46 protein-coding genes and 3 tRNA genes (1 of these 49 running past the window's edge) are annotated in these 57,671 nt (G+C 58.5%); 12 read left to right on the top strand and 37 right to left on the bottom strand.

Translation table 11 applies throughout. From position 1 onward, the window contains the following. Positions 1 to 361 precede the first annotated feature (361 nt). The 5 genes from DMP05_RS07285 to DMP05_RS07305 form a co-directional block, all read right to left on the bottom strand. Positions 362 to 772 (bottom strand): hypothetical protein, encoded by a 411-nt coding sequence (locus DMP05_RS07285; protein ID WP_123219826.1) that lies wholly within the window; start codon positions 770 to 772, stop codon positions 362 to 364. 37 nt (positions 773 to 809) lie between these two features. Continuing rightward, positions 810 to 1,544, bottom strand: a complete 735-nt coding sequence (locus tag DMP05_RS07290; protein WP_123219827.1) for a DUF4428 domain-containing protein — start codon at positions 1,542 to 1,544, stop codon at positions 810 to 812. Positions 1,545 to 1,779: 235 nt separating this feature from the next. After that, a complete protein-coding gene (locus tag DMP05_RS07295) occupies positions 1,780 to 2,415 on the bottom strand; it encodes a response regulator transcription factor (protein WP_123219828.1) in 636 nt (211 codons plus the stop codon). Continuing rightward, positions 2,412 to 3,893, bottom strand: a complete 1,482-nt coding sequence (locus tag DMP05_RS07300; protein ID WP_123219829.1) for a sensor histidine kinase — start codon at positions 3,891 to 3,893, stop codon at positions 2,412 to 2,414. Before DMP05_RS07300 ends, DMP05_RS07295 begins: the two co-directional genes overlap by 4 nt. Continuing rightward, complete coding sequence (locus DMP05_RS07305; RefSeq protein WP_148039713.1) at positions 3,893 to 5,647, bottom strand: hypothetical protein; 1,755 nt, start codon at positions 5,645 to 5,647, stop codon at positions 3,893 to 3,895. The genes DMP05_RS07300 and DMP05_RS07305 overlap by 1 nt, the downstream gene beginning before the upstream one ends. Positions 5,648 to 5,858: 211 nt before the next feature. Here DMP05_RS07305 and DMP05_RS07310 point away from each other — a divergent pair, with 211 nt between their 5' ends. After that, the gene (locus tag DMP05_RS07310) at positions 5,859 to 7,166 is read left to right on the top strand and encodes an SPFH domain-containing protein (RefSeq protein WP_123219831.1); all 1,308 of its coding nucleotides are present in this window, start codon (positions 5,859 to 5,861) and stop codon (positions 7,164 to 7,166) included. 242 nt (positions 7,167 to 7,408) lie between these two features. Here the strand turns inward: DMP05_RS07310 and efp are convergent, their stop codons facing one another. The 8 genes from efp to alaS form a co-directional block, all read right to left on the bottom strand. After that, a complete protein-coding gene (gene efp / locus DMP05_RS07315; RefSeq protein WP_114614796.1) occupies positions 7,409 to 7,972 on the bottom strand; it encodes an elongation factor P in 564 nt (187 codons plus the stop codon). A 28-nt stretch (positions 7,973 to 8,000) separates the two neighbouring features. After that, positions 8,001 to 9,131, bottom strand: a complete 1,131-nt coding sequence (locus DMP05_RS07320) for a M24 family metallopeptidase (RefSeq protein ID WP_123219832.1) — start codon at positions 9,129 to 9,131, stop codon at positions 8,001 to 8,003. Between the two features lie 25 nt (positions 9,132 to 9,156). Further along, positions 9,157 to 10,023, bottom strand: coding sequence for a shikimate kinase (locus tag DMP05_RS07325; protein ID WP_123219870.1), 867 nt, complete (start codon positions 10,021 to 10,023; stop codon positions 9,157 to 9,159). 5 nt (positions 10,024 to 10,028) lie between these two features. Continuing rightward, positions 10,029 to 11,165 (bottom strand): chorismate synthase, encoded by a 1,137-nt coding sequence (gene aroC, locus DMP05_RS07330; RefSeq protein ID WP_161957499.1) that lies wholly within the window; start codon positions 11,163 to 11,165, stop codon positions 10,029 to 10,031. A gap of 142 nt (positions 11,166 to 11,307) precedes the next feature. After that, complete coding sequence (locus DMP05_RS07335) at positions 11,308 to 11,802, bottom strand: YqeG family HAD IIIA-type phosphatase (RefSeq protein WP_123219834.1); 495 nt, start codon at positions 11,800 to 11,802, stop codon at positions 11,308 to 11,310. Positions 11,803 to 12,026: 224 nt separating this feature from the next. Further along, the gene (mltG, locus tag DMP05_RS07345; RefSeq protein ID WP_123219836.1) at positions 12,027 to 13,205 is read right to left on the bottom strand and encodes an endolytic transglycosylase MltG; all 1,179 of its coding nucleotides are present in this window, start codon (positions 13,203 to 13,205) and stop codon (positions 12,027 to 12,029) included. A gap of 42 nt (positions 13,206 to 13,247) precedes the next feature. Next, positions 13,248 to 13,658, bottom strand: coding sequence for a Holliday junction resolvase RuvX (gene ruvX, locus DMP05_RS07350; protein WP_123219837.1), 411 nt, complete (start codon positions 13,656 to 13,658; stop codon positions 13,248 to 13,250). 417 nt (positions 13,659 to 14,075) lie between these two features. Further along, complete coding sequence (gene alaS / locus DMP05_RS07355; RefSeq protein WP_123219838.1) at positions 14,076 to 16,706, bottom strand: alanine--tRNA ligase; 2,631 nt, start codon at positions 16,704 to 16,706, stop codon at positions 14,076 to 14,078. 270 nt (positions 16,707 to 16,976) lie between these two features. Between alaS and DMP05_RS07360 the strand changes: the two genes are divergently transcribed. Then, positions 16,977 to 17,315 carry a hypothetical protein gene (locus DMP05_RS07360; protein WP_123219839.1) on the top strand — a complete coding sequence of 113 codons (339 nt, stop codon included), beginning with the start codon at positions 16,977 to 16,979 and terminating at the stop codon, positions 17,313 to 17,315. 56 nt (positions 17,316 to 17,371) lie between these two features. On the opposite strand, the gene DMP05_RS07365 is transcribed toward DMP05_RS07360, so the two are convergent. The 12 genes from DMP05_RS07365 to trmB form a co-directional block, all read right to left on the bottom strand. Continuing rightward, positions 17,372 to 18,727, bottom strand: coding sequence for an AI-2E family transporter (locus tag DMP05_RS07365; RefSeq protein WP_244595090.1), 1,356 nt, complete (start codon positions 18,725 to 18,727; stop codon positions 17,372 to 17,374). A gap of 5 nt (positions 18,728 to 18,732) precedes the next feature. Then, a complete protein-coding gene (locus DMP05_RS07370; protein ID WP_123219840.1) occupies positions 18,733 to 19,362 on the bottom strand; it encodes a DUF948 domain-containing protein in 630 nt (209 codons plus the stop codon). A 285-nt stretch (positions 19,363 to 19,647) separates the two neighbouring features. Then, entirely contained in the window at positions 19,648 to 21,000 is a 1,353-nt protein-coding gene (locus DMP05_RS07375) for a replication-associated recombination protein A (RefSeq protein ID WP_123219841.1), read from the bottom strand. 148 nt (positions 21,001 to 21,148) lie between these two features. Next, entirely contained in the window at positions 21,149 to 22,819 is a 1,671-nt protein-coding gene (locus tag DMP05_RS07380; RefSeq protein ID WP_123219842.1) for an ABC1 kinase family protein, read from the bottom strand. A 691-nt stretch (positions 22,820 to 23,510) separates the two neighbouring features. Beyond that, positions 23,511 to 24,149 (bottom strand): DUF47 domain-containing protein, encoded by a 639-nt coding sequence (locus DMP05_RS07385; protein ID WP_123219843.1) that lies wholly within the window; start codon positions 24,147 to 24,149, stop codon positions 23,511 to 23,513. Between the two features lie 32 nt (positions 24,150 to 24,181). Next, on the bottom strand, positions 24,182 to 24,859 hold the full coding sequence (locus tag DMP05_RS07390; RefSeq protein WP_123219844.1) for an MBL fold metallo-hydrolase: 678 nt from the start codon (positions 24,857 to 24,859) through the stop codon (positions 24,182 to 24,184). Between the two features lie 12 nt (positions 24,860 to 24,871). Beyond that, positions 24,872 to 27,238 carry a RelA/SpoT family protein gene (locus DMP05_RS07395; protein WP_123219845.1) on the bottom strand — a complete coding sequence of 789 codons (2,367 nt, stop codon included), beginning with the start codon at positions 27,236 to 27,238 and terminating at the stop codon, positions 24,872 to 24,874. Continuing rightward, positions 27,228 to 30,605, bottom strand: coding sequence for a single-stranded-DNA-specific exonuclease RecJ (gene recJ / locus DMP05_RS07400; RefSeq protein WP_123219846.1), 3,378 nt, complete (start codon positions 30,603 to 30,605; stop codon positions 27,228 to 27,230). Before recJ ends, DMP05_RS07395 begins: the two co-directional genes overlap by 11 nt. A gap of 228 nt (positions 30,606 to 30,833) precedes the next feature. Next, positions 30,834 to 31,391: an aminoacyl-tRNA hydrolase gene (gene pth, locus DMP05_RS07405; RefSeq protein ID WP_114614780.1), complete on the bottom strand. Its 558-nt coding sequence runs from the start codon at positions 31,389 to 31,391 to the stop codon at positions 30,834 to 30,836. 12 nt (positions 31,392 to 31,403) lie between these two features. Continuing rightward, positions 31,404 to 32,363, bottom strand: a complete 960-nt coding sequence (locus DMP05_RS07410; RefSeq protein ID WP_123219847.1) for a ribose-phosphate diphosphokinase — start codon at positions 32,361 to 32,363, stop codon at positions 31,404 to 31,406. Positions 32,364 to 32,801: 438 nt separating this feature from the next. After that, complete coding sequence (gene glmU / locus DMP05_RS07415) at positions 32,802 to 34,208, bottom strand: bifunctional UDP-N-acetylglucosamine diphosphorylase/glucosamine-1-phosphate N-acetyltransferase GlmU (protein WP_123219848.1); 1,407 nt, start codon at positions 34,206 to 34,208, stop codon at positions 32,802 to 32,804. A 107-nt stretch (positions 34,209 to 34,315) separates the two neighbouring features. Continuing rightward, on the bottom strand, positions 34,316 to 35,164 hold the full coding sequence (trmB, locus tag DMP05_RS07420; RefSeq protein WP_123219872.1) for a tRNA (guanine(46)-N(7))-methyltransferase TrmB: 849 nt from the start codon (positions 35,162 to 35,164) through the stop codon (positions 34,316 to 34,318). Between the two features lie 166 nt (positions 35,165 to 35,330). Between trmB and DMP05_RS07425 the strand changes: the two genes are divergently transcribed. The 3 genes from DMP05_RS07425 (at position 35,331) to DMP05_RS07435 (ending at position 37,589) form a co-directional block, all read left to right on the top strand. After that, the gene (locus DMP05_RS07425; protein WP_123219849.1) at positions 35,331 to 35,732 is read left to right on the top strand and encodes a Fur family transcriptional regulator; all 402 of its coding nucleotides are present in this window, start codon (positions 35,331 to 35,333) and stop codon (positions 35,730 to 35,732) included. After that, positions 35,732 to 37,063, top strand: a complete 1,332-nt coding sequence (locus DMP05_RS10245; protein WP_161957500.1) for a rubredoxin-like domain-containing protein — start codon at positions 35,732 to 35,734, stop codon at positions 37,061 to 37,063. The genes DMP05_RS07425 and DMP05_RS10245 overlap by 1 nt, the downstream gene beginning before the upstream one ends. Before the next feature lie 97 nt (positions 37,064 to 37,160). Further along, positions 37,161 to 37,589 (top strand): DUF3783 domain-containing protein, encoded by a 429-nt coding sequence (locus tag DMP05_RS07435; protein WP_123219851.1) that lies wholly within the window; start codon positions 37,161 to 37,163, stop codon positions 37,587 to 37,589. Between the two features lies 1 nt (position 37,590). Here the strand turns inward: DMP05_RS07435 and DMP05_RS07440 are convergent, their stop codons facing one another. The 5 genes from DMP05_RS07440 to glmM form a co-directional block, all read right to left on the bottom strand. Then, positions 37,591 to 38,190 (bottom strand): ABC transporter ATP-binding protein, encoded by a 600-nt coding sequence (locus tag DMP05_RS07440; RefSeq protein ID WP_123219873.1) that lies wholly within the window; start codon positions 38,188 to 38,190, stop codon positions 37,591 to 37,593. Positions 38,191 to 38,333: 143 nt separating this feature from the next. Next, positions 38,334 to 39,257, bottom strand: coding sequence for an ATP-binding cassette domain-containing protein (locus DMP05_RS07445; protein WP_244595091.1), 924 nt, complete (start codon positions 39,255 to 39,257; stop codon positions 38,334 to 38,336). A gap of 11 nt (positions 39,258 to 39,268) precedes the next feature. After that, positions 39,269 to 41,308 carry an ABC transporter permease subunit gene (locus DMP05_RS10190; RefSeq protein ID WP_123219852.1) on the bottom strand — a complete coding sequence of 680 codons (2,040 nt, stop codon included), beginning with the start codon at positions 41,306 to 41,308 and terminating at the stop codon, positions 39,269 to 39,271. Beyond that, positions 41,283 to 42,944: an ABC transporter substrate-binding protein gene (locus tag DMP05_RS07455; protein ID WP_123219853.1), complete on the bottom strand. Its 1,662-nt coding sequence runs from the start codon at positions 42,942 to 42,944 to the stop codon at positions 41,283 to 41,285. The genes DMP05_RS10190 and DMP05_RS07455 overlap by 26 nt, the downstream gene beginning before the upstream one ends. A 387-nt stretch (positions 42,945 to 43,331) precedes the next feature. After that, positions 43,332 to 44,702, bottom strand: a complete 1,371-nt coding sequence (gene glmM, locus DMP05_RS07460) for a phosphoglucosamine mutase (RefSeq protein ID WP_123219854.1) — start codon at positions 44,700 to 44,702, stop codon at positions 43,332 to 43,334. A 389-nt stretch (positions 44,703 to 45,091) separates the two neighbouring features. Between glmM and DMP05_RS07465 the strand changes: the two genes are divergently transcribed. Next, complete coding sequence (locus tag DMP05_RS07465; protein WP_123219855.1) at positions 45,092 to 45,556, top strand: S-ribosylhomocysteine lyase; 465 nt, start codon at positions 45,092 to 45,094, stop codon at positions 45,554 to 45,556. 294 nt (positions 45,557 to 45,850) lie between these two features. Here DMP05_RS07465 and rpsI read toward each other — a convergent pair whose 3' ends face one another. From rpsI to DMP05_RS07490, 5 genes are all read right to left on the bottom strand, one after another. After that, entirely contained in the window at positions 45,851 to 46,243 is a 393-nt protein-coding gene (gene rpsI, locus DMP05_RS07470; RefSeq protein WP_123219856.1) for a 30S ribosomal protein S9, read from the bottom strand. 2 nt (positions 46,244 to 46,245) lie between these two features. After that, complete coding sequence (gene rplM, locus DMP05_RS07475; protein ID WP_123219875.1) at positions 46,246 to 46,683, bottom strand: 50S ribosomal protein L13; 438 nt, start codon at positions 46,681 to 46,683, stop codon at positions 46,246 to 46,248. 385 nt (positions 46,684 to 47,068) lie between these two features. Further along, positions 47,069 to 47,145 (bottom strand) — tRNA-Met (locus tag DMP05_RS07480). Between the two features lie 71 nt (positions 47,146 to 47,216). Next, positions 47,217 to 47,292, bottom strand: a tRNA-Thr gene (locus DMP05_RS07485). A gap of 5 nt (positions 47,293 to 47,297) precedes the next feature. Continuing rightward, positions 47,298 to 47,382 (bottom strand) — tRNA-Tyr (locus DMP05_RS07490). 158 nt (positions 47,383 to 47,540) lie between these two features. Here DMP05_RS07490 and argC point away from each other — a divergent pair. The 3 genes from argC to DMP05_RS07505 all read left to right on the top strand — a co-directional run bounded on the left by argC (position 47,541) and on the right by DMP05_RS07505 (position 51,096). Continuing rightward, positions 47,541 to 48,659 (top strand): N-acetyl-gamma-glutamyl-phosphate reductase, encoded by a 1,119-nt coding sequence (gene argC / locus DMP05_RS07495; RefSeq protein WP_123219857.1) that lies wholly within the window; start codon positions 47,541 to 47,543, stop codon positions 48,657 to 48,659. Positions 48,660 to 48,866: 207 nt separating this feature from the next. Further along, a complete protein-coding gene (gene argB / locus DMP05_RS07500; RefSeq protein ID WP_123219858.1) occupies positions 48,867 to 49,829 on the top strand; it encodes an acetylglutamate kinase in 963 nt (320 codons plus the stop codon). A 52-nt stretch (positions 49,830 to 49,881) separates the two neighbouring features. After that, positions 49,882 to 51,096, top strand: a complete 1,215-nt coding sequence (locus DMP05_RS07505; protein ID WP_123219859.1) for an aspartate aminotransferase family protein — start codon at positions 49,882 to 49,884, stop codon at positions 51,094 to 51,096. A 156-nt stretch (positions 51,097 to 51,252) separates the two neighbouring features. On the opposite strand, the gene DMP05_RS07510 is transcribed toward DMP05_RS07505, so the two are convergent. Then, entirely contained in the window at positions 51,253 to 52,068 is an 816-nt protein-coding gene (locus DMP05_RS07510; RefSeq protein ID WP_123219860.1) for a nitrilase-related carbon-nitrogen hydrolase, read from the bottom strand. Between the two features lie 281 nt (positions 52,069 to 52,349). On the opposite strand from DMP05_RS07510, the gene DMP05_RS07515 reads away from it, so the two are divergent. Further along, complete coding sequence (locus tag DMP05_RS07515) at positions 52,350 to 53,309, top strand: DUF1177 domain-containing protein (protein ID WP_123219861.1); 960 nt, start codon at positions 52,350 to 52,352, stop codon at positions 53,307 to 53,309. Between the two features lie 263 nt (positions 53,310 to 53,572). Here DMP05_RS07515 and argS read toward each other — a convergent pair whose 3' ends face one another. Continuing rightward, positions 53,573 to 55,297: an arginine--tRNA ligase gene (argS, locus tag DMP05_RS07520; RefSeq protein ID WP_123219862.1), complete on the bottom strand. Its 1,725-nt coding sequence runs from the start codon at positions 55,295 to 55,297 to the stop codon at positions 53,573 to 53,575. Between the two features lie 327 nt (positions 55,298 to 55,624). Here argS and DMP05_RS07525 point away from each other — a divergent pair, with 327 nt between their 5' ends. Together DMP05_RS07525 and DMP05_RS07530 are read left to right on the top strand one after the other, a co-directional pair. After that, positions 55,625 to 56,533 (top strand): class I SAM-dependent methyltransferase, encoded by a 909-nt coding sequence (locus tag DMP05_RS07525; RefSeq protein WP_244595092.1) that lies wholly within the window; start codon positions 55,625 to 55,627, stop codon positions 56,531 to 56,533. Positions 56,534 to 56,595: 62 nt separating this feature from the next. Continuing rightward, a protein-coding gene (locus DMP05_RS07530; RefSeq protein ID WP_123219863.1) for a molybdopterin molybdotransferase MoeA crosses the window boundary here: on the top strand, positions 56,596 to 57,671 show its 5' portion. Its footprint extends 181 nt past the window's final position; the window shows 1,076 of its 1,257 coding nt (coding positions 1-1,076); the start codon lies at positions 56,596 to 56,598; its stop codon lies beyond the right edge, outside the window.

Consider the following 57,671-nt stretch of genomic DNA (forward strand, 5'->3'; position numbering starts at 1 on the left):
CCCGCCGCCTGCTTCGCCATGCCCGGAAAGCGTTCGATATTCGGTTCTCAAGCTGCAACGTTCGGACAATTGACTGTTCTCGAAAACCTACGGTTTAGCCCTTGACTTCATATAGCTGGTCTCCTTTCTCGCCTCGAAAACAGGGTCGCGCAAAACGCCCCACCCCATCACTCCCCGTTGGCCCAAAATAAGCCCCCGACACGACCCACTCGACCCAAAGTCGCCCCGTAAGCAGCAGCGCATCTACGCCTATCAAAAAACGAGCCAGCTGCAATATGAGTCCAAACAAAACGAAAGGAGCTTGCGGCCATTCGGCCACAAGCTCCTTCGATTCGATATTCAATTGGCGTTGCACAATCGGCTATTTGCCCGCATCAGCCTCGACGCGTACGAAGGACATAGCGTCACCGCCCGCTTCCAGCGTGATGGTGTCGTCAGCAAGCTTGCCGGTCGTGGTATCGCCGTCGATGGTCACATCGAGCTCAGTCGCGCTCTTCGGCTCCCAAGAAACGTCCATAGCCTCGTCGAACATGACGAGCGAACCGGTCCCGTCTTCATTGAGCGTGAGGGTCACCGTCATACCGAAGCTTTCCATGAACGCGATGTCGTCTCCGCTCATCGCCTCGCCGTTTTCGGTCATGCCGGAAAGTTTCCAATCGCCCGTGAAGTTCTTGGTGTAGTCGGCGCCATCACCGCCACCGCAGCCAACAAGGCCCAGGCACAGCGCGAATACGGCGGCAATTGCGATTGCGATTTTCGTGGTACGTTTCATTGTTCCACTTCCTTTCTTGGGTTCCTCCCCTTGTAGCTTATGCACCCATGGCGCCGCCACAGTATTCGCAGCGCCCAGAAGCATCCGGCGTGGTGGTGGCTCCGCAGAAGGGGCACGTGCGTGCAACCTTGGGAGCCGAAGCGGCAGCGGCGGCTTCGCGCGTGGTTTCGCGAAGTTCGGTGAGCGCGGCTCGAATTTCGTTCGCCTGTCGCTCGGCCTCGCGATATTCGACCGAATTGCGCTCCTCGATGCGCGGCCCATTCACCTTGAACGTGATGCCGTCGTAATACGGCACATTCACGTGGATGGTGAGATACATGTCGTAATCGACGTCGTAACGCGGCGGATCGTAATCGTGCTCTTCGCCGTCGGAATCTTTCCAATGCAGCTCGGTACGCGACTCACGAATCTCGGTATCGCAGCCGGTGACCTGCGAAAAATCGAGCACGTCGGGGTTCGCCTCGCGCCAGCGCGAGCTGCGCGTCACGATGAAGCGGCCGGCATCCTCGTCGAGAATCACCTTCATGTCGTTGCCGAGCGTGCGCGTGGGGTTAAACTGCGCAACGCGCTGTTGGTTGGCCTCGCGCCAGTCGAGCTGCTCGCGAATCTGATCGACCGTAGAGCGGCGGCGATCAGAGAACCACGGCGAAAGCTTCGACGCGCATTCCTTGCAAAGGTTGCCGTCTTCAAGCTTTTTGTTGCCCAAAAGGCCGATCTCACCGCCGCAGATGTCGCAGTTCTTCTTCTCGAACATCTTTCCGAAAAGTCCCATCGGAAGCCTCCCGTCACTCGTGTTGGCAGATTCAATGTCGTTCTTTCTGATTTCATGATGCCCCGCATTGCGCGCAGAAAGAAGTGCCCCGCGGCCCAAGGAAGGCGGCGGGGCATGGACGTTTGTCTCTAAGGTTGGGTCGATTATGCGATAGGTGCGCACCCACTTCGGTACATTTCAGAATCGAGCGCACAAAGCATGCGATTGAACTGGGATTTATCGAATGCCGTGGCGGCTATTCCCCATTGGCGCCCTTCGTCATGCTCGGAACGATGAGGCCCGTCGATACGGCATGCACCGCAAGGCGCAAGATATTGTCGTATCCGGTTTTAGCGAGAATCTCGGAAATATGGCGCTTCACGGTTCCCTCGCTCAAATACAGCTCAGTGGCAATTTCTTTGCGCGTCTTCGTTTCGCACACCAAACGCAAAATCGCAAGCTCGGTATCGGTGAGCTGCGCCGCGTCGGAGAAAATGCTTTGCTGCGCCAAGGGGAAGGTGGAATATCCCTCGACCGTCGAGCGAATGATGCCCAAAAGCTCGGTGGTGCCCACATTTTTATAGACGAAGCTGTCCACGCCCGCCGTGCGCGCTTGCTCGACGAACGTGATTTCGGGCATGCCCGTCATAATCACGACCTTCACCTCGGGATGTGCTTCCTTAATCTTGTGCGCCGCGACAATACCGCTCGAGTCGTTTTCGGTGCACACATCGAGCAGCGCGCATGTCGCGCCGCTGCGTTCAAGGACCTCCAGGGCTTCGGCGGCGTCGCCCAGCGAAGCAACCACTTCCATATCGCTTTGCGTATTTATGGTGCACGCAAGCGAATCGCGCAACATGGCTTGGTCCTCGACAATCATGAGCCTGATCATGACAACTCCTTCTCGTAGACGGCGCGAACGTTTGGCGCATGCGCACTTTCGGGGCGCTCCAGGTGAACCTCGATAGTGAACGGGTCATTTGAGGAAACGTCGAACGTGCCGCCGATGGCTTCCGCCGCACGACGCATGCCAGGAATACCGCAACCCATGCGCAAATTCGCCGGTGCGGGCATGCCGTCGTTCACGACGCGCAGCAACGTCACATTGCCAATGCGGGAAATATTCACGTCCACATGCTTTGCCTGAGCATGCTTCGCCGCGTTGGTGGCAGCCTCTCGCACGATATTCACGAAAACGCTCGCGGCATCATCGTCTTCCGGCAACGAGCCCTTCACGCATACCTCAATGCCGATGAGCGCGAAGGCGCCCACGATGGAATCGAGCTGCGATGCGCGATCGGGCGTTTCCGGCTCAGACAAATCGTCAACAATGCTGCCAGCGAGGCGCTTTACCTCGCCCAACGCTTCAGGCGTGGGATTTTCCGCCTCAAGGAAGCGATGCAAAATAGAGAGCCTCTGGCCAATGGTATCGTGCACGCGTGCTTTCATGCGAACAATGGCCTCGTCCTGGGCGACGCTTTGCACATGCGCAAGCGATTCGCGCAGCTCATCGTTCGCCATTCGAAGCAGGCCATTCGCCTCTTCAAGCTCCCTATTCAAGGCCTCCTCGCCCGTCACGTCGACAGCAACCAAACGGCGGCACCTCACACCACGCAAACTCACCTTGTCGCGCATGAACAGGCATGTTTTATCCGGCGAAACCTCGAGTCGAATGCCCTCGGGCAGCACCTTGCCACTCTTTTCGCGCGCCATATCGCCAAGGTCGGCCCATAAACCACTCGTCTCGGAAAGATCGGTAGCGAAGCCGAGCGAAGCCAAATCGGCGCGCATGGCATCGTTCATGTACTGGATGCGGCCATTTCCATTCGCCCACACCAAGCCTTCAGGCAAATTATCGAGCGCGCCTATGAGCGAAAGCTGCGTGATCGAGTCGGATGCATGGCGAATATCGAGCACGAGGCCGGCGCTCGTTCGGAAGAGGAAAAACGCGGCGTCGAGAATGAAGAGGTACACGCAATTGTCGCCCAAAAGGGAAATAATGGGCGGCGTGCACAACGCGATAAGAACGATTTCCAACGTCATAACAGGCCTGCGCTTCGCAATCGCGAGAGCCAAGCCGAACGCAGCTATCGCGAGGTTCACCCACAAAAGCGCGTCGAGCGGAAACGCATAGGGACGAAACTGCGCCAGCAAAACGACGAACCCTCGTGAAGCCGAATTCGCTGTGCAGCAGGCGAGCGCGAGATGCACGACGATCAGCATCTCGTAGGCGAAAATCACCCTGGCAGGCGACACTTCACGCCGCGTAGCGATAAACAATGCATGCACCGCTTGCGTGAAAGCGGCCAGGAAAAACACCGACAGGAGCGCGAGCAGCACAACGAGGGGCATATGCGAAAGAACGCCCATTATTTGCCCCCTTTCGTCGGAAGGGGGACATACGCGACAAGCGACGCCGACGAAGAATCGGTCTCGATGGAGTATTCAACTCTATGCTTTTCGAGGCTGGCACGCAGTTCGTCAAACGTGGCAGCCATGCGCTCGCTTTCAGCGTCGCTCGAGTCGAGCATTGCGCGCAGCTGGACGCGCCGCTCATCTTGCTGGACGAACAGCATGAGCACGGCGTCGCTGGCCGCGTTCGCGACGGTCGCGAAATCGTACAGGCAATCATAGAGCACGCTTACTACCGAAGCCGGCAGAGGAGTATTGGTTTGCACGAGCGCCGCGCATTCAACGCCGATCGAGCGCAAATCGGCCGCCGTTTCGTTGAACACAAGCTGCAATCGCTCGCGATTGAATTCGGGGTCGCTTTTCTCGGCAAGAACGAGCGCACCCTTGCGCTTGCAGTAGGCGACGAGCAGCTTGACCTCAACGAGCATCTCGCGGCGACGCGCAATGGAATCTGGGGCATTGGAGTCGGGAAGGCTATCGAGCAGCATCTGGATGCGGCGCGTTTTACTTTCGAGGGATTTCTCGATTTCGACGAACAGCTCGCGCTCGCTGCGCAATCGCCACATCTCGTGCTGCACCTCGGCCTCGCGCTCAAGCACGGCATTGCTGCGCCGCAAGCGCTCCTGCGTTGCAGCAAGCGCCTCGCGGCGCTCATCGATCGCCGCGACGTCTTCGGCCAAAACAGCACGGCCGCCGCTCACGGGGTAAACCTTGAACAACGTATGCGGCGCCCCTGTCGTGCGAAACGCCCACGACTCGCCGAGCCCCTTATCCGCCGTTTTCAGGGTGTCCGCCGCAGCTTGGGGCATAGGCTGCGCCATTTCGGTTTGGAAAACCGTATCGCCATTTGCCTCAAGCACCTTCAAATCGAAGGGCAGCTTGGAAAACGCCAGGGTATACCACGCATACGACGGGAAGAAGCCCAAATCGAGCGTGAGTTCTATGGCCACCATGGCCAAAATGCAATAGGTAAGCGCGACGTTCGACGTCAGCGTCGCAACATGGCGGAGCGTAAACATTACACCGTAAACAACACCAACGCCCACGATAACGCCAATAGCGAAAAGCATACTGCGAAGGCTTCTGCGCGCAGAAAGGAACAGCGTGGCGAAAAATATTACGAACAGCACGATATACCAGGCCACGAGCACGTAGTAGCCAAAAGCGTAGCGATAGTTGCCACCCCAATCGGGGTCGGCGAAATCAAAGGCGAATATGAAATGGTGCACGTTGTTCGTAAGCACGGCGAACACGGCGAACGCCGATATCGCCACGATAACGCGCCGCACGCAACGCACCCAAGCCACTTCATCGAGCGAGGCGGCGCGCATCGCGCACAGCACGCACAACGTTGGGATCGCCGTCATGGGAATGTAGTAGCAATACCACAGCAGGGCGGTAGCCAAATCGCCGCGAATAGGGTATTTCAGCAACACGACAAGCATCCAGAACGCAACAAGAGCCGCCACGCCCACGAGCCAGCGGCGAATTTTCGCATCGGAGCATCGAATATACATCGAGAAGCCCCATGCCGCAGAAAGGGGGCCGAGCGCGATCATGTAGCCGGCGGTAGCCGATGGCCCCTTCGACGGGCCCGACGGGGTCGGCCGCCCAAGCGAATCGAACTCGAGCAGCGCGACAATCGCACACGCAAAAACGCACGCAACTACGCCCGCGATAACGAGCACCTTCCGTTTCGATATGTTGGCCATGCGCAGCATAGCTCCAGTATAAACGCTCGCGCTTTTTCGTTTTGGGTCGACTGGCTCATGTTGCCCTCGCGATTTGGGCCGACTGGGCATGTCGTGACGCGGCGTTTTGAGAGATTCTTCAGGCATGACGAGACGCAGCGCGCAGGGTGCCCTATCGCACACGCAACCGCGCAAAACGCTTCGATTTCCCGACCTCGAGAAAGGAAGAACCATGGGTTTGTTGAAAGCCGGCATCGGCGCCGCAGGCGGCGTGCTCGCCGATTCGTGGCGTGAGTATTTCTACTGCGACGCGCTTGACGCCAACACGTTGGTGGCGAAGAGCCAGAAGCGCACGAGCGACAAGGGCCGCAGCTCGAACACGCGAGGCGAAAGCAACATCATTTCCGACGGTTCGATCATCGCGGTCAATGAAGGCCAGTTCATGATAATCGTCGAGCAGGGCGCGATCGTCGAAGCGTGCGGAGAAGCGGGCGAGTTCGTTTTCGACAAGTCGACCGAACCCAGCCTGTTCTTCGGCGAAGCGAGCCTCGGCGATAGGCTCATGGCGTCGTTTGAGCGCGTGGGCACCCGCTTCACGTTCGGCGGCGACACGGGCAAAGATCAGCGCGTATACTTCTTCAACACGAAGGAAATCATGGGCAACAAATATGGCACCGCCTCGCCCGTGCCCTTCCGCGTCGTCGACAACAACATCGGCTTAGACGTCGACATCTCGGTTCGCTGCAACGGCGAATACTCGTACAAGATCGTCGACCCGCTCATGTTCTACAAGAACGTGTGCGGCAACGTCGAGGAGCCTTACACGCGCGACAAGATCGACTCGCAGCTGAAAAGCGAGCTGCTCACGGCGCTTCAGCCCGCATTCGCGAAAATTTCGGCTATGGGCGTTCGCTATTCTGCGGTGCCCGCGCACACCACCGATGTGGCGAAGGCCCTCAACGAGGTGCTTTCCCAGGAATGGACCGATTTGCGCGGCATTCAGGTCGCGTCGTTCGGCGTGAATTCCATTGCCGCGTCGCCCGAAGACGAAGCGATGATCAAAGAGTTGCAGAAGGCCGCGGTTATGCGCGATCCCAGCATGGCGGCCGCGAACCTGGCAGCATCGCAGGCCGACGCGATGCGCATGGCTGCGAGCAACGAAAACGGAGCCATGATGGGCTTCATGGGCATGGGCATGGCGAACGCCGTGGGCGGCATGAACCCGCAAGGCCTCTATGGCATGGGCGCGGGCAATGTGCCTCCGCAGAACCAGTATGCAACCGCGCCTGGCGGCGGGTTCGCCCAGCCTCAAGCACAAGCACCCGGCGCCGCGATGGACGTTGGCGCCGCTCCCGCTCCGGCCCCTGCCCCCGCGCCTGCAGGAGATACGTGGACGTGTTCGTGCGGCGTTCAGAACACCGGCAAGTTCTGCGGCAATTGCGGCTCGCCGAAGCCCGCGCCGGCCGGCCCCTGGACATGCTCATGCGGTATGCAGAACACCGGCAACTTCTGCGGAAACTGCGGCTCCAAGCGACCGTAGCGCACCCAACGGCCGCGACCTATGCGGGGTCGCGGCCGTTTTTATTTGATGCCACCCGCAAGAACGACAAAACAAAAGGCTCGCAACTAGCACGGTTGCGAGCCTTCTTTATACGAATTGGGAAGAGCGCTTTGCTCGGTACGCGAGCCACAATCGAAGGCCAAACTGGCCGTTAAATTGCCGCGCAGCGTCAGGACGCCCCACATGAAAAAACGCCGTTCGCTAGAACGGCGCTTTCGCAATTACATACGCTTGATGAAACGACCGTCGCGCGTGTCGATCTGCAGCACGTCGCCAACCTCGACGAACATGGGGACCTTCACCTCGGCGCCCGTCTCGAGCGTCGCGGGCTTGGTGGAACCCTGAACGGTATCGCCCTTGAAGCCGGGCTCGGTTTCGGTGACTTCGAGCTCAACGAACATCTTGGGCTCGACGCCAAGCAGCTCGCCATCGGCGTACTCGAGCGTGGCGGTGTCGTTTTCCTTGAGCCACTGAGCGGTGTCGCCCACGTGGTCGGCGGGCAGGGAAATCTGGTCGAAGCTCACGGGATCCATGAAATAGAAATCGGAGCCGTCGTTGTAGAGATACTGCATTTCGCGCTGCTCAAGACGAACGGTGTCAAACTTCACACCGGAGTTGACGGTGTCGGAAAGCACGCGACCGGTTTTGATGTCGCGCATCTTCATGCGAACGAACGCGCCGCCCTTGCCAGGCTTAACATGCTGGAATTCGGTGATGATGCACATTTTGCCGTTATAGACGATGCACATGCCGTTCTTGAAGTCGGCAGTAGAAACAGTTGCCATCGAGAATCCTTCCTTTTTAATGAAACCATCAGATTATAACCAGTTCATGCGTCGATTTAGTGAAGACTTCAAAACCGTCTTCGGTGACGACGCCAAAATCTTCCAAGCGACAGCCGATTTCGCCAGGCAAATACACGCCAGGCTCGACCGTGACGACATTGCCAACCTCGAGCGAAGTTTCATTGCGCGGCGAAAGCACGGGGAGCTCATGAATATCGATGCCCACGCCATGGCCTAGGCCGTGACCCATCTTGCCCGCGAATCCATTATGGGCGAGCACGTCTTCGGCCAAATGATGCATGGCCGCGCCCGTACGACCTGGACGAATCATGGCCTCCACGGCTTCGTTCGCTTCGCGCACGGCAGCGAACACCTCGCGCGCGAGCGGCGTGGCCTCGCCGACGCACACGGTACGTGTCATATCGGAGCAATAGCCACCCTTGCGCGCGCCGAAATCCATGACCACCATGTCGCCCGCCTGCAAACGGCGCTCGCCCGCAATGCTATGCGGGGCGGCGCCATTCGGGCCGCTCGCAACGATGGAATCGAACGCCAAGCCCTCGGCGCCGAGGCGGCGCATGGTTTCCTCGAGCTCGCGCTTCACCTCAAGCTCGGTCATGCCTTCGCTCATAAACTCAACGATGTGCTCGAACGCCGCATCGGTGATGGCCTGGGCGGCGCGCATGGCCGAAAGCTCGCGCTCATCTTTCACTGCGCGCATCTTTTTCACGAAGCCATCGGTCTCGGCAAAGCGAGGCTTCCACTTCGCCTCGCTAAATGCCCGTTCGAGCTCGCGGAATTCGCGCAGCTCAATCGAGTCCTCGATGCCCATGGCGCATACGTTTTCGCCCTCGGGAGTGCCCGCTGCCGCATGGAACGCCGCGAATTTCTTCGCAACCCAGGCAGCATGGGCACCACCGCATGCGTCAATGATCCACGGCGTATGCCGCGATGCGCGATCACATGCATCGGCATAGCGGGAATCGGTATGCACGAAGGCCTTCTTTGGCGTCACAAACGCCAAATGGGCCGGTTCGTCGTCAAAGACGTCTTCAAATTCAGTGAGCCACTGCACATTGGAAATATCGCGACAATAAAAATCGTCGATGCCGCAAGCCGACATGTTCTCGCGCATGCGTTCAAGCCTTGAGTTCGCCATTTTGGGGCTTTCTCCCTTTCTTGATTTAATTGGCGGGCGGCGTCGCGCCGCGCTGGCCGTTTTGCCGATTATTCGAAGCGCGCATCTTGCCTCGCCCGCGGCTTCCTCGCCGGCGACGGTGCTTAGGCGCACCAGAACCATTCTGCTTCTTCTCTGCCGCGCCTTGCCCGCTCGCGGGCGCATGCGCAGCGTGTTTCTTTGACGAGGCTGCGTTTTCCCTGGAAGCTCTTGCAGCCTTTTGGCCCTTGTGCGAAGCATTTGAGCGCTCCGCCGCCGAACGCGGCCTTCCGCTCTTCGAATGCCGATGTTTTTTATGGCGCTTAAGGGAGTCGGCCTCGATTTTCTTCGCGACGGCATCTTCGGAATCGGGCGTATAGACGCCCGCACGCGCGAGCACCTTCGCTACAAAGCCCGCAACCGAGCCCGTAGAACGGCCCTGCACATTAATCTTCGCACGCGCAACTTCCTCGTAAAGAGGCTTGCGCTGCTCCCAAAGGCCCTCAATGTCGCAATCGTGCGCAAGCAGCGGGCGCGTGCTCAAATTATGAATGCGCCCCAAAGAAGTCGCCTCGCTCGATTCGAGCATTACGGCGAACCCGCGCCGCTTCAGAAACTCTCGGCTCTTATCGTAGGCAACGATGCCTTCGCCGCACGAGATAAGGGAATGCCCCATATTCGCGCATTCGACGAGGGCTTCATATTCAAGTTCACGCAGCGCATCTTCGCCAAGTTCGCCAAACAGCTCCGCCGCCGACTTGCCGTGTTTTCGCTCAAGAAAGGCGTCCACATCGACGCAGGCCACGCCCATGTCGCGCGCCATACGGCGGGCAACCGTGGTTTTGCCCACGCCCATGAAGCCCACCAGGAAGACATTTTTCTTCAGCGTACCCACAAACGTCACCGAGCCGCGAGTCTCAAACGACGCATATAGGCATCATATGACGAATGGATATCGGACATCGCCACTCCACCAAAGCGTTCTTGATACGCACTCGCCAACGCAAACGCGATTTCCGCTTCGATCGCCACCGCAACGCCTCCCACCAAACAGGGTGAGTACGCGGCGGAAAAGCTTTCAGCATCGGAAAGCGTCTCAAGGTCGATGCTCTTCTGGGGCGCGCGAAGAGAAGCGCTCGGAGCCACGCCCACGCGCATGACCACAGACGCTCCCGTAGTAAGGCCGCCCTCGATACCCCCTGATATGTTCGTGGTATGAGCGAAGCCATGCGCGCCAAGCACAGCCGAATCGTATACGGCAGAACCGCGGCGGCGCATCATGTCGCGCGCTGAGCCGAACGACACGCTTACCACGTCATTCACAGAAAACGCCGCCTTCGACAGGCGGGCCATCATGCCGCCGCCGCGATACGACCCCAAGGCGGGAGCAACGCCGTGTATCGCCACGGCGACCTCGCCGCCAAGCGTGTCGCCCGCCACGCGCGCCGCAGCGATTTCTTCCTCCATAGCTCGAGAAGCTTGCGCCGATGGACAACGAACGGGAGAAGATTCGATTTCAAGAGGTGTATAGCGCAGGGTCTCGAAATCGATTGGCTGCTCGCGCATGGCAGCCGCGCCAATGCGCGTGACGTAGGATTGGATTTCAACGCCGAATTCGGCCAAGAATTCACGCGCCACCGCCGATGCGGCGATAAGCGCAGCCTGCGAACGTGCCGAAGAGCCCTCGACGATGGATCGGCAATCATTGGCATCAGTCGCCAAAAGACCCGCCAAATCAGCCGAACCCGGACGCGGAACGGCGGCTTGGCCAGGCGCTTCGTCTTCAAGAGACGCTCGATATGCCGCATTGTCGACAACGAGCGACAAAGGCGAACCCGTTGTGCGGCCATCCGCCGAAACGCCCGAAAGAATCGCGGCGCAATCGACCTCACGTCGCTCGCCACATGAGCAACCGTGCGACCATCGGTCCAAATCGGCTTGGATTGAAGCAGCCTGAAGGCGCAGGCCGGCCGGAACGTCGTCAACAATGGCAACCAAGCTTGCGCCACGCAACTCCCCTGCGGTCATGTACTTCATGGTTGCTCCCAACGTGCAACGTATCTCATCTTTCGCAAAAGATTCTAGCACGTGACAGAGAGACACTTTAGCGCAGCGGAATTTGGCGCGAAAACATCGCGCATATGGCAAAAATGGCCACCTTGCGGCGGCCATCGATGCATTATTTCTCTGGGTGCGTATTCTTCATGAACAGCGCTTCCACATGGCGCAAAAGCAACGTGTGCTTCAGATCGACCGAAACGAGCGGCTCGACCATATACACCGGCATGTGCATGAAATGCCCACCCCACACATCGGTTATGAGCTGATCGCCAATGCACAAGGTCTCGCGGCAACGCGCGCCCATCTTACGCAGCGCAAGAGCATACGCAAACGGCAGCGGCTTAATCGCGTGCGACACAATGGACAGCCCCAAACGCTGCGCCCACTCATGCGCGCCATGGTGCCAATTGTTGGTGAGAATGCACACACGAACGCCCGCGGCCGAAAGCGCCTTGAGCCATGCGCGAATGTCGTCGGGAACCTGGTGGGTATCGCGCGGCAGAAGCGTGTTGTCCAAATCAATAAGCACGCATTTCACGCCACGGGACACGATATCGCGCTCAATATCGATTTGCGTCACGCGCGTAAAGAATCTATCAGGAGTAAACGGCATTGAATCCCCTCGTCAATCAATAGGTGGCAAAAAACTGGGCGCATATTTTGCGTTCACCATACCAGAAAAGGCCGCTGCGAGCGCCAGAAGCCGGCTCGCCCAGCGAGCCAAACGCTCGATCGTCAAAATGCACCACGCTGCGCCAAAAAGACAATCAGGGCCGGCATCGAACGCGATGTCGGCCCCGCTTCTCGAATCAACGCCCATAGAGGGCGAAGCTCCGCTTACTGAAGATGCTCGGCAATTGCCTGCTGATGCTCTTCATACGTGCGGCTGAATTGATACTGCAGCTTTCCGGAATCGTCGTTCCAGAAAATGAAGTAGTAATAACCGTCGTAATCGCTTGCGGGAGCGCACACGGCCTGCAAACAATCAAGGCTCGGTGAGCAAATGGGCGTCGGGGGCAAGCCGGGGTTGGAATACGTGGAATACGGCGTTGCGGCCTGCACCTCTTGGGCAGACGGGTCATGGCCGACCTCGTAAGCAGTCGTGGCGTCCGATTGCAGGTACCCATTCGTCTCGCTATTGCTCGAAGACAGGCGATTGTAGAACACGGCGGCAACCTGCGCGCGAATCTGCTCGTCACCGCTCGATTCCTTCTCGACGATCGACGCAAGGTTCACCGCATCGTAAATCGAAAGGCCGCGGCTTTGCGCATACGACCAATCCAGGCCTGCAGTCTCGGTACGGAACTGGTTGAGCATGGCGCGAATAAGCGAGTCAGCCGTATCGGTCTCGCTTACCGAATAGGTCTTCGGGAACAGGAAGCCCTCGAGCGAATTCGTGCCCGCATCGGCCAAGAAATCGTAGTCGGAAGCGTACACACTCGCATCGGAAGCGGCGTTGGTGAATTCATCGGCACTCACCCTGCCGCCCGTGGCCGCATCGACCGCCGCAGCAATATCGGAGAGTTTATAGCCTTCGGGGATAGCCATTGCAACAGTGCCGAAATCGCCCGAAGCAACCGCCTTCACCACGTCGTCGAGCGTCATGCCGCTCGAAAACGTGTAGGTACCAGCCTGGAATTTGCTATCAAGCCCCATCGTTTTGGCGCGCGAAAAAAACGCCTTGGAGTCGGGAACCACGCCCGCGCTCTGCAGAATAGAAGCGGTATCGCTTGCGGAAGAGCCGTCGGGAATGGTTGCGGAAACAGTCGATTGAACCACGACGGCAGACCCATCGACGTTATCGCCCGAACAACCTTTCAAGGCGGCGGAAACGCCGAATACCAGAGCAAGCACCACAACAATGGCGAGCACAATGCCGACAATGACGGGGCCTTTGCTCTTGCGCGGACGAATATGCGACGTATCGTAGGTGCGGAATTGGCGCTCGCCCTGAGCGTGCACCATACGCGCACGATGGTTGGGGTGGTTCGAGTACGTAACCTGTCTACGGGGCATACTGTTTTCTCCCTTAACTCGCGCAACGCGCGAGACGCGTCTTTACACCTGAGAATCAAGCCAGACCTGCAAGAACAGGCTGGCAGCAATCATGTCTACTTTACCGCGCATGGCGCGTTCATCCAAACCTTCTTCTCGCAAAATACGCTTTGCCTCGCGAGAACTCAGGCGTTCATCACAAAAAAACAACGGCAAGCCGCACGCCTTCGCGATTTTTTGCGCTTTCTCGCGAATCGATGCCGCCTGCGGCCCCTCTTCGCCGGCCATGGTCATAGGAAGACCGCTCACCAGCTGTTCGATTTCCCAATCCTCAACAATGCGACGGAATTCGGCGCCGTGGTTGAGCACCACATCGGCCGGGAGCACCTTAAGGGGCGTGGCGATTTTGCCCGCCGAGTCGGAAACCGCGAGGCCAACGCGGACCTCGCCGATATCAAGCGCCAATGTACGCATATATGTCCTTTCTCTGCCGCTGCCCTCGCTATGGCGAATGCGTTTCCGCTTCGGTCAAGTCCTGACTCGCACGAACAGCACATTAAGTGCTGTTCGGCTCGTGCGGAATCTATCGGAATCGCACCCGCCATAACGAGGGCAGCGCTGTCAAAACACGTCCTGAAAATGCGCAAGAACGCAGATAGCCTTCGCCTTCGGCCGCCAAGGCGGCGCACGACCGTCTGAGCTCAAGCCTGCACTTCATTCAAAAGCTAAACGAAGCCAGGCGAGCGCGTAGTGAGCGAAGCGAACGGTAGCGAGCCGTGGTCGCGCGAGGCCTTGGCGGCTGGAGGCGAAGGCGGACAGGCATGGCCCCGCAAAGCGGAGCCAAAAACGGCCAACTTACGAAAAAGCCCCGCGAACGGGGCTTTTACCAGACTATTTTGCAAGAAGCTCGCGCGCGGCGTCGAGCGCGGCGTCAATACCGGCTGCATCTTTGCCGCCAGCCTGAGCCATGGTCGGTTTGCCGCCGCCACCGCCCTTGATGTTGCCTGCGATAGCCTTGATCACGTTGCCAGCGTTAAAGCCAGCGGCAACGGCTTCATCGGTCGCAGCAGCCATGAGCACGGGCTTGTCGTTATTGATAGTACCAATAACGCACGCGCCAGGCTCGGGCATGCGGCCGCGCAGAATATCCCATGCGTTGCGCAGGCCGCCGGCATCCAAGCCGTCGATACGGGCGACAATGAGCGGATAGCCCACGTTCACCATATTCTCGAGATACTCGACGATGCTTCCCTCGGCCGCCATCTTCTTGTTGGCCTTACGCTTGGCCTCGAAATCTTTGATGGTGGCGATGTTCGCCGCCGTACGCTCGGAAACGTCGAACAAGGGGACGCGCAACTCAGCTGCAGTTTCCTTGAGCTCTTCCTCGACCTTGTTCATGTAGGCCAAAGCATCGAAGCTCGTCACAGCCTCGATACGACGCAGATTTGCGCCGACACTGCTCTCAGACACGATTTTCACGAAGCCAATCTCGGCGGTGTTGGCAACGTGGCAGCCGCCGCACAGCTCGCGCGAGAACTCGCCAGCCTCAACGACGCGCACGGTATCGCCGTATTTCTCGCCAAACAAAGCCGTGACGCCCGACTCGCGAGCAGCATCGAGCGAAGTCTCATACGTGCTCATGGGAACGGCGTTCATGATTTGCTCGTTTGCGACGCGCTCGACCTCGGCCAACTGCTCGGGCGTTACGCCTTCGAAGTGGGTGAAGTCGAAACGCAGGCGATCGGGCCCGACGTAGCTGCCGGCCTGCTTCACATGGTCGCCCAGAACCTGGCGCAGCGCCGCATGGAGCAAATGCGTGCAGGTATGGTTGCGCGAAATGCGCTTGCGGCGAAGCTCGTCGACAACTGCACGAACGGTGTCGCCCACATGAAGCTCGCCTTCGACGACTTTCACGTTGTGGCAGGTAAGGCCCTTTTCGGGGGCCTTCGTATCGACGACTTCAGCCTTGAAGCCTTCGCCCTCGATAACGCCGGTGTCGCCCACTTCGCCGCCCATTTCGGCATAGAACGGAGTCAGACCCAACACAATTTCGGCGGTATCGCCCGCAGCGATGGAGTCGACGCGCTGGCCCTCTTTGATGAGCGCGCGAACGCCCGAGCTTGCGCTCATGCGGTCATAGCCCACGAATTCGGTAGCGCCTACTTCTTTGAGAATGTCGGCATGCACGCCGCCGTACGTGCTCCATGCAGCTTCCGCGTCTTTCACGTTTGCCGCGCGAGCGCGCTCACGCTGGGCTTCCATGCAGCGCTCAAAGCCCTCCATGTCAACTTTCACGCCACGATCAGCGCACATTTCCTCGGTAACCTCGACAGGGAAGCCGTAGGTATCGTGCAGAGTAAACGCCTGCTCGCCGGAAAGCGTATCGCCCTCGAGCTTCTCGAATGCCTCGGCCAAATACACCTGGCCCTGGCGAAGGGTCGCGCCGAAGCGCTCCTCTTCGGAAAGAATGACGCGGCGAATGAGCTCACGATTGTCGACGATTTCGGGGTACACATCACCCATGAGCTTCACGATTTCATCGACGTACTCGTTGAGGAACGGACCTTCGATGCCCACCGTGTGCGCCTTCTGGATGGCGCGGCGCAGCAAGCGGCGCAGCACGTAGCCGCGGCCCTCGTTAGAGGGAAGAATGCCGTCGGCAATCATGAAGGTGACAGAGCGGCTGTGGTCAGAGATGATGCGCAGCGACTTGTCAACATCGGCATCGGTTTTGTATTCCTTGCCGGAAAGGCGCTCGCCCACGGAAATCAGGCTGCGCAGCACGTCGGTGTCGTAGTTGTTCGTGACGCCCTGCATAATGGCCGCGATGCGCTCCAGGCCCATGCCGGTGTCAATGTTCTTCGAAGGCAGCGGAGCAAGCGTGCCGTCTTCCTGGCCATCGAACTGAGTGAACACGCAGTTCCAGTACTCGAGAAAGCGATCGCAATCGCAACCAGGCGCGCAGTCGGGGCTGCCGCAACCGACTTCGGGGCCCTGGTCAAAGTAAATCTCAGAGCACGGGCCGCACGGGCCGGTGGGGCCAGCGCGCCAGAAGTTGTCATCTTCACCCAAGCGAGAGATATGGCTGTCTTCAACACCGAGGCTCTTCCAAATCTCGATGGTCTCGTCGTCGTCTTCGAACACGGTGAAGTACAGCCTTTCTTTCGGCAGGCCGAGCACTTCGGTCGAGAACTCATACGCCCAAGTGCACATTTCGTTCTTGAAGTATTTGCCGAAGCTGAAGTTGCCCAGCATCTCGAAGAACGAAAGGTGGCGCGCATCGCCAATGTTGTCGATGTCGTTGGTGCGCACGCACTTCTGCACCGTCGTGGTGCCGATGTATTGGGGGTCGAGTTCTTTTTGATGCAGGAAGTAAGGCTTGAACTGCACCATGCCAGCGCTCGTGAGCAAAAGGCTCGGATCGTCGGGAATCAGCGACGAAGAAGGCATGCGCTTGCAGCCCTTCTCCTCGAAGAACTTCAAGTACTTCTCGCGAATTTCCGCTGTAGTCATGTACTTCATTGGACAGGTCTCGCTCTCATATTTCGGACTAACGGGCCCAAGGCCCGATCATTTCCAACTGGCCCATGATAGCCAACGCGCACGCCCACGTCACGCCAGACCTTGCCACGTCGCGAGAATTCTATGAATTGCCCTGGAAAATACGCGAAATCGTCGCGCCCCGCGCTTTGCGCGATTCGTCGCGCGCCGATACGACGCGAAATGTCTTATCATGGGGTGTGATTATTCAAGCGCCTACGCGCACATTCATCAATACAGAACGGAATTACCATGACCGATACCGACGTTGAAACCCTTGCCCCCGAGCCGCTCGACGATACCCCTTGGGAAGAAATCGCCGAAAATAGCTGGTTTTGCGGCGTGTACCGCTACCGCTTCGACTGCGAAGCCCTCATTCGCAAAAACGACACGGGGCGCTTCGAGTGGGCAATTCGCCTGATCACCGACGCAAGCGGCGAGTCCGAGCGTGAAGAGGCCGGCACATACGCGAGCTTCGCCCGGGCCGAGAAAAAGGTTCAAACGCTGTTTGCCGAGTTTATGGCCCTGCCTTCGGTGCAAGACCCGAAAGCCGCCGAAGAGCAGGAGCAGCCTGCCAAGGAAGGCGAATAGCCGCATCGGGCGCGGCGGCGAGTCGGTAGGCGAAGCCAGGAAACGATAGCTTTCGCCTATTTCTCGCCCTTGTCTTCGGCATCGACGCCCTTTTCGCCATGGGAGCTTAAAGCTGCAACAAGCGAAGAGGGCGCAAATGGCTTGCTCGGCGTGGGCGAAATCGCATCGGCCATAGCATCGGGTTCGCCATTTTCGCCATCGAGAACCGAAGGGTTGCCGCGGAAGAACACGCCGTCTTCGGCAACGATTTGCCTGCCCGTGTTTTTCTCGAAGTAGTACACGAACACCGTTTTCGCAATGGCCGCGAACGGAATAGACAAGAGCATGCCAACGATATTGCCCATAAGGCCGCCCATGCTCTGGCCAATGGCGCCGCCCACGAGCAGCGCCACGATCACGATCGCCGGATGCACGTCAACCGAATTCTGCATGAGCTTCGGTCCTATGAATGTGTACACGAATTGCTGCACGCATACGGTGAGCACGAGCGCGAGCACGGCGGTAATGGGGCTCACGAACAGACCGACCACGGCCGCAACCGCGCCGCCAATCCAGGGGCCTACGACAGGAATCAGGTTCAAAACGCCCGTGATCAGGCCCAACGCGGCGGCATTCGGCACGCCCAACACCGCAAACCCTATGCCGCACGCCGTGCCAATGATGAAGCACTGCAGCACCGTGGCACGAATATAGCCGCCCATAATGCGCGTAAACGCGATGCGCAGCATGTCAGCCTCTTCTTTATGGCTATCGGGCACCAATCGATCGACCTCGCGATCAATCGCGGGCAATTCCATAAGCGTCCAAAACGCCACCACAAGCGCAAAACCCAAAACAACGAAGACATTCGCGATGCCCGTGCCAAACAGCACCACGCCATTGGCCGACTGTTTCGCGACAGATGACGCCCAATCGGCGAGCGACTTTGAGCCCGCGTCGATCCAACCGCGCACCGTGTCGTCCTGCAGAAGCGAGGCGTACCTGTCGTAAAACGAATTCGCCCAGTCGATAAGCCCCTGAACATACACGGGCAGCGCCGAGAAGATGTTCGCGAACTGGTCATTCACGCCGAACATAGGCGAGAACATAATCACAACAAGTGCGGCGAGCACCACAAACATGCCCGCAAATGCAACGGTCGTGCCCAAACCGCGGCGAACGCCGCGACGCTCAAGTGCATCGACGGGCGAGCGCAGCACGAGCACGAAGACGATCGTCCATACGATGATGGCAACCGGCAGAGACAGCACGTCGAGCACGAAACCGAACATATAGATGAGCGCCGCAGCGCCTATAACCATCCATACCTGAAAGAAATGGCGGCGCGCATCATCGGTGCGCTCGGCGGTGGTTTTCTCTCGTGTGGCTTTCAGCTGCGGCTCTCGCTCACCGCTGTCGAAGGGGCGTGTCAAAACGGCTAGTCCTCCTTCGATGCGCCATAGGTGAAGTAGCCGCCAGCAGTTTGCGGCTCAGGTTCAGACGCGGGCTTTTCGGCGGCGATTTCAGGAGCATGGGCTTCAGGCGCGCACGCTGCCGCCTGGTCGCCCTCGATAGTCGCAAACTCGGCAGGCGCCGCAGCCTCAGCCGCGGCAGCAAGCTTGGCCGACTCGTCGGACGCCTTCTTGCCCGAAAGGGCTTCGCGGAGCTTTTCGGAAGCGGCGTTCACGATTTTCAACGGCGCATTCGCAACGGTGTCGACCGCCTCGGTCGCAGAGGCTGCCGAACTGGTAATTGCATCAACGTTTTCCAGAATGCCGTCAAGGCGCATGATTTCCAAATTCGCGGCATCAACGGCCAGCGAAGCACGCTCGACCAAGGGATCGACGCGATCGATCGCGGGCTTGATGGAGGCGGTCATTTCTTTGGCATCGGCTGCAACCTTTTGCACATCGTCGATAATCGGTTTCACGCTCGTCTCGAGCGTTTCCACCGTTTTGCGCGTGCGGCGCAGCACCAGTACAAGTTCGACGATTGCCCAAACAAGCGCGATGCCGACAATCACAAACACTACGGGAAGAATGACTTCCGAGATGAATCCAACGTCCATGGCATTTCCCTTCGATATCGCGCCCATATGGCGCCCGTTTGATTTCCTTGAATAATAGCAGCACGCAGCAAGGCGCGCATGGACGAAGCGCTGCGTTTCCGCAACGTTAAAGAAGAGCCCGCACGGCAGCGCAGCACACAGCGACAGGTCGCTCGCCGATAAACGAGGTGCATCGAGCGTTGTTCAGCGATTGCTGGACCAGCAGACGCAGGCGGCCAATCGACGATGCAACCTTGGGCGCCCACGCCGCGCAGATCCGAGCGGGCAAATCGCCCGCCCCGCCCGCTACTCGCCCTTCGACGGCTTCGCAGCCCGCGTGGCCCGATCGCGCGATGCGGCATCAACCCGATAGGCCTCCCAGCCCGACTCGCTCGGTTGATAGAAGCACCCACGCTCAAGGCCTTCGGGCAAATAGCGCTGTTCAACCCAATGGCCAGGATAATCGTGCGGGTATTTATACTCACCGTAGTTTTCCGAACCGGGGCGATGGCGGTCGCGTAAATAACTCGGCACGTCGCGCTTCGGCCCATGCCGCACTTCCGAAAGGGCGGCGTCGATACTCGCTTCGGCCGCATTGCTCTTAGGGGCAAGGCACATATACGTCACAGCCTGCGACAAGTTGATGCGGCATTCGGGCATGCCAATCACTTCCACGGCCTTAAACGCCGCCTCGGCGATGAGCAAAGCCTGAGGGTCGGCGTTGCCGATGTCTTCGCTTGCCAAAATGAAGATACGACGCGCGATGAATTTCGGATCTTCGCCGCCATCGAGCATACGAGCGAGCCAATACAGCGCAGCGTCGGGATCGCTGCCGCGCATCGACTTGATAAACGCGCTGATCACGTCGTAATGCATGTCTTTGTTCTTGTCATACGGCAGCGCACGATGCGGCGTGGCAAGCTCAACCATATCGTCGTCGATGACAAACGGCGGCTCGGTTTTTTCGCGCGCGCCCTTTTCTTTGGCCAAGCCTGCGGCCAGCTCAAGCGTGGTAAGTGCCGAACGTCCGTCGCCGCCCGACAAATTCACGATAGCGGCCAGCGCTTCGTCGGTAAGGGAGCAGGAACCCGCCAAGCCTCGTTTTTCGTCGGAGAGCGCACGGCGCACGATGCATTCGATATCGGCGTCGGAAAGCGAATGCAGCTCAATCACGCGGGAGCGCGAAATGAGCGCGGAATTCACTTCGAAAAACGGGTTTTCGGTCGTGGCCCCCACGAGCACCACCGTACGATTCTCAACGGCATGCAAAAGCGAGTCTTGCTGGCTGCGACTGAAACGATGGATCTCGTCCACGAACAGAATCGTGCGGGCGCCCGTGCCCAGCAGGCGCTTTTCTGCCGCAGCGATTTCGCGGCGCAAATCGGCGACGGTACCGCCGATGGCAGAAACTTCCACAAACGTCGCGCGCGTCGTTTCTGCGATGATGTGCGCGATGCTCGTTTTGCCCGTACCTGCAGGTCCGTACAAAATGATAGACGAAAGCGTATCGGCTTCAATTGCCGCATGAAGCCAGCTGCCTGGCCCCACCGCGTCTTCCTGCCCCGCAAGCTCGCCGAGCGAACGCGGACGCATACGCACGGCGAGCGGCGCGGCAGCAAATTTCTTCTCGTTCTCTATTTCAGTGAACAGCGTGTCCAACTTCCACCCATCTATCGCTTCAATACGCCCGGAAACGTCAATGCCCCAATTGTGTCAAATGCTCGTAGCGTTTAACACAATTGCAACTGCACGCAGCAGGTGTTAAACGCTACGAGCATTTGACACAAGCATGCGCAAAACGACCCTACTACCCTTTTCGAATTTTAACCACGATGTACATGCTCAAAACCGCCGCGCCAATAAAGCCGAAAAAGCCAATCACCGGCACGCCAAAGAGCTTCGGCTCCATACCCGCAGAATAAATCAGCGACGATCCGACGAACAGGCCCGCCGTAATCATGGACAAGCTCAGACGGTCGATGATGTGTCCGATTTTCTCCATGGGGCGCGGCGCCTCCACGTCGAACTTGATGCGCAGGCGTCCTTTTTCCGTCATATCGAGCACGTTGGAGATGCGCTCAGGCAAATGCAGCGCCTTATCGGCTGCAGCCACCGACGTGAACACGCGGTCTTCCGCCTCGTCAATAAGGTCGAAGTTGCGCACGAAGTAGCTTTTCACGTAACGCTCAACCACGGCCAGAATGCTGATTTCCGGCGACAGCGAGATGAGCGTGCCTTGCAGCGACGCCAAACCACGCACGAGCATCACGAAGCTTTGGGGCATGATCACATTCGCATGGTCGAGGATGCCCATGATGTCGTTGAGCAGCTGCGCCACGTCCATCGAATGCGCGTCTTCGGAGCTATAGCGATTGACCAATGCGCTGAGGTCTTGCAAAAGGGCGCTGTAATCGAAACTCTTGCCCGACACATCCTTCACGCGCCCCCACTCAACGAACAAATTCGTGAGCCTGTGGCTATCTTGCGCGATCATGGCCTTCATCATTTCAAAGAACAGCCTGCGCTCGTAAGGCGAGAGCTCGCCCATCATGCCGCAATCGATCCACACGACCTCGCCTGGATCTTTCTTGCCCGCAGCGCGCTCTTCATCGGAAAGCGCCGGTCGCACAATGAAATTCGCCGAATGCGGATCAGCATGATAGAAGCCGTTTTCGACCATTTGCCGCATGAATGAATTCGCGATGCGATCGCCGATTTCGCGCAGATTGTAGCCCGCTTCGCGAAGCTCGTCGACGTGCTCGAGCGAGAGGCCGTCGACGAATTCCATCACGAGCACCGTCTCATCGGAATATTCGTCATATGCCTTCGGGCACGTGACGCCCGGCTCGGTAGCGAGGCCCCGACCGAAGCGCTCGAGGTTTTCGCGTTCCACGTTGAAATCGATTTCCTCGCGCACAGTGCGATCGAGCTCATCAATCACCACATTGATGTCAACGCCCTGGATCATCGTAGACCCGGTAAGGTTGAGCAGGTCAGACGCGCGGCGCATAAGGGCGATGTCGCGCACCATGTCTTGGCGCACATGGTCGCGACGGATTTTAATGGCCACGGTTTCGCCGCTTTCGGCAAGCGTCGCCTTGTAGACCTGCGCGATGGAAGCCGATCCAAGCGGTTCGGCGGCGATGTCACTGAACACGTCGTGCCAATCGCCGTCGTAAAGGTCACGCAGCCGACGCTCCACCAGCGAAAACGGCTCAGGCGTGGTGGAAGAACGCAAGGTTTGCAGCGCATTGCAGTATTCCTGGGGAAGCATGTCGGATCGAGCCGAAAGAATCTGCCCCAGCTTGATGAACGTGGGACCGAGCTCCTCGAGCAGACTTACGAGTTTTTCGGGCGTAATGCCCTTCGCGATTTCCGCGTGGCGCAGCGCCTTCATGATTTCGGCGAGACGAGCCGGCGAAGTTTTATCGTTTACGCCGCCGCGGAGCAGCTTCGCCACGTCTTTCGCGCGAGCCATGCGCACCCCTTCCCCTCATTTTCGAACGTTCGTTCATTGTAGCGCAGGAAGAAGAACCGCGCGAAAAGGAGCGGTAACGTTGCCCAGCCGTAGCGCGAGGGGAAGATGGCAGAATAACCCAATGTGTGCTTCGGCAAAAAGAAGATGCTTCCCTATGCCGAAATGAAAAATAATTCAAGGGGTTTCTTTCGGCCATGCTCGGATATACTCAAATCAGACCCTGCTTCCAAAGCCGTCATTTGCGATGGACCGATGCATTTTTTCAGGGAGCCCTAGATTACGCGGGGATACAGGGATTCGCGCCTGTTGGCACGAAAGCTTTGAACCTCGTTGCGGGCACCCACCTATTGAAGGTGGGTTCATCCTTAGGCTGGGGGCAGGGTTTTCTTTTTTATTCCTCGCCAAAATAGCAATCGATTTTTCGACAACGCACCGCACCTCTGTGCGGCGGCGGCAATTGTGCGTCTTTTTGCCAAATATCTGTTAAACGCTCGGAGCGTTTAACAGATTGTCGGAAAAGGACGATTACCCCCTCAATAACGAGCTGAGCCCTGGCGCGCGAAGGAAATGCGCACTTCAGACCTGTTAAACGCTCCGAGCATTTAACAGGTCTGAAGGCAACAAAAAGCCTCCGGCGGCGGCCAGAGGCTTTTCAATATCGGACGAATCCGCCGTTCGGAAAAGAGCGAGACTAGCAGTTCTTCGTGATGATGGTGCCCATGGTATCGGCAGCCTGCTCGCAAGCGTCTGCTGTGTTCTCGAGGCGCTGGAACAGCTTATCCCACACGAACACATACAACGGGTTTTCCTCACCATGCGAGTACAGCTCACGCAGAGTATGGAAGAACAGCTCGTCGGCCTCTTCCTCAACCGATCCCACATCGATGATGAGCTTGTTGATCTTCTTCGAGTTTTTGAACTCGTCAAAATCTTCCAACGCCTTGCCGAGCTTTTCGCAGCTCTTCAGCAACAGTTCCGCGAACTCACCCGCCTTGGGATGCATTTCCTTCACATCGAGCATATAGAAACGCTGTACCGTGCCCTCCATGTAATCAAGCACGTCGTCAAGCCTCTGCGTGAGCGAAATGATGTCTTCGCGATCGATGGGCGTCACGAAGTCGACCGTAACCGCGTCGAATACCGAATGCACGAGCTTATCGCCCGCGTGCTCGATTTCATGCGCGCGCTCGATGTAATCGTCGAGGCTGTCGGGGCCCTTATAGTTTTCGATGACCTCTACGAGCAGCTTTGCCTCGGCAATCGCAAGCTCTGCCTGCTTTTCGAATGCCTCGAAATAATCGAGCTTCTTACCATTCTTGTGCTTTGCCATGTTCGCCCTCTCACGCGAAAAAAGTCAATGCTTTAAAACGCCTCGATAACACGATGGCGTTCGATGCCAATGGTCGTAAGGCCCTCGTGGCCTGGGAATACGATAGTCGAATCGGGAAGCTTGCCGAGCTTCTTCAGGCTCGCGCGCATCTCGTTCGCGTTGCCGCCCTCGAAATCGACGCGGCCCGTTGCGCCACGGAACAGCGTATCGCCCGTGAACACCACGCCAGGCTTGCCGTCAAAGCCAGGAAGGTAAAGGCAGATGCCGCCCTTCGTGTGGCCCGGGGTAAGCATGACCCTGAACTCGAGCGAGCCGAGCTTGATCGTGTCGCCGTCGTTGACCTTGCGATCGACATGCACGGGTGCCACAGCATCCCAGTCGCCGAAGTAGCCCGGCTGGCCCTTTTCGATGATGCGGCTATCGGCGTTGCTGGAAATAACCTTTGCGCCGGTGGCCGCCGCCAGCTCAGGCAAGGCAACCAGATGGTCGTTGTGGTCGTGAGTGCACACGATGGCCTCAAGCTTGAACCAGCCAAGAGCCTTCTGAATGGCCTCGGCATCGCCGGCGGGATCGACGACCATAGCCGGTGCGCCCTGCTCGCGGCCATCAGCCACGATGAAGCAATTGTTATCCATCATGCCGATGACGAGCGCCGTAACGGGCACGCAGCCGTCATCGATGGTCACTTGGCGTTTGCAATTTGCACGCATTCGCATACCTTTCTACTTGCGCCTGTGGGCCGAATCGCCCGGCAGCATACGGCGCGCGTCGAACACGCCGTCAATTTTTCGCAGCTCGCCCAAAATGTACTCGATGTTCGAGATTTGCGAAACCTGGAACAAGTACCTCATTTCCACGATGCCATCGGAATGGCTCACCGTGTTCGAAGCGAGCACATTGACCCCTGTATCGCTGAGCGTGTTGATGATATCACGCAGCAGATTCATGCGATCGAGCGCTTCAATGAACACTTCGATTTGATACGAAGCCGTTGTCTCGGCCGTATCTTCCCACGCCACTTTGATAAGGCGGCCCGGATCGCGCATAAGGTCGGTCGCATTCGGGCAGTCGGCTCGATGCACCGATACGCCGCGGCCGCGCGTGATGAAGCCGATGATATCGTCGCCCGGAACGGGATTGCAGCATTTCGACAGGCGCACCGGAGCGCTGTCGATACCTTCGACGACCACGCCGTTTGAAGCGTGGGCGCGACGTTTTGGCTGGCGGCGCACCGTGGTGATCATGGGCGGCATGGCGCCATTGGGAAGCATCGCAAGTTCGGGATGCGATTCCTCCTCCACCTCGGGATTCAGAATTTTCACCAGGCGATTCGTGATATGCAGCACGGTTTCCTTGCCCGCGCCTATCGCCACCATCATATCGTCGATGTCTTTATAGCCGAGCGTCTCGCACACCTGCTTCTGCGCACGAATGCTCGCGGTAGAGCCCAGGCCGAGGCCGTGCTTCTTCATTTCGCGGGCAAGTTTTTCGCGACCGACGATCATATCGTCGCTTCGGCTCACCTTCGAGAAATACTGGCGCAGCTTGCTTCGTGCGCTTGGCGTTTTCACCATCTTTAGCCAGTCGCGGCTCGGCGTGGCGCTTTTCTGCGTGAGAATCTCGACGCGGTCGCCCGTTTGCAGCTCATAGGAAAGCGGCACGATGGAACCGTTCACCTTCGCACCGACGCAGTGGTTGCCCACCTCGGTGTGCACGGAATACGCGAAATCGACTGGGGTCGAGCCCGCGCGCAGGCTCATGACTTCGCCCGCCGGCGTGAACACGAACACTTCGGTGGGCGCAAGATCGACCTTGAGCTCGTTGAGGAATTCGCGCGAATCTTTCGTTTCTTCCTGCCAGTCGACCATCTGGCGCAACCAGGCGATTTGACGATCGAACGCGGCGTCGGCCTTCGAACCTTTTTCCTTATAGCGCCAGTGCGCAGCGACGCCGTATTCGCTCATGCGGTGCATTTCTTCGGTGCGAATTTGCACTTCGAGTGGACGGGCAGCGGGGCCGATGACCGTGGTATGCAGGCTCTGATACATATTGAGCTTCGGCATGGCGATATAGTCCTTGAAGCGACCCGGCATGGGGTGCCACAGCGTATGCACGGCGCCCAAAACCGAATAGCAGTCGCCCACCGTTTTCACGATAACGCGCACCGCGATGAGGTCGTAAATTTCGGAAAAGCCCTTGCCGCGCTTCGTCATCTTCTGATAGATTGAATACAGGTGCTTCGGGCGGCCGGCGATATGCGCGTCAGCGATGCCCACGCGCGCCAGCTCGGTATTGAGCGTTTCGACAACGGAAGCCAAATACGTCTCACGCTCGTTGCGGCTCTCGGCGACCAGGCGGCTGATTTGCTTGAACTTCGCAGGCTCAAGGTAATAAAACGCGAGGTCTTCAAGCTCCCACTTGATGGAGCCGATACCCAACCGATGCGCGATAGGCGCATAAATTTCAAGCGTCTCGCGCGACTTGAAGATGCGTCGATCCTCCTTCAACGCGCTCAAGGTGCGCATATTGTGCAGGCGGTCGGCGAGCTTGATAACAATCACGCGAATGTCTTTGCTCATGGCAACGAACATCTTGCGCATGGTCGCCGCCTGCTCATCGGTGAGGCTCTCGACTTCGATGCGCGTGATTTTCGTGACTCCCTGCACAAGCTGCGACACTTGCGCACCGAACTGCTCTTCAAGGGCCACAGCCGTGGTGTCAGTGTCTTCGATCGTGTCATGAAGAAGTGCAGCACACAGCGTGTCGACATCCATTCGCAAATCGGACAGAATGAGCGCGACATCGATAGGATGGATGATATAAGACTCGCCGCTCTTACGTTTTACGCCCTTGTGCGCCGTGCTTGCGTATTCGTAGGCGCGCTTGAGCTTTTCAGCCGCAGCGTCGTCGAGATAGCTCGTTTTCTCCACGAGCAACGCAAAACGCGACTCGGGCGTTACCGCAGCACACGCCTCGGGCGAAGGCGCGATGCCCCCTTCGAATGCGTCGGCGGAAAGCGCGCCAATGGCCTCGGCCAATTCAGATTCTATGGGAAGCGCCGTTTGACGCTCGGTGGCTTCATCGGTCATAGCTATTCCCTTCCTCGCTATTTCCATCGGGCATGATGGGGCGAACAATACGCGCACGCAGCTCTTCGGGCGTGGCATTCAGAATCCAATCGGAGAATCGTTTGAATTCTTCCGCTTCAGCGCGGCCCTCGCAATACAGCACGCTGTCGTCAAGGTTCACCTTGCCTTGCACTTCGCGAAGCCGAACCCGGCGAACCGAGGAGCCATCGTGCGAGCATTCGGTTCGCACATCGACCAGCCCAAGCTCGGAAAACGCCGAGAGCGCAAACGACGCCGCACCAGGCATGAGCGTAAAGCGCATGTCGGTCGGCGGGCAGGCGGCAATAAGGTCTTCGTTCGACAGAGTGAAGAAGCCCGATTCGTCAACCGCACCATTTCCGTGGCCTCCCGCGGCCTGGCGCGAAAAGGCCCGGAGGCCTCGGTAGATAAGCCCCATGCGATCGTAATCGGGCGCGAACTGGGCCAGAATGCGATCGTTGTAGTACACGTCGCGCTTACCGAACGCGAGGTGGATGGTCGCAGGCTTGCCATCACGGCCGGCGCGGCCGCTCATCTGGTTGAATTCAGCATCGGAGAACGGCATTGCGTACAGCACCACATGGCGCACATCGGGAATATTGACGCCCTCGCCAAACGCCGACGTGCACACGAGCACGCGGAGCACGTCGTCGCGGAACAGCTTTTCGATGCGGGCGCGCTCTTCACGCGAAAGCCCAGCGTTGTAGAAGCCGATTTGCATGGCGACATGAGGTGCGAGCGCGCGAAGTACGCGCGCGATGTCGACCGACATGGTGCGCGAGTTCACATACACGATGGTCTTCTCGCCCGTCGCGACGATATTCGCCAAATATGTTTCTTTGTCGCGTGCATTGCGATGGTCATCAAGCAGCAAGTTATCGCGCACATGGGCATCGCCCACAAAGCCTTGCACCCCTAGGCCTTCACGAACCTGATTCGCCACCTGCGACGATGCCGTTGCCGTAGCGGCGAGCACCGTTTTCACCCCCAAACGACGCGCGAGCTCGCCCAGCTGGGCGTATGCATCGCGGCGACGGCCGCCACCGTCGGCCAAGTGGTGCGCTTCATCAACCGCGAGGAATCGCACGCGACCGCACGATGCGACCTCATCTGCATGGAAGGCGAGGTATTCGGGCGTGGTAAGCACCACATCGATAGCACCCGATGCCAAGCCCGCGTACACTTCCGCACGTTCATCGGAAGAGCTTTCACCCGTAAGGCTCGCAGCAGACAGCCCGAAGCTTTCGAACAAGCACGCCGCATGGCACGCCTGGTCGGCGATAAGCGCACGCAATGGATACACGAACACGCTCGCCCCGCCATTGAGCAGCGCCTCGCGTGCAGCGTGAATTTGGAATATGAGCGACTTGCCACGCCCGGTGCCCATAACCACGAACGCGCTTTCGCCCCGCGCGAGCATATCGAGCGCGCGCCTTTGCGCATCATGCAGGTTCGAAGCGTCGCCGATCGCGTGCGCGACCAGGGCGTCGGTCAAACCGTCGGGGTTCTCAGATGCAAACTCGCGCCATTGTTCACGGCGCTCTTCGGCAATGTGCTTCGCTTCGTCGTCGCAGCTGGACAAAATGCCGGTATCTTCATAGAGCTCGCCCACAAAATCGAGGTCTTCGGTCGGCAAGCACGCGCGCAAGCCGGGGCATGGCGTGGCAGGCTCCACCTCGTCGAGCAGGCACTTCACCGATCGGCGGCCCTTCCATTCGTCAATCTGCACCTGGAACGCCGCATCGACCACGGTATTGCACGACATGAGCGACTCGATTTTGCCGCAATGGAACATGATGGCGCCAACCTTGGCTGCGCCATCGACCATTTGGCACGACAGGTGGTTTTTCTCGACGCCCACGGCATGACGGGAAAGCAGGCGCACGTTGCGCGCCAAAAAACGCGGCGTGGGGTTCGTACGGCCGAAAGGCGCCAACCGCGAGAGCGCCTGGACGTTCTGCAGCGTAAGCTCCCCCAGCCCGACCTGCGCCTCGACCTCAATTTGAGGATGGAAGCTGTCTTCGGGAAGCGTATCCATGTATTCGCACAAACGGTGCGAGAATTCATCGAGCTTCGCCGCAGGAAGCGTAATGCCCACAGCACCCCCGTGGCCACCAAAGCGGGTGAGCAAATCGGAACACGACTCTATGGCCTTGAACAAATTCACGCTGCCCACGCTTCGACCCGAGCCGCGCGCTTCGTCGCCATCGATGGTAAACAGAATCGTCGGCACGCCGTATTCATTCACCAAACGCGAGGCGACAATGCCCTTCACGCCCTCGTGCCAACCTTCGCCGCCAACCACGAGCGCGCGCTGGCCGTGGTAGATTTTCGCAGCCGCTTCTTCGGCGCATTGCGCAAGATTTTGCTCGACGCGTCGGCGCTTATCGTTTACCTTATCGAGCTCGGCGGCAAGGCCCTGCGCCTCTTCGAAATCGTCGGCCATCAGCAAATCGAGCGCCAAATCGGCATCACCCATGCGGCCTGCGGCATTCAAGCGCGGAATGAGCGAGAACGACAGCCCCGTCGAGGTTATTTGCTTGTCGCCCGCGTGACACACGTCAATAAGCGCCTGGATGCACGAACGGGGATATTTGTTCATGCGCTCCAGCCCATCGGCAACGAGCGCACGGTTCTCGTCGCGCACGGGCATAAGGTCGGCGATGGTTCCCAACGTCGCGAAATCGGTGTATTCGCGCCACAGATGGGGCTTTCCAAAGCGAGCGCCCAGAGCCTGGATGATCTTCAGTGCAACGCCCACACCGGCCAAAATGCCGCTTTCGCATTCTGGGTCGCACTTCGGGTCGCATACAACAACGCCCTCAGGAACCAAATCGCCCGGCTCGTGATGGTCGGTCACTACCAAGTCGATGCCTTCGGCCAAAACTGTTGGAGCGATATCCCCGCTAGCGATGCCGCAGTCAACCGTCACGATCAAATCGGGTTTGAACGCCTTCGCGCGCTCGAAAGCAGGCGGCGTTATGCCGTAGCCTTCTTCAAAACGCTTCGGAATGAGGGGCGCGGCATTGGCCCCGAGAAATTGCAGGCCACGCGTGAGCACCGTAGTGGCAGAGATGCCATCGAGGTCGAAATCGCCGAATACCACAATGCGTTCGTCGTCGCGCACCGCGCGCTCCAGGCGATCGACCGCCGCACCAAGCTGCGGAATCGTGTAGGGGTTGAGCCAATCGCGCTCGATGTCGGGCGCAAGGAATGCACGCGCCTCTTCGAGCGAATTCACGCCATGGGCAACCATGGTTCGCGCCGCGAAATGCGGTAGGCCAAGTTCTTGCTGAATAGACGATACAAGCGCCGGGTCTGCCGGCATGAGCTTGAATTGGGCTGTCATAATGTGCACGCTGCTTTCGCGTAGTTTCTTTTCCATCGAACATTGTCGCACACTTGACGGCACATGGCGGCGGCGATGAGCCCGCAGAATGTCTCGTTCAAAAACCGAACGATGCTTGCCGTCTTATTCCGAAAAGAAAAAACGCAACGCAGAAAGCGCCCAGCAAGAAAACGACCGTAATTTCACCGGCAAATAAAAAGGACGGCATCAAAGCCGTCCTTTCTTGCATTAGTTGAATCGCTGCTGGGTTTTCTCCAAGCCGCTCTCGAGATAGAACAGCGCCGCCTCGCTCGCGAGGTGCGTGCCCTGCACGAAATCGTCCCACCCGTCCTTCTTGGGACGGCCAAGTACCCAATCGACCACTGACATGCGTCCCGGCGGGCGTCCAATGCCCACGCGAATGCGTGTCCAGTCTTTCGTCTGCAGCTTATCGGCAATCGACTTTAAGCCATTGTGGCCTGCAAGACCGCCGCCGTGCTTCACGCGAATCGTGCCCGGGTCGATATCGAGCTCGTCGTGGATCACGATAACGTCATCGGCCGTGGCGCTATACGCCTGGCATACCTTCTTCAAAGGACCGCCCGAGGTGTTCATGAAGCCCTGAGGCTTTACCAGAAGCAAATCTTCGCCCTTGTACGTCGTTTTCGCTGTAAGGGCGCCGCATTCGTTCTTCCAGTAGTTCACGCGCAGTTCTTCGGCCAACGCGTCGACCGAATCGAAGCCGGCGTTATGCCGCGTATGCTCGTATTCTTCGCCTGGATTGCCCAGGCCGCAAATAATATGCATGAATGTTTCTCGCTACTTGTTGAACAGCTTGCTCACAGAGCCGTTGCTGTACACGCTCTGAATGGTGCGCGCCAGAAGAGGAGCAACCGAGAGCACACGAATCTTGCCGGTTTGGCGATCGAGCGGCACGGGGACGGCGTTAGTCACGACGACTTCCTCGATGCAGGAATTCTGGATGCGATCATATGCCGGGCCGCTGAACAGGCCGTGCGTTGCGCACGCGTACACCTTCTTGGCGCCCTTGGACATAAGGGTTTCGGCCGCCGCGACCAGCGATCCACCCGTGTCGATCATGTCGTCGTTCAGGATGCAGACCTTGCCGGTAACGTCGCCGATAAGCGCGGTGATTTCAGCCTGGTTGTGCTTCGGGCGATCTTTGTGCATGATCGCGATATCGCAGCCGAGCTGGCCCTGGAACTTCTTAGCGGCCTTCGCGCGACCCACATCGGGAGACACGACGCACATTTCTTCGGGGTCGATGCCCTTGTTCTTGAAATAGTCCACGAAAATCGGCATGGCGGTCATATGGTTCACCGGAATGTCGAAGAAGCCCTGGATTGCGTCCTGATGCAGATCGATGGTGATGATGTCATCAGCGCCGGCAACGGTAATGAGGTCGGCTACGAGCTTTGCCGTGATGGGCTCGCGCGGGGCGGCCTTGCGCTCCTGACGGGAGTAGCCGTAGTGCGTGACGACAGCAGAAATGGTGCGGGCGCTTGCGCGCTTGGCCGCATCAATCATGATAAGCATTTCCATGAGCGCATCGTTGATGTGCTCGCCGGCGATAGACTGAATAATAAAGACATCGGCGCCGCGCACCGAGTCGAGGTAACGAGCGTAAATCTCGCCATTGGCAAACTTCTCGAGCTTCACGTTGCCAAGCGTGGTTCCCAGCTCAGTTGCAACCTGATCGGCCAGACTCGGGTTTACCGAACCCGTGAAGACGGCCATGCTCTTTGTCATCTCGGTCATGCGCGTGCTCCTTCGCAATTTTTCGATTCTGCGCCCCTTCCGCAGGCGCAATGCATGCTGTTTCTGATTGTACCCACGCCGTCGCAGGAAGAGAACCGCAAACACAAAAGATTCTGGTCAGATAACAAGAAGTGAAACGGAGCTAGAAGCGAGACCAGAGGCGAGGCCGGGCAGAAGCGTTTTCCAATGGCGCGAGTTTTGACCAAGTTAGCCGCATATGCTGGTCAAAATCGCCACCATTGGGAAAATGCCCTACCCCAAGCTGCTCTCTAGGAAAGTTTCCCTTGGCAATTTGCCGGGAAAACCGCAGCTCTGCAGAAGTTCGCGCGAAAAAAAAGCGGCCCCGGATGCGCAGGGCCGCCTTCAATGTTGCAAATGGCGCGAGTTTTGACCATAAACGCAAGCGGGCTGGTCAAAACTGCCGCCATTGGAAAACGTCTACTTCGCAGCTTCCTTCTTGGCCTTGAGCTTCGCCATATGCTTGGCGGCCCAGCCTTCGATTTCGCGTTGGTCGGCGCGCTCGAGCGCCAGCGCATCGGGGGCCACGTCGCGCGTGATGCACGAAGAGGCGCCGATGATCGCACCCGCGCCGATGTTCACAGGGGCCACCATCATAGTGTCGCTGCCCACGAACACATTGTCGCCGATTTCGGTGTGATTCTTATTCACGCCGTCATAGTTACAGGTAATAGAACCTGCGCCGATGTTGACGTTCTCGCCCATCGTGGTGTCGCCAATGTAGGAAAGATGCGGTACCTTCGAGCCCTTGCCAATGGTCGACTTCTTGATTTCGACATGCGTGCCAGCCTTGACGCCTTCGCACAGGTGGGTACCAGGACGCAGGTACGCACGCGGGCCACATTCGGCAGCATCGTCGATGCGCGCTTCGATGGCGACCGTTTCGTCGACGCGAGCGCCGCAGCCAACCTGCGTGTCGGTCAGGCGCGTGTTCGGGCCAATAACGCTGTGCGAACCAACCTTGGTCGCGCCAAGCAGGTAGGTTTGCGGCCACAACTCCACGTCTTGCGCAATTTCGACGTCGGGGCCGACGAACGTGCTTTCGGGATCCCACATGGTTACGCCGGCCATCATGTGGCGGTTGTTGATGCGATGCTGCATGGCGCGCGTAGCCTGGGCGAGCTGCACGCGAGAGTTCACGCCCATAGCTTCTTCGGCGTCGACGGTTTGAAGCGCGAGCACCTCGCGGCCGTCGTTTCGGCAAATCTCGAGCACATCAGTAAGGTAATACTCGCCCTGGGCGTTGTCGTTCGAAACACGCGAAAGCGCATCGAAAAGCGCCGGCGCATCGAAGCAGTAGAAGCCCGAGTTGCATTCCGTGATAGCGGCTTCTTCGGGCGTGGCGTCTTTTTGCTCAACAATGCGCACGACAGCTTCGCCTTCGCGAACAATGCGGCCATACCCAAACGGGTCGTCCATATGCATGGTGAGCACGACCACGGCCGCGCCCGTCTCTTCGCGCTTGGCGATAAGGGCCTGAATGGTTTCAGGAGTGATAAGCGGGCAATCGCCCGAAAGAACCACGAGCGAACCCTCGGCGATCGATCCGTCGGCCTGCGTGAATGCCTCACGACCGGCGTTCACGGCGTCGCCCGTGCCGAGCTGCTGAGTTTGAATAGCGATTTTCGTATCGCCCTCAACAAGAGGAGCAACCTTTTCGGACATATGCCCGAGCACGGTGACCACATCTTCGATGCCGGCGCCATGGGCGGCGTCGACGACCCAGCGCACGAGCGGCTTGCCAAGCACCTCATGAACAACCTTGGGTTTGTCGGATTTCATGCGGGTTCCAGCGCCCGCAGCAAGAATCAACGCTTTCGCGGTCATAAAAACCTTCTTCGAATCGGTTGCGTTTTAGCAGGAAAAGTATACCAGCGCGAGGGCGACAGCGCACAATTCTCGATAAATGCCCATGCGACGAGGGCCCCACCGCACTAAATAATCGGACGCGTCCATTCCGAAAGACCCTTCGCACGACGATTCGCGCGTCGGCCCTTCATGTTCTCGACGCACCCCTGCATACCATGGGGCACGTACGCGAGGTCTTCGATATCTTCGGGCAAATAGCTCACAAGCGAGAGTGGCGCGGTTTGCTGCGGGTTTTCCGGCGCAGGCCCCGGCACCGCCGCAAACCCGCATACGGGCGCGCCCTGCGCCACGAGCTTATGCTCGTATCCGCTCCACGGCTCATTGGGAAACATCCCTCGAACATCGTCGGTGTTCCACTGCACGTCATAGCCCGCGATCTCGAACTGAGCGAGCGAGAAATCACGCAGCGGCATGCTGTCGGTGCGCAACCGAACGAATGCGCCCGGCGCCAACAGCGGACGATACGACATAAGTCGCTCGAAATGCGTGAGCCGATAGTGCGCCTTCTTCTTTTTAGGAAACGGCGTGGGGAAATTCAGCAGCATTGCGGAAAGCTCGCCCTCGCCAAACGTTTCCGACAAATCGGAGTCGTCGTGCAGCACGAACACGGCGTTCGACACACCTTGCGCAATGGCGCGTTCTGCCGCGCGCATCACGCATACGCCATCGACGTCGAGCCCCACAAACAACACATCGGGGCGCGCAGCGGCGCATTCGACCGTATATTCGCCCTTGCCGCAACCCAAATCAAGCACAACAGCGGCATAGGAATCGCCGCGCCGTTCGCCCAAGGGCGCCCAACAGCGCCATTGGCCTGCACGATCTTTTGGGTGCGATTCGACATTGCTCGCGCATGCGGCAAGACGCTCCTCAAGCGAAAAGCCCTTTGGCAAACGAGATGCGGCGGTGCGCATGACTTCCTCCATACATAGATAACTTGAAAGCATCGATAGTACCCCATTTCAAAAAACGGGGCCTGCGAGCCTGCATTCCTGCGCGGTTTCGACATCAAGCAAAAATTCTTATTGATATTTGATATCAATTGGCATATAGTATTAGGCGTACCGAGAGGAGGTCACCATGGCGCAGCGCAACACCGTTCAGCAAAAAATCATCGCGGGGCAACTCGCCAAACTCCATGGCAGCCACCCCACCGCCGACGAAGTGTATCAGTCCATGAAGGACGAATACCCTTCTATCAGCAGGGCTACGGTATATCGCAACCTCAACAAGATGTCTGACAATGGCCAAGCGCTCAAAGTGCGCGTAAGCAGCGGCGCCGATCATTTCGACGACACCCTGCGCCCCCACTACCACGTGGTATGCGCGAAATGCGACCGCGTCGACGACGTCGAGGTTGACTTACCAAGCAACGTCACAGAGTCATTGGACAAGGCGACCGCGCCCGGTTTTACCATCACGGGCTATGAGCTGCTCTTCTGCGGATTATGCTCCGCATGCGCCCAAGAAAGGCAGGAATAATGAGCGATTCCGTTGACACCAAGGCGTTTCACGCTTTCAGCTATGGGCTGTTCTTGCTCGCTTCGCAAGCCGATGGCCGCGACAATGCCTGCATCGTGAACACCGCCATCCAGGCAGCGTCGGAGCCTCGGCAGATAAGCGTCGCATGCATCAAGGGCTCGTGCACGCAAGAGACGATCGCCGCTTCAAATCGGTTCTGCGTCTCGGTGCTCGACGAATCCACGCCGCTTGAGTATTTTGAGCATTTCGGCATGAAAAGCGGGCACGACATCGAGAAATTCGTCGCGAGCGACGACGCTTCCATTCCCGGAGCGAACCCATCGCGCACCGAAAGCGGCCTCGTTTTCGAGAAAAGTGCCATCGCGTTTTTCGATTGCCGCGTCGTCGAGAGCATCGACATGGGAAGCCATGTGATGTATGTGGGCGAAGTCGTCGAGGCACGCCGCCTTTCCGATAAGGCGCCCATCACCTACGACTACTACCGCAACGTCACAAGAAAGACGGGAGCTGCGGCGAGCGCGTCCCGCACGGCAGCCAATGTTGGCGAAATCGTCGCATGGAAGTGCACGATTTGCGGTTACATCTACGAAGGCGAAAACCTTCCATCCGATTTCATCTGCCCAATTTGCAAACACGGCGCCGAAGATTTCGAGCCCGTGTACGCAAATGAACACGGCGGTGAAGATATACAGGCCGCGGCGGCAACGCCGCAGGAACCACAAAGTAAAGGGGTAATGAATATGGAAACCAAATGGGTCTGCAGCGTATGCGGTTACATCTACGAAGGCGCCGAGCCTCCCGCGGAATGCCCCGTATGCCACGCTCCGGCAAGCGCGTTCAAGAAGCTCGAAGGTGAGCAGACGCTCGCCGCTGAGCACGAATATGGCATCTACGCCAAAACCGTGAAGGACAACGAGGCAATCTCCGACGAGGACAAGAAGTTCATCCTCGATCAGCTGAAGGCGAACTTCAACGGCGAGTGCTCCGAGGTGGGCATGTACCTGTGCATGGCTCGCATCGCACACCGCGAGGGCTATCCCGAGATTGGTCTGTACTGGGAAAAGGCCGCCTTCGAAGAGGCGGAGCACGCCGCGAAGTTCGCGGAGCTGCTTGGCGAAGAGCTCGAGCCCAACATGAAAGCCTCGACGAAAGAGAACCTCGCATGGCGCGTTGAGTGCGAATTCGGCGCATGCAACGGCAAGACTGAGCTCGCCACCTGCGCAAAGAAGAACGGCCTCGACGCCATTCACGATACCGTGCACGAAATGGCTCGCGACGAAGCTCGTCACGGCCGCGCCCTGAAGGGCTTGCTCGACCGCTACTTCGGCTAAGCCCAAAGCGCGTCGCAAGGCAATCGACCACAACGCCCCGCATTCGTTGCATCGCTCGAATGCGGGGCGTTTTCAATAAGGAAAGCAGGGAGAAACCGTGGCGAAAAAAAGCTCGGGCGCAAAAGCGCGCAACGCTCAGAAACGAGAACCCATGGTCGCGCTTTATGGCCTTGACGAAGGAACTCCCCGGGGCGATGCCGTTCGCGCCGTTCTGCGCGACCTAGGAATTCGCGTGCGCACTATCGCGCCTGAACATCTGGGCAACCCCGTTGGGGCCATAGCCGGCATGCCCGGCATGAGGCCCACGCGCAACGCCTTCGAAGGCCAGGCGCCACGTGACGAATTCATGCTGGTATGCCCCATGCCAAACGCGCTGATCAACGAGATGCTCGCCGTCATGCGCGAAGCGAACGTGAGTATCGCCCACAAAGCGCAGGTCACTGCCCACAACCGCCTCTGGCCGATGCATGTGCTCATGGCAGAAATCGCCAAGGAGCACGCCGCCATGACCCAAAACGCTCAATAGGCTATCGCGCGCCGAGCATAATCGTACGCGTCGCTACATGATCTATAAGCTCCGGCGAATGGGAAACGAACACGAGACCCGCACCGTTTTTCTCGCACCATCGCATAAGGAAGCGCCAGACCCTCGCCTGCGTAACTGCATCGAACATAGCTGTGCTTTCGTCAGCGACAAGATAGCGCGGAGCGCACGCCAGCGCACGCGCGATGCAGAAGCGCTGCAACTCTCCACCCGAAAGCTCGTGGGCGTGGCGGCGACGCCATTCGGGACGAATGCCGAGCCCCGAAAGAAGCTCGCTTGGCGTATCGCCCGCCTCCGCCAGCATGCTATCCATGGTCTGACGCGGATCGACCATATTCTCGGGATGCTGGCCAATAAGCTGGACGGGGCACATTCCCCGCAACGGCAACGGAGAGCCGTCCACCATCACGCTGCCTGCCGCAGGCTTCAGGTAGCCAGCAAGAATACGGCATAGCGTCGTTTTTCCGAAGCCCGAAGGCGCACACAGAGCGATTCGTTCGCCGGGCGCGATTTGAAGCGAAAGGCCGTCATAGAGCACGCGTCCTCCGCTATACGCAAACGAAATGTCCTTCGCCTCGAGCATCTTTTGCATTCCCTTCCGCATACCAACCTCGCCTACGCATTGCTTCGCCATGCGCGGCATTATCGACAAACGCAGCGAGCCAGCCATCGCCAAACCATGGCGCCGCACACCGTGCGTTCAAACGCGCATCGCCCAAAGGCCACCTACCCAATCGCTTCCTCGGACACCGAAAATCCATTGCCGGGAAGCGCGCGCCACAGTTCGCGCGAAAACGGGTGGCGCAACTGGCTCGGGTCGTCGAAGCTTTCGACGGCGGTTTCCTCTATGACCGTTCCGTCTTTGAATACGGCGATACGGTCGGCCACGCGCAATGCGAGCTCGATGTCGTGTGTAATAAGCAGCACGCCGCCACCCGCATCGGCGAATGCGCGAAGATCGTCGAGGGCGCGCACCGCCAAATCCAAATCGAGGCCAGGCGTCGGCTCATCGGCCACAATAAGACGCGGGCTTTCGACCAGGGCGCTCGCCAAGAGCACACGGCGGGCCATGCCGCCCGACAATTCAAACGGATACATGTCCTCAACTTCGGGGGCAAGCCCGTAATGCTCGAACAGCGCGCGCTGGCGCTCGGCGCGACGCTCGGCATCGGCCGCATCGCGAGCAACGCCACGAACCTGCCGGCCCACTTTCATAAGAGGGTCAAGGTTGGCAACGCTCTGCGGAACGAACGCAATCTCGCGACCGCGCAGCTGCGCGAGCGACGCGGCATCTTGGCGCACGCCGTCGAACCAGATTGTTCCCGAGACAATGGCATTGGGCTCATAGAGGCCCAGAACGCTATCGGCCAAAAGGCTCTTGCCCGAACCGCTCGCACCGACGATTGCCATAATCTCGCCCGCATGCACTGAAATCGAGAGATCGGAAATCACGCTCACGTCTTTCTTGCGAGCGCGGAAAAAATGCGTTTCATCGGGGTCGTACATGGAAAACGACACGCACAAATCCTCAACCTGCAGCAAATGATGCCCATGCGCATGGTGCGACGACATCGCATGGGAATGGTGATGGTGCATAGAGGCGTCGCCGTGTTTATGCGCCTCGTGAGCCAAAAGATGTTCGTCTTTCACGTTCGCCACCTCTATTCCTGACTCGTATGCGGGTCGATTAGCTTACGCAGGCTTTCCCCGGCGGCGTCAAACAACATAACCGCAGCGACAAGCGCGATGCCGGGAAACACCGCCAGCCACCACATGCCCGTGGTGAGATATCCCATGCTTTCGCTCAGGATAACGCCAATCGCAGGCATCTCGGGCGGAAGGCCGAAGCCAAGGAACGTAATCGAAGCCTCATGCAAAATCGCATGGGGGAACATGAGCACAAGTCCCACGACAAATTGGGGCAACACGAACGGAACCATATGGTGGATGGCGATATATGCAGAACTCTTCCCCATGCGGCGCGCCGCCATCACGAAGTCAGACTGCTTGCATTGCAGAATTTCGGCGCGAACGACGCGAGCGAGGTTCGGCCAGTGCGTAATCGCCACGCCAACAGCAACACCCCAAAAGCCTTTGCCGAGCGCATAGGAAATAAGCACAAGCAAGACGATATGGGGCACGCCCATCATGAGGTCGATAAGCCAACTGATCACAGCGTCGACCTTCGGGCCGCAAAGCGCCGCAGCCGCCCCCAAAATCACTGCGATAACCGAAGACACGCATGCGGCGACCAAACCCAGCACGACGCTCGTCGAAAGACCCGAAAGCGTACGCGCGAGCATGTCACGCCCCATCCAATCGGTGCCGAACGGATGAGCGAGGCACGGAGCAAGCGACTTCAACGAGAAATCGGTCGTGGTCGCCATATCGGAAAGCGCCATACCCGCGATAACCACGAACACGAGCAAAATGGCGGCCACCACGAACTTGGCAAACGTCGCGACGCGATTGGCGCCTCGTCGACGAGGCGCATGCAACAATGTGCCCAGCTGCAACGATTCGCGAACCGCGCTCGACGTCTGCGCCACTGAGCGGCGCACGCTCGGCAGGGCACCAGCGCTCGGCACCTGGCCTGCACCCGTGCCAACCATCGCCGGCATAGGCACGAGCGCTTCTTCGACCCGTGCGGAATCGCGAGCCTCGCGCGCAATGCGGGGCCTGCCTGCGCGTTCGCGCATTTGCCCACGGCGAATACGCGGGTCAACCACCCCGTAAAGAATATTCGCCGTCAAATTTCCGCCAAACACAAGCATGGCCGAAACCACGGCGATGCCCGCCAGAAGAGGCGCATCTCCGCCGAGGCCAGCCGTAATCGCCGCCTGGCCCAAACCGGGATATGAAAAAACCTGCTCGACAAGAACCGAACCGCCGAAAATCTCTGAGATAGAGGCGAATTGCAACGTCATCGCAGGCAACAGCAAATTGCGCATGCCATGGCGACGCACGATTTGCCACGTAGACAAACCGCGAGCACGGGCAAATTTCACATAATCGGATTCAAGAATATCGACGAGCTTCTCGCGCGTATGCAACGCGATGTTCGCCACGCCCACGAATGAAAGCACGATCGCAGGCAACACGATATGGCTAGCGGTGTCGAGCAGCGTCACATCGGCCGCCGATTTTCCAAGCGGCACCGAAAAGCCCAGAGGGAACCAGCCCAGCCACACCGAAAACACCATGAGGGCCACAAGCCCCAGCCAAAACGTCGGCGTCGCGGCAAGCACGAAGCAATAGCCTTTCACCAATCGATCGGGCCACCGATCCCGATTGACGCCCGCGACCACGCCGAGCAGCAGGCCGAGCACGCCGCTTGCGACCCACGCAATGCCCAAAAGCGCCAACGAGTTTGCCGCGCGATTGCCCAGAACCTCCATCACGGGAGCGTTGAAACGCAGCGAAGTGCCCCAGTCTCCCTGCAAAACGGAAGCAAGCCAATTCGCATAGCGTTCAAGCAACGGCGTGCCCACGCCCCAGTATTGGGCGAGCTGCGCCCGCTTGGCTTCGCTCATCGTCATATAGGCCGCCTGGCCTACGTTCATTTGAACGGGATCGATGGGCGAAGCCGACACGAGCGCGAACACAACGAAGCTCACCGCGAACATGAGCGCGACGAAACGAACGATCTGTTCTAGTGCATACCGAACCACGAAATTACGACCAGCTCCACGTATCGACATTATTTACCAAGCTCCAGCCATGGCCATGCGGATGGGGCTTCTGTTTGGCGACGTTAAGGTTAACACGCTTGAAGTACAAGTGGTCCACGTTCGCAAGCCAAACCCACGTCGCGGCACCCTGCGGCGCAACGCCCTGCTGGGTCGCTTCGTCCCACTGGGCCTTCTGGAAAAGCTCGTAAGAATCTTCCACATGCGGCATCGCGAGAGCCTCGTCGAGATATGAGTCGACGTTTTCGTTTTTATAGCATGCATAGTTGCCCCAGCCAGTGGAATAGTTGAGCTCATACGTCTCAACGGGGGCATTGGAACCCCAACCCCACAAAATGGGATCGCTGTACTGATGGGGATAAATATCATCCCAGCTCGCGCCCTTAATAGAGACCTCGATGCCAAGCTCCTTCATCTGATTCGCGAATTCCGCCGAAAGCGCCTGGCGCACCGAGTCGTTGCTGGCGTAATACAAATCGAACGCAGCGCGCACGCCGTCCTTTTCGCGAATACCATCGGCGCCGGCAGCCCAGCCGGCCTCGTCAAGAAGCTGCTTGGCATAAGCCACGTCGGTCTCGACCTTCATATCGGGGGAACCCCACGGCGACTTATCGCACACGCTGTACGCAGGCGTTCCGTAGCCATTGATAACGTTTTTGATCATGGTTTCGCGGTCTACGCCATAGTTGATGGCGCGACGCACGGCAATATCGCTCGTCACCGCATTGCCTACGGGGTATGCAACGCCACCGTCGCCTTCCTTGGTACCGCCCGGCTGCGGCGTAGGAAGGGAAATGCCGCGAGAGTCCACCGTCTCACATGCGAGCAATTCATAGTCGGCGATTTCCTGGTCGGAATACACGGCGGCAGTAAACGCGATGTCGACCTGGCCGGCGCGAGCGGCGGCGAGAGCCGCATCTTCCTCCATGAACGCGACCACGACGCGCTTCATTTTCGGCTCTTCGCCATAATAATCGGGGTTCGCCTTCAAAATAACCTGCTGGCCCTTGTCCCACTGCTCAAGCATGTAGCGGCCCGATCCAATGGGATTGGCGCCGTAATCGTCGCCGTATGCTTTCTCGGGAACGATGCCCAGCACGGCAAGCGTGTATAGAAGCATGTTGTAGGGCTTGGTCAAATACAGCTCAACGTGCGTAGCGTCAGTCGCCACAGCTTCGCGCACCATGGAAAGGTCGGCCTCGGAAGCTTCACCCTTAATGACGCCGTTAATAGTGAAGGCGACGTCAGATGCGGTAAGCGGATCGCCATTAGTGAACTTCACGTCGTCGCGAATAGCAAATGTCCAGGTGAGACCATCATCCGAGCAGAAATAGTCGGTCGCGAGGTCGTTTTGGAATTCCAGATTCTCGTCGGTCGTAATAAGCGTCGACTGAATAAGGGGCTCGTGGACATGCTCGCCGCAACCCCACGCACGCAACGGATCGAAACCGGCGGCAGGCTCGCTGCCAGTATTCATGGCCACGATAACTTGATCGGTAGCCGCAGCGCTTTCGGCGCCCTCCGTCGAAGACCCGCCCACGCATGCCGAAAGCACACCACCAAATGACGCAACGGCAGCGCCGCACGCGGCCAGCTTCAGAAAATCGCGCCTTTTGCACATTGCAACATCCTGCTCATGTATCGCCATTTCTGCTTCCTTCCCTTTTAATGTTACGGAATACGATTTCGTAACACGCATAGTAAAGGATAGTGTGTTACGAATTCAAGATGCGTAACACATTTATTCGGCGAATGTCCCGTGATTCGCCGCTATGCCAGATAGCTCTCATGGTTTGAAAGACTCTCGAAACCAAGATGCAGAAGCAATCGTGGGCCAAAATAGAGCAGCGAAAGAGCTGTTTGACAAATTCGTCGCACACGGCAAGCCCGCACAGAGTGCCCATATAAGAACAGCTCCGGCATATGCCGGAGCTGTGGATACTCTATCGAAGTTCATGCTAAGTCGAATCGTTGATGCTGGCCCCGCACGTTCGTCACGTCGTTAAGTGTCGAGAAGCGCAACCGCTTCAGCGATTTACGCGAGTTCGCGCTCGACCACCTCGGCAATCGCCTTCGCGTGGGCGTCGGCCGATTCCTGAGTTTCGGCTTCGACCATAACGCGCACCAAGGGCTCAGTTCCACTCGTGCGAACAAGCACGCGACCGGTATCGCCCATTTCAGCTTCAGCTGCGTGCACGGCATCCCAAATGGGAGCGTTCCCCTCGAGCGCATGTTTATCTTTCACGCGCACGTTAATCAGCGTTTGCGGGAACTTCGTCATAACCTTGATGGCTTCTTCGACAGGCTTGCCGCTGCGACGAACGGCAGCGAGGAATTGGCACGCCGTCACCAGGCCATCGCCCGTAGAATTGTGCTCGAGCAAAATCATATGGCCCGACTGCTCGCCGCCAACGGCATAGCCGCCTTCGCGCATCGCCTCGAGCACATAGCGGTCGCCCACCTTGGTCTGCAGCACATCAATGCCATGAGCCTCCATGGCGCGCACGAAGCCCAAATTGGTCATAACGGTGGAGACCGCCGTGTTGTGAGGCAGCTCGCCGCGATTCTTCAAATCGACCGCAAGCACCGCCTCGACGATGTCGCCATCGATTTCGGTGCCGTCTTTTGCCATGAGCATCACGCGATCGGCGTCGCCATCGTGGGCAATGCCCACGTCGGCGCCGCATTCGGCCATAAGCTCAGTCAAGGGGCCCAAATGGGTGGAGCCGCAATTGACGTTGATGTCAGTGCCGTCATAGTCATCGTTAATCACGGTGACTTCCGCACCCAAACGGCGCAGCGCCTCTGCGCTCGTGAGAGACGACGCGCCGTGGCCCGTATCGAGCGCGACATGAAGCCCGTCGAAGTTGATTCCCTGGCTCGTTACCGTTTCGACCGCATGGTTGATATACATCTCACACGCGTCCTCGACTTCAAGAGCGACGCCAACTTCATCGCCCACGGGCATTTCGGCTTCCTCGCCCGCCTCTTTCGCACGCGCGATTTGGCCTTCAACACCGCCCGCGGCAATGAATTTCTCGATTTCGTCTTCGACCGTATCAGGAAGCTTGAAGCCATTCGCGTCGAAGAATTTGATGCCGTTGTACTCCGGCGGATTATGCGATGCGGAAATCACGATACCGCCATCGGCATGCAGTTCGCGAACCAACAGCGCCACGGCCGGCGTAGGAATAACCCCCGTAAGCAGCGCATCGCCGCCTGCGCTCGTAATGCCGGCAACCACCGCAGCCTCGAGCATGTCGCCGCTTTTGCGCGTATCTTTGCCCACGACAATGGTCTTGCCCATAAACGATGCCGCAGCCTGCCCAAGCCTATAAGATAATTCACAGGTAAGGTCGACGTTCGCTACGCCGCGCACGCCATCGGTTCCAAAAAGTCGGGCCATTGCTTCTCCAATCCTTGTGAAAGCTCTCTCGCGAAGCTTTGAAACATCGCCTCGCAAGATGGCAAAGGGCGCCCGCGCGCCCCTCGAACTTTTGTATTCTACCACTCGCGGCCGCAATGCACCGCACGCCAGACCGCCAAACCATATCGAGCGGCGAACGGAGCACCTCACGCGAAAACGCCGTGGTTGTCGCCCGTTTGGAAGCGGGCGACATCGCGCGCATGGACCGCCATGAGTCGCAGTTGCGGCGTTCGCCACGCACCCCGATTTTGCGGCATAATTGCACTATCGGCGTTGAGCGAAATTCGTAAAGAGCCACAACGCAGTCAAAAGCATCGATACAATATTGGCCAAGAAACGTTACGTCGAACCTTTGCAAAGGAAGACCTATGGAACTCAAACAAATCGCAAGCTTCGCCGTCGATCACACCAAGCTCGTTGAAGGCATGTACACCTCGCGTGTTGACGGCGACGTGACCACTTATGACATTCGTATGGTCAAGCCGAACTGCGGCACCTATCTGTCCTACCCCGCCATCCATAGCTTCGAGCACTTGTTCGCAACCTATGTGCGCTCGAGCGAGCTTTCCGACCAAGTCATATACGTTGGCCCCATGGGGTGCCGTACCGGTTTCTATTTCCTCGTGCGCAACATGGAACCCGAGGTTGCCATCAAGCTTGTCAATGACATGCTCGCATTCATTGCCAGCTTTGAGGGCGATGTGCCCGGTGCCACCGAAAAGGAGTGCGGCAACTTCCGAGAGCAAGACCTCGAAGGCGCCAAAGCAATCGCCCGCAAGATGATTCCCATTCTGAAAAGCTGGACGCCCGCCGACTGCGCCTACGAAAAATAACCAACGTTCGACATGCTCCAATCTCAAAGGGCACGCTTCAACAGCGCGGAACCCGGCTTTGACCGGTCGTTTCCGCGCATCTCGAGCGCGCCTTGCCCCCTTTTCATTGATTAGAAATCGAAGCAAAAGGCCCGATGGATACACCCATCGGGCCTTCGTATTCCGCGCGGCTTTTTGACGCATAGGCTCTCATGGGCCCGCTTTTTCGCGATTCCCAACCAAAGGCATACATAAAAGAAAGGCTCGCCGCATAAGCGACGAGCCTTTCCATTTCGCGTGAAGTATGCGAGCAGATTAGCGCTTGCTGAACTGCGGGCGCTTGCGGGCCTTCTTCAGGCCGTACTTCTTGCGCTCGACCATACGAGGGTCACGAGTGAGGAAGCCAGCCTTCTTCAGCTCGGGACGATACTCGCCGGCCTGCAGCAGCGCGCGGCTGATGCCGTGGCGCAGAGCGCCAGCCTGGCCAGAGATGCCGCCGCCATTGCACAGGGCAATGACGTCGAAGTGATCCTGGGTGTCGGTAACCTTGAACGGCATGGTGGCGTAGTTCACCAGGGCCTCGCGGCCGAAGTAATTCATAGCCTCACGACCATTGACGGTAACCTTGCCGGTGCCGGGAACCAAGCGGACGCGAGCAACGGCGTTCTTGCGACGGCCAGTGCCGTAATAGACAGCTTCGTTTGCCATTGTTACTTCTCCTCCAGCTTGATCTCGACGGGCTTCTGAGCGGCATGCGGATGCTCGGGGCCAGCGTAGACCTTGAGCTTGGTGAGCTGCTTGCGGCCGAGAGTGTTCTTCGGCAGCATGCCCTTAACCGCGTGCTCGATGACGCGCTCAGGATGCTTCTCGATAGCCTCGGTGAAGGTTTCGCACTTCTGTCCACCGGGGTAGCCGGAGTGACGGTAGTACTTCTTGTCGAGAGCCTTGTTGCCCGTGACGCGCACCTTCTCGGCATTGATGACAATGACGAAGTCGCCCGTGTCAACATGCGGAGTAAACTGCGGCTTGTTCTTGCCACGGAGAATGTGGGCAGCCTTAGCGGCAACCTTGCCCAGCACCTGGTCGGCGGCGTCGATAACGACCCACTCGCGCTCAACCTCTTGAGGCTTTGCGTAATACGTCTTCACGATTTCCTCCAAATACGTTTGTTCTGGTTCAAAAGTGCTGCTTCACGAAACTGTTCGGTTTCCTACGCCAAACCAACGGTCCAGAATCTGGACATTCTTTCGCGCTGTGTCCCGTTTTGAGCAGCGTTTAGCGGGGCTTTTGAAAGCGAACTTTTGCAGAATACAAGTTGGACGCCCCGCCGTCAATGGAAAAAGTGACGTTTCACCAGGTACAGCGGCAGTCTTCACGAAATCGCGACAAATAGGCGAAATATCGAAAACGATGCGTTTCGGTGGTCTTCGGTCGCCCGTATACATACATAGAATAGCCGCGATACTAAAAAAGCGGCCAGACGGCCGCCTTCCGATCAAACCTATGCGCGAAGCATTCAACCAACCGAAATAATGGTAGCGGTGACTGGATTCGAACCAGTGACGCCACGGGTATGAACCGTGTGCTCTAACCAACTGAGCTACACCGCCATGCAATGACAGCCGAGGCCGATTGATCCCTTTCCCATTCAGGCGAAGACCATTGCAGGAAAAAGAGCAGATGGAGCCCGCGACCGGACTTGAACCGGTGACCTCTTCGTTACCAACGAAGTGCTCTACCGTCTGAGCTACACGGGCAAAACTGGTGGGCGCGCTAGGATTCGAACCTAGGTAAGCAGAGCTAACGGGTTTACAGCCCGTCCCCTTTAACCACTCGGGCACACGCCCAGCAATGCGAGGTGGAATTGTAGCGTAAAAATGGCACCTTCCGCCGAGAATTCCTGTGGAACTTCATTCTTTTTTATTGAGATACATGTTTCACGATTAAAAACGGTCTAATATGCACGAAACCGATTTTTTATGCATTTCAAACAAAGGAGCAGCGCATGATTAAAGCAGGAATCATGGGGGCCACGGGTTACGCCGGAGCCGAAGTGCTGCGAATTTGCGCCAGCCATCCCGAGTTCGAAGTTGCCGTCATCACCTCCGATTCCGAAGCCGGACAGCAGATTGCCGACATATATCCCGCGTTTCACGGCGTTTACGACAACCTGGTGCTCGAACCGCACGCAACCGATTCGCTGCTTTCGTGCGACGTCGTCTTCATGGGCGTACCCCACAAAGCTGGCATGCTTCACGCACCTCGTCTCGTCGAGGCGGGCGTGACGTGCATCGACCTTTCCGCCGATTTCCGTTTCGCGCACGCAGCCGACTATGAAGCCGCCTACCACGTGCAGCACGCGGCGCCCGAGCTGCTCGAGCGCGCAACGTTCGGACAACCCGAAACCAATCGCGCCGCCCTTGATGAGCTTGCGGCGCGCCATGCCGCAGGCGAGGCCGTTATCGTTGGCTGCGCTGGCTGTTATGTGACCGCCTCTATTTTGGCGGCAACCCCCGCACTTGCCGCGGGCTTCGTCAATCCCAATGCGCCCATTATCGTCGATGCCATTTCCGGCATAACGGGCGCGGGCCGAAAGCCGAGCGCGCGCACCCACTATTGCTCCGGCGACGAATCGCTCGAAGCGTATGGCCTGCCGCTTCATCGCCACCAACCCGAAATCGCGCTTTCCTATGGACGCACCCTTTCAGACGCACACACTCCCGTTGCCGGCGATGCATCGGTGCGCCCCGCGCCCGCGCATGTCATTTTCACGCCGCATTTGGCACCGCTCAAGCGCGGCATTCTCGCCACGGTATATTTGCCGCTTGCAAAAGACGCTGAAATCAACGACGCATCTTTGCATCGCGCCTACGAAAAAGCCTATGCCAAGTCAAACCTCGTAACTGCCCTGCCGCAAGGCGTATGGCCCAAAACTGGCGCGGTAGCAGGTACGGCCCGCGCGCACGTCAATGCGTCGCTGAACCCAAATGAGCGCATGATCGTCGCCATGGCCGCCATCGACAACCTCGGAAAAGGAGCCGCTGGCCAAGCTGTCCAGTGCGCGAATATCGTCTTCGGACTTGCCGAAGACGCCGGATTGGGCGGCGTAGCATGCGCATCGTAGCAATTACTATGGCCAAACCCTCCTTGGCAAGAAACGAGCGACGAAGCTAGGCGTTTGCCAGCCGTTGCCTATTGCGCGCGCCCACATTCGTCGCGGCATGCGCGCCTTCGGCTTGGCGTACGCGCCCTGCCCCCATATATTCACATCTTCCGTTTCCAACGAAAGCCCGCCAACGCCACGAACGTTCCGCGGGTTCCAAGGAGTTTTATGAAATTCACGAAAACCGGAGCCCGCAGCTCCAACTATGCCACCAAAGTCAACCTGCTCGTCGAGGCGCTGCCCTGGATCAAGCACACCACAGGCAAAACCGTGCTCATCAAATATGGCGGATCGGCCATGGAAAACCCCGAGCTTATGGCGCAGGTCATGACCGATATTGTGCTGTTGAAAATTATCGGGATGAAGCCAATCATCGTGCATGGCGGCGGCAAAGACATTTCTGCCGCATTCGAGAAAAGCGGCATGCCCGTAGAATTCAAGAACGGCCTGCGTGTGACGCCCGATGACGCCATGGAGCTCGTGCGCATGGTGCTCGTGGGCAGCGTGAATCGCCGTTTGGTCGACGCCATCAACGTGCACGGCCACCTCGCCGTGGGCGTAAGCGGAGGCGACGGCTGCACTATCCGCGCCACGCAGCTCGACCCCGAGCTTGGTCGCGTTGGCGAAGTCACGAGTATCGATCCCACCTACCTCGATCACCTCATCAACGACGATTACATCCCCATCGTAGCGTCCGTCGCGGCGGGCGACGACGGCAAGCCTTTCAATATCAACGCCGATATCGCAGCGGGCCATCTGGCAGCAGCGCTGCACGCGCACAAAATCATTTTTCTCTCCGATGTTGATGGCCTCTACAAAGACTTCAGCGATAAAGACACCCTTATCTCTTCCCTCACATCAGAAGAAGCCCGCGAGCTCGTCGAATCGGGCACGCTTTCCAGTGGCATGATCCCTAAAATCGAAGCGTGCCTTGCAGCGCTCGATGCGGGTATTCCCGCCGCGCACATCATCAACGGCACTATGCCGCATGCGCTTTTGCTCGAATTGCTTACCGACCACGGCGTTGGCACCATGATGAAACCCAGCACACCCGACGAGACCTACCAGGCCCAACCGCTCGACGCGCTTGCGAGCCGCCTCGACGCCAATGTCAATATCGAACTGGGATAACGATTCGGAACAAACCAAACGCGCACACGCGCGTCGATAGAAGGGAGCTCCCATGAGCCTCGCACAGCAGCAAGAACTTGAATCGAAATATGTGATGGGCACCTTCGCCCGCAAGCCTGTCGAATTCGTGAGCGGAAACGGCATGACGCTCACCGATGACAAAGGCAAGCAATACCTCGATTTCATTGGCGGCATCGGCGTTATTAGCCTGGGCCACTGCGCACCTGCACTCGTAAAAACCCTGCAAGAACAAACTGCCAAGCTCATGCACGTCAGCAACTATTACTACATCGAGCACCGCGGCGAGGTCGCCGAGAAGCTGTCGAATATTCTGGGCGGCACCGCTGACGCAGGCGAACCCATCGAATGGAAGACGTTCTTCTCGAATTCGGGTGCAGAATCCAATGAATGCGCCATTAAGCTCGCGCGTCTTTACGCGAAGCGTTTCGGCAACGGCGGCTCGACCATCGTCACCATCACGAACAGCTTCCACGGCCGCACGCTCGCAACGCTCGCTGCCACCGCGCAGCCGCTGAAGCAGGAAGCCTTCAAGCCGCTGCCCGGCGGATTCGTCGACGTTCCGCAAAATGACGTCGCAGCGCTCGAGGCAGCATTCGCCAATCATGACGTGTGCGCCGTAATCCTTGAGGTCGTGCAAGGCGAAAGCGGCGTGCATCCGTGCTCCCAAGAGTATATGGAAGCGGTTCGCCGCCTGACGAGCGAGAACAAAGCGCTCATGATTTGCGATGAGGTGCAGTGCGGCATGTATCGCTGCGGCGTCCCCTTCGCGTTCCAACACTATGGAGTCACGCCTGACATCGTCGCCATGGCAAAAGGCATAGCGGGCGGCATGCCCATGGGCGCATGCGCCGTGCGTGCCGAAGTGGCCGACGCGTTCGGGCCGGGCGACCATGGAACCACGTTCGGCGGCAGCTGCCTGGCCATCGCCGCAGCGAACTGCGTGCTCGACGAGCTGGGCCGCGAAGGCGAAATCGAGCGCATTGAGGCCGCTGGCGAACACCTCGCTGAGCGTTTGACCGCTTTGCCCCATGCGAAAGAGGTGCGCGGCCTCGGCCTTATGCGTGCGGTGGAGTTTGACGATTCCATCGACGCGCCCGCGCTGGTGCTAGCCGCCCTCAACGCGCCGCAAGGCCTGGTGCTCAACTACACCGGAGCCCATACGCTGCGTTTCCTCCCTCCGCTCATCGCCACGAATGCCGACATCGACGCCATGGCCGACCAGCTCGAAAAACTCATCGAGGCATAACACAGCGAACTGTAAGGACTACTCCTTGCAGTTCGTCTCGCAACCCATTCCCCTTCCCAAGCAACTCCACTTGCCCTGCGGAAGATACAAAAAGCGGACCGGCAAGCCTCCGGTCCGCTTTCTTTTTCAGAATGTATTTCGCATCTTCAACGAATACTAGTACGCGCACACCTCACCATAGGCATCGGCACGGCGATCGCGCAAATACGGGCTCGTCACGCGGTTCTTGCGCACCTCATCAAAATCGAGGTCAGCGTACAGAATGCCCTCTTCCTCGCCAAGTTGCGCGATTTTGCCGCCGCGCGGACCGCAGACCATGCTTCCACCGTGCATGTACAAGTCGTCGCCCTCGTGCCCGATGCGGTTCACCGCGCCCAGAAACACCGTGTTCTCCAACGCGCGGGCGGGCGCGTTGATTTCCCACACGTCGGCGTCTTGCACGCACCACGCGCTAGGGCACACGATGAGCTCGGCACCCTTCAGCGCCAACGTGCGTGCTGCCTCGGGGAAGCCCATGTCATAGCACACCATAATGCCGACTTTGCCGAATTCGGTGTCGAACACCGGGAATTCGTGGCCCGCACGGAAATAGAAGCGCTCGAGCGCCCACAAGTGAACCTTGTCAAACGACCCCTGCACCGTGCCGTCGGAGTTAATGAACACCGCGCTGTTGTACGGAACACCCGAAAGCCCATGCAGAAGGGCGATGGGAGCCACGATATACACGTGGTTTTTGCGGGCCGCTTCCTGCAACGCGCGCACCGTAGGGCCATCGATAGGCTCGGCCAGCTCGGTCATGCGCGGCCCGACCGTATCCAAATGATAGCCCGTGGTAAACAGCTCGGGAAATACCACCATGTTGGCCCCTGCGGCGGCCGCCTCATCAATCATGGGCAGGGCGCGAGCCATGCTCGCCTCCACATCGCCCAACACGCTTTGGAACTGCACGAGCGCAAGCTTCATCTTAGCCATGGTCTTCCTTTCAATGTCGCACCGAATTCCGACATACGCGCGATACGCAAGCCACCTTCCCAAAACGGAAGCGCCGCGCACAAAGCTACAGCCGGACTGCATGTGAGCAAGCAGGCTCGTCCGATATTCAGTGCCCTGTATCAACGATTCGTCATGCATTCCACTATGCTGCATTAAGGCTTAAGGCGCAAGCACCCCGCTCCCCAATAAACGGCAAACGTGAGCGGCAAACGGCGCATTCGGCACTACAATGTCGCTAACGCATCTTAGAAAGGATCGCCATGCTCCTCAAACACCTTATCGAATTGTACGAATTGCTCGATTCGCCTCACGCTTCGGGCGCGATTGTCGCCAATTATCTGAAGGCCATCGACCCTGAATGCACCGTGGAAACCTACCCGTTGGAAGGCCCCAAGGGCATTACCGACATGGTGCGTGTTCGCATTCCCGGCGCCCATGGCAAATCGAACGGCGGCGACGCGCCGACCATCGGTCTGCTCGGTCGCTTGGGCGGTTTGGGAGCGCGTCCCGAACGCATCGGATTCGTATCCGACGGAGATGGCGCACTCACCGCGCTCGCCTGCGCCGCAAAGCTGCTCGACATGCACAAGAAAGGCGACGTTCTGCCTGGCGACGTGTTCGTGAGCACGCATGTGTGCCCGCATGCGCCCACCATGCCGCACAAGCCCGTGCCGTTCATGGGCTCGCCCACGTCCACCGCGGCCATCAATGCCGAAGAGGTCACGCCCGAGCTCGATGCCATTCTTGTTGTCGACACCACCAAGGGCAACCGCATCGCCAACAACCGCGGTTTCGCAATTTCCCCCACAGTTAAGCAGGGCGTCGTGATGCGCGTCAGCGAAGACCTGTTGGGCATTGCCGAAATCGCCACGGGCAAGCTGCCAGAAGTGTTTGCGATTTCAACGCTCGATATCACGCCCTATGGCAACGGCCTGTACCACCTGAACTCCATCATGCAGCCCTGCACCTGCACCGACGCGCCGGTCGTTGGCGTTGCAATCACCACCCAAACAGCCGTACCGGGCTGCGCCACCGGCGCCACGCGCCTGCCCGATCTCGATGAGGCCGGCACGTTCATGATCGAAGCAGCCAAAGCGTTCACAGCGGGCGACGCAAGCTTCTATGACCCGGCGGAATACGACCTGTTCGTCAAGCGCTACGGCAGCATGGCGCATCTGCAAACCATGGGGAATCTGCCCGCGGAAAATCCCATGGCGTAAAGACTCGTCAAAACACCCGCAACGCTTTCCTATCGGAACAGCGCATAAAGAAAGGGACCCAATCGGGTCCCTTTCTTTATACAGCGCCGTATTTGGGCTATCCAAACCGCAGCCAATGATCGGCAGCCCAGCGATCGCACCTCGAGCGAAGCCGAAACGACACGCACTTCGATACGCTCGTCAAAGGTTCGTAAGAGATGCGCCACCAGGCTGCTGCACGGCATCGAGAGTTTTCGCCATTCGACGGAACGGCGAAAACGCAACTACATGCGCTGCGGAGCGGAAATGCCGAGAATGCCAAGCGTCTGCTCGAGCACAACGCGAACTGCGTCGCACAGAGCCAGGCGAGCCTTCTTCAGACCCTCGTCGTCGGCCTTCAGAATCTTGCAGTTCGTATAGAACTGATGGAAGAGGCTGGCGAGGTCCTGAGCGTAGTGCGTCAAGCGGAACGGCGCACGGTCGCGAGCGGCAAGGGCGATAAGGTCGCCGAACTCGCTCATCTTGCGCATAAGGGCCAGTTCCTCGGGAGCGGTGAGCACCGAGAGGTCAACGTCGGCAGGAATAGCCTCGGAGGCAACAGCAGCCATGTCGAGGTTGTCCTCGCCAGAATGGCCAGCCTCGTCGCGCAGCAGCTTGCAGATGCGAGCATGTGCGTACTGCACGTAGTACACGGGGTTGGAAGAGTCCTGCTTCTTAGCAACATCGATGTCGAAGTCAATCGGCTGCTCGGTGGAGCGGCTCAGCATGTAGTAGCGCGTAGCGTCGATGCCGACTTCGTCGATGAGCTCTTCGAAGGTGATCATTTCGCCAGTACGCTTGGACATACGAACGGGCTTGCCGTCGCGGAAGAGGTTGACCAGCTGGCCGAGCATAACTTCGAGCGCGCCCGGGAAGCCCATGGCGGCCAAAACGGCAGCAACGCGAGCGATGTAGCCATGATGGTCGGCGCCCCAGATATCGATCAGGATGTCGAAGCCACGCTCTTTCTTCCAATAGTGGTACGCAACGTCGGACGCGAAGTAGGTGTAGTCACCATCAGCCTTGCGCACAACGCGGTCTTTCTCGTCGCCGTACTCGGACGACTTGAACCACACAGCGCCATCCTTCTCGTAGATGTCACCCTTGTCCTTCAGGTTGCCGATGCAGTATTCAAACGGGCTCTTGCCGCCGAATTCGTCGGAAGGCAGGTACATTTCACGCTCGGACTGCCAACGCTCGAAGTGGTTGCCGAAGCGATCGGTGATGTCGTGGAACATCTTCATGATGTAGGCATAGCCGAACTCACGGAACTCGACCATGCGCTCATGCTCGTCGGCGTCTTCCCACTTGTTGCCATCGCGATCGATGATTTCTTTTGCGATGTCGTTCACGTACAGGCCGTTGTAGCCGCCCTCGGGAACAGCGGCATCTTCATGGCCGAGCTGCTGCAGATAGCGAGCGGCAATGGACAGACCAAACTTGTCCATCTGAACGCCGTGGTCGTTGATGTAGAACTCTTCGAAAACCTCATAGCCAGCATGGCGCATAAGGTTTGCGGTTGCGGAGCCCAAAGCAGCCCAACGGCCATGGCCAACGTGCATGGGGCCCGTGGGGTTTGCCGAGATGTACTCAATGTTCACCTTGCGCTTGCCTTCGGGCTGCGTGCCCTTACCATAATCGGCGCCCTGCTCGCGAACCTGAGAGACGACGTCCTGCATGGCAACGTTCTTCAGGCGGAAGTTGATAAAGCCCGGACCCGCGATTTCGATGTTCTCAATAAGGTCATTCGCGGGAATGCCGTCAACGATCGCCTGCGCGATTTCACGCGGGTTCTTCTTGGCTTCCTTGGCGCAACGCAGCGCAGCGGTGCAGGCCCAATCGCCATGGCCCTCGTCGCGCGGACGCTCGAGCGCAATTTCGGGAATGTTCTCAATCGGCAGAGCGCCAGATTCGCGGGCAGCTTCAAACGCTTTGGTAAGAAGCTGAGTCAATTCTTCGCGTGGTTGCATTGATGCCTTCCTTTTCGTCTACGAAGCGGAAACCGCTCCCTTTTGCATCCGGCTTTCGCCGCGGCGCAGCATAGAGCGTACGCACACGGAAGCCTCGATCGCCTGGATTTGTATATAAGCTTAATCATTGTAGCACGTCAAATATGAAAACCTTCCGAGTGCGGCGAATTCGCGAGAGCGGCAGAACTCGACGCCTTTTTGGCTCTCGAAGCGTTTCCCCGCCCGCTATGCAGCACCCAAAAAAGACAATTCAATCGCATGACAGCAGCGCGAACGGCTATCATGTATCCACGAATAAGAACAATCAGTTCAGGCAGGGGGAATCGCGTGATCGATTTCGACGCGGCATGGCGCCATTTGCAACAAACGACCAAGGCGCCCGACGACTGCCAGCGATGGAACAAAAAGGCCGCACGCTACGATTCCCGCGATGCGAAAAACCTCTACGCCGAGGCATTCGTCGAGCTCGCAGGCGTGCAACCTGGCGAAACGATATTCGACATGGGTTGCGGAACGGGAACGCTCGCCGCAGAAATGGCCACACGCGGCCATAAGGTCATCGTGGGCGATTTCAGCAGCGGAATGCTCGCAAAACTGCACGAGAACATGGCCCTTCGCGACATCAAGGTCGCCGAGAGCCTTGATGCGCTCACGCCAGGCAGCGTTTTCCCTTTGCGCATGAGCTGGGAAGACGACTGGAGCCAATTCGGCCTTCGCGAGAACATGGCCGATGTCGCATTCGCATCGCGCTCCATCGCGGTTGCCGACCTGCGAAGCGCGCTGCGCAAGCTTTCCTCTATCGCGCGACGTCGCTGCTGCATCACCATGACCACCGGCACATCGCCACGCGTCGACGCCCGCGTGCTTGCTGAACTCGGCGTTGGCGCCGAGCTCAATCGCGATTACATCTACGCGTTCGGCATGCTCGCCCAAGCAGGATTCGAGCCAGAAGTGCGATACATCCATTCTTCTCGAAAAGATTCATTTGAATCGAAGGACGACGCTTTCGGAGACTTCTCGCAGATGATTGACATCGGCGCACCAACCCTGAGCGAAGTCGAGCGGCTTCAGGCGCAAGCCAACCTTCGCGAATGGCTTGCGGAGCACCTCGTCGACAACCCCGAAGCTGGCATGCCCGATAAAAAGGGCTATCCGCAGGGGCCTCTCACACTCGATTATCAGCGCATCGTCCCATGGGCGTTCATCTCATGGAACGCGAAAGATGGCCAACTGTAGCCGCGCATCAAGAAATATCGTGAGCGCCAAGGCGCCCGCGTCGCACAAGGAAGGAACTGCCCATGACGAAAATGATTTCTTTGGAGGAGGCGCGCGAGCTCGTGCTCTCGCGCGTGACGCCGCTCGAGGCGGAAACCGTTGACCTACTCGACGCTGCAGGGCGCGTTGCCGCCGCCGATTTGAAAAGCGACATCGACGTAAGCCCGTTCGCCCATGCGGCCATGGATGGCTACGCTGTGCGCCGATGCGACCTTGCGGGAGCTACGGCCGAATCGCCCATAACGCTCGAAGTTATCGACGAGGTACCTGCGGGCGGCGTATTCGAGGGCACCCCGCAGGCTGGCCAGTGCGTGCGCATCATGACGGGTGCTGCCCTTCCGGGCTGCTTTGACGCCGTAGTGAAGTACGAAATCGTGAGCATGGTGGAAGGCGACGGAAAGCCCGGCGGTCGCGTGGCATTTTCCGCGCAGCCCAAAGAACGCGACAACGTGCGCGAAGCAGGCGAAGAGGCTCGCGCAGGCGAAATCGTCGTGAACAAGGGCGAAGCAATCACGACCGCAGGCGTCGGCTTTTTGGCCGGCTGCGGAGTGCTGCGGGTGTCGGTTTATCGCAAGCCGCGCGTGGCCATCATCCCCATTGGCAGCGAGCTCGTGCCGCCGAGCGAGAATCCTGGCCCTGGCCATATTCGCAATTCGAACAGCTACGCCCTCGCGGCATGCGCCAAAGCGGCCGGTTGCGAAGCGGATATGTTCGACATCGTGCCCGACGACGAAGCCGCCCTCGAAGCCGCCGTTCGCGAAGCAGCGGCAACGCATGATTTCGTGGTCACTTCGGGCGGCGCCTCAAACGGCGACTTCGACTTCATCAAGCCCGTCGTGGAACGCGCAGGCGAATTGCTCATGACCACCGTGAACATGCGCCCTGGCAAAGCCCAAACATTCGGCATCGTCGACGGCACGCCGGTGTTCGGTCTGCCCGGCAACCCAGCTGCCGCCTATATGGGCTTCGAACTCATCATTCGCGCGGGCCTGCTCAAAATGCAGGGCCGCACCGCGTTCGAGCACCCCACGATTGTCGCAAAGCTTACCTGCGACAAGAAAAAGAAGGATCCCCGCCGACTCTTCATGCGCGCCACGCT

The sequence above is a fragment of the Slackia isoflavoniconvertens genome, assembly GCF_003725955.1.
Taxonomy (GTDB): Bacteria; Actinomycetota; Coriobacteriia; order Coriobacteriales; family Eggerthellaceae; genus Slackia; species Slackia isoflavoniconvertens.

Coding starts and splice junctions, on each gene's coding strand:
- DMP05_RS07285 (WP_123219826.1), bottom strand. CDS start 772: ATGAAACGTACCACGAAAATCGCAATCGCAATTGCCGCCGTATTCGCG.
- DMP05_RS07290 (WP_123219827.1), bottom strand. CDS start 1,544: ATGGGACTTTTCGGAAAGATGTTCGAGAAGAAGAACTGCGACATCTGC.
- DMP05_RS07295 (WP_123219828.1), bottom strand. CDS start 2,415: ATGATCAGGCTCATGATTGTCGAGGACCAAGCCATGTTGCGCGATTCG.
- DMP05_RS07300 (WP_123219829.1), bottom strand. CDS start 3,893: ATGGGCGTTCTTTCGCATATGCCCCTCGTTGTGCTGCTCGCGCTCCTG.
- DMP05_RS07305 (WP_148039713.1), bottom strand. CDS start 5,647: ATGGCCAACATATCGAAACGGAAGGTGCTCGTTATCGCGGGCGTAGTT.
- DMP05_RS07310 (WP_123219831.1), top strand. CDS start 5,859: ATGGGTTTGTTGAAAGCCGGCATCGGCGCCGCAGGCGGCGTGCTCGCC.
- efp (WP_114614796.1), bottom strand. CDS start 7,972: ATGGCAACTGTTTCTACTGCCGACTTCAAGAACGGCATGTGCATCGTC.
- DMP05_RS07320 (WP_123219832.1), bottom strand. CDS start 9,131: ATGGCGAACTCAAGGCTTGAACGCATGCGCGAGAACATGTCGGCTTGC.
- aroC (WP_161957499.1), bottom strand. CDS start 11,165: ATGAAGTACATGACCGCAGGGGAGTTGCGTGGCGCAAGCTTGGTTGCC.
- DMP05_RS07335 (WP_123219834.1), bottom strand. CDS start 11,802: ATGCCGTTTACTCCTGATAGATTCTTTACGCGCGTGACGCAAATCGAT.
- mltG (WP_123219836.1), bottom strand. CDS start 13,205: ATGCCCCGTAGACAGGTTACGTACTCGAACCACCCCAACCATCGTGCG.
- ruvX (WP_123219837.1), bottom strand. CDS start 13,658: ATGCGTACATTGGCGCTTGATATCGGCGAGGTCCGCGTTGGCCTCGCG.
- alaS (WP_123219838.1), bottom strand. CDS start 16,706: ATGAAGTACATGACTACAGCGGAAATTCGCGAGAAGTACTTGAAGTTC.
- DMP05_RS07360 (WP_123219839.1), top strand. CDS start 16,977: ATGACCGATACCGACGTTGAAACCCTTGCCCCCGAGCCGCTCGACGAT.
- DMP05_RS07370 (WP_123219840.1), bottom strand. CDS start 19,362: ATGGACGTTGGATTCATCTCGGAAGTCATTCTTCCCGTAGTGTTTGTG.
- DMP05_RS07380 (WP_123219842.1), bottom strand. CDS start 22,819: ATGGCTCGCGCGAAAGACGTGGCGAAGCTGCTCCGCGGCGGCGTAAAC.
- DMP05_RS07385 (WP_123219843.1), bottom strand. CDS start 24,149: ATGGCAAAGCACAAGAATGGTAAGAAGCTCGATTATTTCGAGGCATTC.
- DMP05_RS07390 (WP_123219844.1), bottom strand. CDS start 24,859: ATGCGTGCAAATTGCAAACGCCAAGTGACCATCGATGACGGCTGCGTG.
- DMP05_RS07395 (WP_123219845.1), bottom strand. CDS start 27,238: ATGACCGATGAAGCCACCGAGCGTCAAACGGCGCTTCCCATAGAATCT.
- recJ (WP_123219846.1), bottom strand. CDS start 30,605: ATGACAGCCCAATTCAAGCTCATGCCGGCAGACCCGGCGCTTGTATCG.
- pth (WP_114614780.1), bottom strand. CDS start 31,391: ATGCATATTATTTGCGGCCTGGGCAATCCAGGCGAAGAATACGAGCAT.
- DMP05_RS07410 (WP_123219847.1), bottom strand. CDS start 32,363: ATGACCGAGATGACAAAGAGCATGGCCGTCTTCACGGGTTCGGTAAAC.
- glmU (WP_123219848.1), bottom strand. CDS start 34,208: ATGACCGCGAAAGCGTTGATTCTTGCTGCGGGCGCTGGAACCCGCATG.
- trmB (WP_123219872.1), bottom strand. CDS start 35,164: ATGCGCACCGCCGCATCTCGTTTGCCAAAGGGCTTTTCGCTTGAGGAG.
- DMP05_RS07425 (WP_123219849.1), top strand. CDS start 35,331: ATGGCGCAGCGCAACACCGTTCAGCAAAAAATCATCGCGGGGCAACTC.
- DMP05_RS10245 (WP_161957500.1), top strand. CDS start 35,732: ATGAGCGATTCCGTTGACACCAAGGCGTTTCACGCTTTCAGCTATGGG.
- DMP05_RS07440 (WP_123219873.1), bottom strand. CDS start 38,190: ATGCTCGAGGCGAAGGACATTTCGTTTGCGTATAGCGGAGGACGCGTG.
- DMP05_RS10190 (WP_123219852.1), bottom strand. CDS start 41,308: ATGTCGATACGTGGAGCTGGTCGTAATTTCGTGGTTCGGTATGCACTA.
- DMP05_RS07455 (WP_123219853.1), bottom strand. CDS start 42,944: ATGGCGATACATGAGCAGGATGTTGCAATGTGCAAAAGGCGCGATTTT.
- glmM (WP_123219854.1), bottom strand. CDS start 44,702: ATGGCCCGACTTTTTGGAACCGATGGCGTGCGCGGCGTAGCGAACGTC.
- DMP05_RS07465 (WP_123219855.1), top strand. CDS start 45,092: ATGGAACTCAAACAAATCGCAAGCTTCGCCGTCGATCACACCAAGCTC.
- rpsI (WP_123219856.1), bottom strand. CDS start 46,243: ATGGCAAACGAAGCTGTCTATTACGGCACTGGCCGTCGCAAGAACGCC.
- argC (WP_123219857.1), top strand. CDS start 47,541: ATGATTAAAGCAGGAATCATGGGGGCCACGGGTTACGCCGGAGCCGAA.
- argB (WP_123219858.1), top strand. CDS start 48,867: ATGAAATTCACGAAAACCGGAGCCCGCAGCTCCAACTATGCCACCAAA.
- DMP05_RS07505 (WP_123219859.1), top strand. CDS start 49,882: ATGAGCCTCGCACAGCAGCAAGAACTTGAATCGAAATATGTGATGGGC.
- DMP05_RS07510 (WP_123219860.1), bottom strand. CDS start 52,068: ATGGCTAAGATGAAGCTTGCGCTCGTGCAGTTCCAAAGCGTGTTGGGC.
- DMP05_RS07515 (WP_123219861.1), top strand. CDS start 52,350: ATGCTCCTCAAACACCTTATCGAATTGTACGAATTGCTCGATTCGCCT.
- argS (WP_123219862.1), bottom strand. CDS start 55,297: ATGCAACCACGCGAAGAATTGACTCAGCTTCTTACCAAAGCGTTTGAA.